This window comes from Bacteroides oleiciplenus YIT 12058, assembly GCF_000315485.1.
Lineage (GTDB): Bacteria > Bacteroidota > Bacteroidia > Bacteroidales > Bacteroidaceae > Bacteroides > Bacteroides oleiciplenus.
Genome location: NZ_JH992942.1, coordinates 221699 through 279369, shown reverse-complemented (window position 1 = coordinate 279369; position 57671 = coordinate 221699). Strand labels below are relative to the sequence as shown.

General features: G+C 41.9%; 41 protein-coding genes (2 of these 41 running past the window's edge). 5 read left to right on the top strand and 36 right to left on the bottom strand.

What is annotated here, in order from left to right:
* From HMPREF9447_RS14680 to HMPREF9447_RS27455, 9 genes are all read right to left on the bottom strand, one after another.
* A protein-coding gene (locus HMPREF9447_RS14680) for a peptidase domain-containing ABC transporter (RefSeq protein WP_085938333.1) crosses the window boundary here: on the bottom strand, positions 1-461 show its 5' end (the start). 1750 nt of this gene lie to the left of the window's left edge; only the first 461 of its 2211 coding nucleotides appear in the window; its start codon is at positions 459-461; its stop codon lies beyond the left edge, outside the window.
* Positions 458-2008: a vitamin K epoxide reductase family protein gene (locus tag HMPREF9447_RS14675; RefSeq protein ID WP_009130523.1), complete on the bottom strand. Its 1551-nt coding sequence runs from the start codon at positions 2006-2008 to the stop codon at positions 458-460. The genes HMPREF9447_RS14680 and HMPREF9447_RS14675 overlap by 4 nt, the downstream gene beginning before the upstream one ends.
* 29 nt (positions 2009-2037) lie before the next feature.
* The gene (locus HMPREF9447_RS14670; protein WP_044138207.1) at positions 2038-3144 is read right to left on the bottom strand and encodes a 6-bladed beta-propeller; all 1107 of its coding nucleotides are present in this window, start codon (positions 3142-3144) and stop codon (positions 2038-2040) included.
* 110 nt (positions 3145-3254) lie between these two features.
* On the bottom strand, positions 3255-3488 hold the full coding sequence (locus HMPREF9447_RS14665; protein WP_009130521.1) for a hypothetical protein: 234 nt from the start codon (positions 3486-3488) through the stop codon (positions 3255-3257).
* Between the two features lie 399 nt (positions 3489-3887).
* Positions 3888-4355 carry a hypothetical protein gene (locus HMPREF9447_RS14660; protein WP_009130520.1) on the bottom strand — a complete coding sequence of 156 codons (468 nt, stop codon included), beginning with the start codon at positions 4353-4355 and terminating at the stop codon, positions 3888-3890.
* Positions 4356-4533: 178 nt separating this feature from the next.
* Positions 4534-5640, bottom strand: a complete 1107-nt coding sequence (locus tag HMPREF9447_RS14655) for a 6-bladed beta-propeller (protein WP_009130519.1) — start codon at positions 5638-5640, stop codon at positions 4534-4536.
* Between the two features lie 96 nt (positions 5641-5736).
* Positions 5737-6861 (bottom strand): 6-bladed beta-propeller, encoded by a 1125-nt coding sequence (locus HMPREF9447_RS14650; RefSeq protein WP_009130518.1) that lies wholly within the window; start codon positions 6859-6861, stop codon positions 5737-5739.
* Positions 6862-6948: 87 nt separating this feature from the next.
* On the bottom strand, positions 6949-7170 hold the full coding sequence (locus HMPREF9447_RS14645; protein ID WP_009130517.1) for a hypothetical protein: 222 nt from the start codon (positions 7168-7170) through the stop codon (positions 6949-6951).
* Between the two features lie 279 nt (positions 7171-7449).
* The gene (locus HMPREF9447_RS27455) at positions 7450-8889 is read right to left on the bottom strand and encodes a tetratricopeptide repeat protein (protein WP_009130516.1); all 1440 of its coding nucleotides are present in this window, start codon (positions 8887-8889) and stop codon (positions 7450-7452) included.
* A gap of 287 nt (positions 8890-9176) precedes the next feature.
* Between HMPREF9447_RS27455 and HMPREF9447_RS14635 the strand changes: the two genes are divergently transcribed.
* Positions 9177-10496 carry an ATP-binding protein gene (locus tag HMPREF9447_RS14635; RefSeq protein ID WP_009130515.1) on the top strand — a complete coding sequence of 440 codons (1320 nt, stop codon included), beginning with the start codon at positions 9177-9179 and terminating at the stop codon, positions 10494-10496.
* Positions 10497-10971: 475 nt separating this feature from the next.
* On the opposite strand, the gene HMPREF9447_RS14630 is transcribed toward HMPREF9447_RS14635, so the two are convergent.
* The 16 genes from HMPREF9447_RS14630 to HMPREF9447_RS14555 all read right to left on the bottom strand — a co-directional run bounded on the left by HMPREF9447_RS14630 (position 10972) and on the right by HMPREF9447_RS14555 (position 34019).
* On the bottom strand, positions 10972-14178 hold the full coding sequence (locus HMPREF9447_RS14630; protein WP_009130513.1) for an efflux RND transporter permease subunit: 3207 nt from the start codon (positions 14176-14178) through the stop codon (positions 10972-10974).
* A 20-nt stretch (positions 14179-14198) separates the two neighbouring features.
* Positions 14199-15674 carry a TolC family protein gene (locus tag HMPREF9447_RS14625; RefSeq protein WP_009130512.1) on the bottom strand — a complete coding sequence of 492 codons (1476 nt, stop codon included), beginning with the start codon at positions 15672-15674 and terminating at the stop codon, positions 14199-14201.
* Positions 15675-15795: 121 nt separating this feature from the next.
* A complete protein-coding gene (locus tag HMPREF9447_RS14620; protein ID WP_009130511.1) occupies positions 15796-18861 on the bottom strand; it encodes an efflux RND transporter permease subunit in 3066 nt (1021 codons plus the stop codon).
* A gap of 89 nt (positions 18862-18950) precedes the next feature.
* A complete protein-coding gene (locus HMPREF9447_RS14615; protein WP_009130510.1) occupies positions 18951-20024 on the bottom strand; it encodes an efflux RND transporter periplasmic adaptor subunit in 1074 nt (357 codons plus the stop codon).
* Positions 20025-20200: 176 nt separating this feature from the next.
* Positions 20201-21421, bottom strand: a complete 1221-nt coding sequence (locus tag HMPREF9447_RS14610; protein ID WP_044138247.1) for a DUF4934 domain-containing protein — start codon at positions 21419-21421, stop codon at positions 20201-20203.
* Positions 21422-21555: 134 nt separating this feature from the next.
* Positions 21556-21933 (bottom strand): ribosomal maturation YjgA family protein, encoded by a 378-nt coding sequence (locus HMPREF9447_RS14605; protein ID WP_009130508.1) that lies wholly within the window; start codon positions 21931-21933, stop codon positions 21556-21558.
* A 46-nt stretch (positions 21934-21979) separates the two neighbouring features.
* A complete protein-coding gene (locus tag HMPREF9447_RS14600) occupies positions 21980-23092 on the bottom strand; it encodes a 6-bladed beta-propeller (RefSeq protein ID WP_009130507.1) in 1113 nt (370 codons plus the stop codon).
* A gap of 22 nt (positions 23093-23114) precedes the next feature.
* Positions 23115-24302, bottom strand: a complete 1188-nt coding sequence (locus HMPREF9447_RS14595) for a 6-bladed beta-propeller (RefSeq protein WP_044138205.1) — start codon at positions 24300-24302, stop codon at positions 23115-23117.
* Between the two features lie 156 nt (positions 24303-24458).
* Positions 24459-25682 (bottom strand): 6-bladed beta-propeller, encoded by a 1224-nt coding sequence (locus HMPREF9447_RS14590; RefSeq protein ID WP_009130505.1) that lies wholly within the window; start codon positions 25680-25682, stop codon positions 24459-24461.
* 137 nt (positions 25683-25819) lie between these two features.
* Entirely contained in the window at positions 25820-27922 is a 2103-nt protein-coding gene (locus HMPREF9447_RS14585) for a ComEC/Rec2 family competence protein (RefSeq protein WP_081589781.1), read from the bottom strand.
* 57 nt (positions 27923-27979) lie between these two features.
* Positions 27980-28630 (bottom strand): ribulose-phosphate 3-epimerase, encoded by a 651-nt coding sequence (gene rpe, locus HMPREF9447_RS14580; RefSeq protein WP_009130503.1) that lies wholly within the window; start codon positions 28628-28630, stop codon positions 27980-27982.
* A gap of 447 nt (positions 28631-29077) precedes the next feature.
* Positions 29078-29713: a DUF4840 domain-containing protein gene (locus tag HMPREF9447_RS14575; RefSeq protein WP_009130500.1), complete on the bottom strand. Its 636-nt coding sequence runs from the start codon at positions 29711-29713 to the stop codon at positions 29078-29080.
* Positions 29714-29851: 138 nt separating this feature from the next.
* Positions 29852-30445: an RNA polymerase sigma factor gene (locus HMPREF9447_RS14570; RefSeq protein WP_009130499.1), complete on the bottom strand. Its 594-nt coding sequence runs from the start codon at positions 30443-30445 to the stop codon at positions 29852-29854.
* Between the two features lie 153 nt (positions 30446-30598).
* On the bottom strand, positions 30599-31570 hold the full coding sequence (gene fmt, locus HMPREF9447_RS14565) for a methionyl-tRNA formyltransferase (protein ID WP_009130498.1): 972 nt from the start codon (positions 31568-31570) through the stop codon (positions 30599-30601).
* Between the two features lie 29 nt (positions 31571-31599).
* Positions 31600-33390 carry a chloride channel protein gene (locus HMPREF9447_RS14560; RefSeq protein ID WP_009130497.1) on the bottom strand — a complete coding sequence of 597 codons (1791 nt, stop codon included), beginning with the start codon at positions 33388-33390 and terminating at the stop codon, positions 31600-31602.
* 65 nt (positions 33391-33455) lie between these two features.
* Positions 33456-34019: an L-threonylcarbamoyladenylate synthase gene (locus HMPREF9447_RS14555; protein ID WP_044138246.1), complete on the bottom strand. Its 564-nt coding sequence runs from the start codon at positions 34017-34019 to the stop codon at positions 33456-33458.
* 80 nt (positions 34020-34099) lie between these two features.
* Here HMPREF9447_RS14555 and HMPREF9447_RS14550 point away from each other — a divergent pair, with 80 nt between their 5' ends.
* Both HMPREF9447_RS14550 and HMPREF9447_RS14545 read left to right on the top strand, forming a co-directional pair.
* Positions 34100-34534 (top strand): acyl-CoA thioesterase, encoded by a 435-nt coding sequence (locus tag HMPREF9447_RS14550; protein ID WP_009130495.1) that lies wholly within the window; start codon positions 34100-34102, stop codon positions 34532-34534.
* A 1055-nt stretch (positions 34535-35589) separates the two neighbouring features.
* A complete protein-coding gene (locus tag HMPREF9447_RS14545) occupies positions 35590-36768 on the top strand; it encodes an AraC family transcriptional regulator (protein WP_009130493.1) in 1179 nt (392 codons plus the stop codon).
* Between the two features lie 23 nt (positions 36769-36791).
* On the opposite strand, the gene HMPREF9447_RS14540 is transcribed toward HMPREF9447_RS14545, so the two are convergent.
* The 11 genes from HMPREF9447_RS14540 to HMPREF9447_RS14490 all read right to left on the bottom strand — a co-directional run bounded on the left by HMPREF9447_RS14540 (position 36792) and on the right by HMPREF9447_RS14490 (position 55675).
* Positions 36792-38237 carry a PA14 domain-containing protein gene (locus HMPREF9447_RS14540; RefSeq protein WP_009130492.1) on the bottom strand — a complete coding sequence of 482 codons (1446 nt, stop codon included), beginning with the start codon at positions 38235-38237 and terminating at the stop codon, positions 36792-36794.
* An 18-nt stretch (positions 38238-38255) separates the two neighbouring features.
* The gene (locus HMPREF9447_RS14535) at positions 38256-40577 is read right to left on the bottom strand and encodes a glycoside hydrolase family 20 protein (RefSeq protein ID WP_009130491.1); all 2322 of its coding nucleotides are present in this window, start codon (positions 40575-40577) and stop codon (positions 38256-38258) included.
* The gene (locus tag HMPREF9447_RS14530) at positions 40574-42025 is read right to left on the bottom strand and encodes a glycoside hydrolase family 125 protein (RefSeq protein ID WP_009130490.1); all 1452 of its coding nucleotides are present in this window, start codon (positions 42023-42025) and stop codon (positions 40574-40576) included. Before HMPREF9447_RS14530 ends, HMPREF9447_RS14535 begins: the two co-directional genes overlap by 4 nt.
* A gap of 16 nt (positions 42026-42041) precedes the next feature.
* The gene (locus HMPREF9447_RS14525) at positions 42042-43646 is read right to left on the bottom strand and encodes an MGH1-like glycoside hydrolase domain-containing protein (protein WP_009130489.1); all 1605 of its coding nucleotides are present in this window, start codon (positions 43644-43646) and stop codon (positions 42042-42044) included.
* Between the two features lie 18 nt (positions 43647-43664).
* Positions 43665-44807, bottom strand: a complete 1143-nt coding sequence (locus HMPREF9447_RS14520) for an alkaline phosphatase (RefSeq protein WP_009130488.1) — start codon at positions 44805-44807, stop codon at positions 43665-43667.
* A 46-nt stretch (positions 44808-44853) separates the two neighbouring features.
* Complete coding sequence (locus HMPREF9447_RS14515; protein ID WP_009130487.1) at positions 44854-45717, bottom strand: endonuclease/exonuclease/phosphatase family protein; 864 nt, start codon at positions 45715-45717, stop codon at positions 44854-44856.
* 19 nt (positions 45718-45736) lie between these two features.
* Complete coding sequence (locus HMPREF9447_RS14510; RefSeq protein WP_009130486.1) at positions 45737-48670, bottom strand: GH92 family glycosyl hydrolase; 2934 nt, start codon at positions 48668-48670, stop codon at positions 45737-45739.
* Positions 48671-48827: 157 nt separating this feature from the next.
* Positions 48828-50462 carry a RagB/SusD family nutrient uptake outer membrane protein gene (locus HMPREF9447_RS14505; protein WP_009130485.1) on the bottom strand — a complete coding sequence of 545 codons (1635 nt, stop codon included), beginning with the start codon at positions 50460-50462 and terminating at the stop codon, positions 48828-48830.
* Positions 50463-50477: 15 nt separating this feature from the next.
* Complete coding sequence (locus tag HMPREF9447_RS14500) at positions 50478-53621, bottom strand: SusC/RagA family TonB-linked outer membrane protein (RefSeq protein WP_009130484.1); 3144 nt, start codon at positions 53619-53621, stop codon at positions 50478-50480.
* Between the two features lie 125 nt (positions 53622-53746).
* Positions 53747-54577, bottom strand: coding sequence for an ROK family protein (locus HMPREF9447_RS14495; RefSeq protein WP_044138245.1), 831 nt, complete (start codon positions 54575-54577; stop codon positions 53747-53749).
* A 99-nt stretch (positions 54578-54676) separates the two neighbouring features.
* On the bottom strand, positions 54677-55675 hold the full coding sequence (locus tag HMPREF9447_RS14490) for a phosphatidylinositol-specific phospholipase C (RefSeq protein ID WP_009130482.1): 999 nt from the start codon (positions 55673-55675) through the stop codon (positions 54677-54679).
* Positions 55676-55998: 323 nt separating this feature from the next.
* Here HMPREF9447_RS14490 and HMPREF9447_RS14485 point away from each other — a divergent pair, with 323 nt between their 5' ends.
* Entirely contained in the window at positions 55999-56307 is a 309-nt protein-coding gene (locus tag HMPREF9447_RS14485; protein WP_009130481.1) for an ATP-dependent Clp protease adaptor ClpS, read from the top strand.
* A gap of 15 nt (positions 56308-56322) precedes the next feature.
* Positions 56323-57671, top strand: partial view of an AAA family ATPase gene (locus HMPREF9447_RS14480; RefSeq protein WP_009130480.1) — the 5' portion only. 880 nt of this gene lie beyond the right edge of the window; only the first 1349 of its 2229 coding nucleotides appear in the window; it begins with the start codon at positions 56323-56325; its stop codon lies off the right edge, out of view.

Genomic DNA, 57671 nt, shown 5'->3' with positions numbered 1-57671 from the left:
TCACGATGATAAAAATCAGGTCCGGGTTCTAAAATCAATGCAGTCCCGACATCTTCTCCTTCCGTCCTTGTCGACAGCCAGCATTTTTTGAATTCCAGTTCATTATAAGTCACCAATTGTTTTCCGGGATCTGCAATCCGGAACCAATATTCTCCCCGTTTCTTTTTGATACCATAACAAACTACAAAATGGTTCTGATTCCAATGCAGGATACAAGGCAAAGGTACATCAGTAATCAGCTGGTCAAATGAAACATGTACGCCCGCCGTACGAAAGCCAATAGCCTCTCCTGCATCACTGATACCCAAAAGCGATACTCCTTCGCGAGATATGAACGAACGCGCCCGCAATGTCTGCAATGAATAGCTCTTACCATAGTATTTAGCAATCATACGCAAACAAGTAGGACCACAATCCATCGCATCTGCCTGGTGATAGTATGGAAATGAATGTTTCATCAATTGATATTTAAATCCCCCAAATACCTCATATCTTCAATCTTATAATTATCCGGCAACTGGTAACCGTTTATTAAAATCGTAGGAGTTGCCGTTAACTTGTTTTTATATCGCCATTCATTATGATTACCCAATTCTTGAGAGACTTCCGCAGTTCTCAAATCATAACCGAACGTCGTGATATAGGCTTCGCCCAAATACTTCTTTCCTGCAAACCATTCATTATAAATCATTTCAGCCTTATCACGTTTTTCCTGCTGATAAACGGCAAGAAGAAACCGGGCACTGTTTTCAAGCTCTTTATTGAAAGATGAGAAAATATATTGCACACAAACTTTGTCCCCCATTTCTTTCAGCAATGTACCAATACGTTTATGCATCTGTGCACATGGATTACAATGCGGATTAGTCAGGATCGTAATACGCAACTTTGCTTGCGGACATCCCCAAAGGATTTGAGAAGTGACAGCACCAACCTCATAACGAGGCTGTTGTTCTAATTGAGAAAAAAAAACATTCTCTGATGCTTTCAGCTTATTCAATTCATACGTTACACTCTTTAATTGTTCCGAACGAAACCAACGTTCAGTCAGAAAGTGTAAAGCTAAAAAAGGGAGTAAATAAAGTATGGCTACAGACAGCACTTCCTGTATTTCAAAAGTCGGGCACTGCCATCCCACACAAGCATTGACAATAGCCGTCAACCAAAGCAGTAACAAAACAGACAAGCACAACGGACACCATTGTTTAGCCACCTTATGCTGATACCAAACGCTCCAAACCGTGTAAGGTAAAGACAATAAATTGACAAGAACCAAGTAGGGTCCCCATTGGGGATAAAATACTGTCATGATAAGACTTGATACAAAATAGCCAAGTCCTATTTCACTCCAACTAAACACTCCCCATAACTTAGCTGCTTCAGACTCCAGCACACTATTACAATCACCTTGTTTGAATAAAGAACAGATTTTATCAGTATACTCACTTTGTATTTTCCCCTGTTTCAACAATAATAAATAAGTCACCCCTACACCTGCCAGATTAATAAGTAACAATAAACTACCTACCACTGAAGAAAACAACTGATGTTGCAAACATCCCAATAACAATAAAACAGCTAAAATCATAATCATGCCTATTTTCTGAATCGAACTCAAAAGTTCCGCTTTCCAATGTTTCTTATATTCCGGTTCTACTGATGACTTTCCCGGTTCGGCAACAAGTGCAATACCCGACCATAATCTTTTAAATTCTTCTACAGGTACAGATATTTGTTTTCCCCGCCAGATATATTCCATCATCTGTCCGGATAAATGTCTCACGACTACAAAATCATTACCAACATGAGCCACGAACGGAAAAGTTAATTCCCCCAAGTCCTTATCTTCCACCTGCACTCCAGTATTCTCTACCTTATACACAGACAACATATCCGACAGACCATACAAGTTATAGCGATGCGGGTGCTCTGCAAAAAGTTTATCAGCAAAACTTCTTGTAAAGGGGATGTGTAATTCTCTTAGATAACTTGATAAAAGTGTTTTCATATATTCAGATATCAATTAACTTACTCGTTTTATTTCTTCAGCCGAATCCGTATCAATACATTATTGCCCTCTTCATCTATACTTTCAGCTTGCTTCCGTATTTTGGGATTATCAGAAGCTAACCAAGCATCTAACAGTTTATGAGGCTGAAAAACAGCCTCTAAATATTCTCGCCCATCTACTCTATAATAATAATAAGGGAATAACAGTGGAAGTCCCCATAAATCATCGACAATCCCTTCTGAATTGACTAGTTTCCCGGATGATTTATCATAGAAACAATAATTCCACTGAATATCTTTGAAGTCAAAAGGCCGCCATATACACAAGAAATAATGAACTGTTTCAACTACAGTATATATCACCATACATTGACTAAATTCATTATCTTCCATTTTGGCAGGAGTTAATCGTTTATTCCATTTTCCCCACATAGCAACGGGTTCCTCACCTTTCTCCGAAACCCGATATATAGTATCACTATATTGGTTCCAAACCAACATTGTATCGCCTAAACAACCTAAGTGCGTAGACGAAAAGCCATAATAATTACCTTGAGCAAAATGTAAGCTTTCGTCCCGCTTGGAAGACAGTAAATTTCCCACTGTATCTGTTATAGCATAAATATAAGGTTGTGACTCGCCAGCATATACCTTATAATAAAAGTAAAATCTACCCTTTAAATAATAAAATTTCCAAATATACTCCTCAGGAAGCTGTAAAGAATGCTCACTTAAAAAAGTTCCACCATAAGAATATGACAATAGTTTAGATGTATCGATACTGTAAACATAAACCACCTGATCAGTCTCATTTATAGCCATCTCATAAAACTTCCTGTATTCACCGGGCCCTTGTCCTATAGAGCCTATCCTATTCATAAAATGTCCTTCATTATCATATCTCAGCACTCCTTGTTCCGTCCCAGCCAAAAAAAAAGATGAAGCATGAACAACTCCAGCCCCCTTATAATCAATAGAATCAGGCTGAATAATTGTCATTTCATCGGCTATATCAGACATTTTCAGACTCTTACTAATGAAGTCATTGTAATCCCAAACCATAATCCCCCCATCAGATTGATTATGACAAGAATATAAAAAAAACAAAAGAGAAGTTATAACTATTTTTATCATACAGGATATATATAATGAAGCTGTGTCAAAAGTACTGCGCTATGTACGGGCCAATGGTTATTTGCCAGGAATGCACAAAGTAACTTTTGACACATCCTCAATTATTAAAATTAGTAGCAAACAATAGCAACTTCATCACTACTTACTTCTTGACTTATACGAATTCTGTCAACTGCTTCTTTAGCCCCTCTTGCACTTTTGGCACAAACAGAACCTGAAGTACTTCCTCCACCCATCCAAGAACTGGTACAAGTGTACAGTTGTTCACCTTCACCGCACATACTTGAAGGAGATGCCCCTCCACGTACCTGCTTCATTTCCGAGACATTCAAAATCTTTTTCATAAGCATTTAATTCTAAGTAAAACAATAAAGGAAACCTCCGCTTATCCATCACAACAGCCAGCTACTCCGTTACGATTAATACTATACGGTATCAGCGTCAAAGTTGGAATGCAGCCAACATCTCAACTTGGAATGTAACAAAGGTAGGCAGGATGCTACACTTAAACAAGAAAAGATACCGGACAAAAAGGAAATCAGACATAACACTGTAAATCAAAATATTACCTCCATAACAAAGATAAAAAGAAGAACCTCAACCGGACAAGTTCTTCACTTTACTCCCTACAACTTCAGAACAAAATAATATACAAGCTACTAAAAGGATAAAAAATAATCTCATATCTGTTAGTAAATTAAGAAATAACAAGCATTTTTTCATTAATGCATTTAGGGATATTTCTATTCATCTTTTAAACGTACTAATGCCAACACAGGATTACCTTCTAAATCATCCGCATCCAATTTCCAATGAAGAGCACTGGGAATATTCTCTACTTTATATGCTTTTGTCTGTGTCATAATATATTCACGTCCTTTTAGCTTGACATATGACATCCTCAGATAGCGCATAGATAAATCTCCGCGCTTATCATACACTATGTCATCCCTAAGTTTATACGTAATGTCCGCATTCTTATCATACAAATTGTAATATGCTCCCTTACTTCTATTTTCAGAACTCCAATCTAACAACAGAAAGTTTTTGGTATCAATTATTCTCAAGCATCGAATACGTTCTTCCGGAAGTGAAGAGAGATCATCTGTTTCCTGCAAGCGAAAATTCCCTTTATCAAATAAATAAGCAGCTCTTTCGCAAGAAGGGCTTACATAGAAAATAGTATCATTAAGATTATCCCAATAGATCATTGTACTATCATCTACAGAAGTATAATTATTAATCAGAACAACTCCCGGATAAAAAATAGAATAATAAGGAACTGCATTCTTATTCCACCATATTTTATAAAAGTTTTCATAAGCAATATACTGTTAGCTCATATACTTAGATTGCTCTAAACTTCAAAATAGAAACATTTCAAGACTATTATTTCTTCAATCGAATCCGTATCAATACATTATTGCCCTCTTCATCTATACTTTCAGCTTGCTTCCGTATTTTGGGGTCATCAGAAGCTAACCAGGCGTCCAGCAGTTTATAAGTTGGATAGCCACATTCCAAATATTCACGACCCTCCATTACATAATAGTTATCAGGAATAAAAGAAGGAAGACCCCATAAATCATCAACGAGTCCTTCCGAATTAAATAATTTCCCGGACGCTTTATCATAAAAACAATAATTCCATCGAATCTTCATTATATCAAAAGGACGCCATACACATAAATAATAATCAATAGTTTCAACTATAGTATATAGTATCATAATTTGATAGTATTCTTCCTTTTCCACCTTAGCAGGAGTCAATCGTTTACCCCATTTACCCCATACAGCAAAAGCTTTTTCACTTTTCTCTGAGACTCGATAGATGGTATCGCTATATTGATTCCAAACCAACATGGTATCACCAAAAACTCCCACATGAGCAGACGGGAAACTAGGATAATTACCCGAAGTAAAATGTAAACTCTCGTCTCGTTTGGAAGCTAACAAGTTCCCTATTGTATCCGTTATTGCATACATGTAGAATTGTGATTCATCATCAGCATCTACAGTATAATAAAAGTAGAATTTATCTTTCAAATAATAGAAACTCCACGCCCATTCTTTAGGAAGTTGAAGAGAATGTTTATTAAGGAAAGTCCCATCATAAGAAAAAGACCATAGTTCAGAAGTATTCATACGGTAAACATAAATAATCCGCTCAGTTTCATTAATAGCCATAGTATAAAATTTGCTATATTCACCCGGTCCTTGCCCTATAGCTCCTATCCTGCCTATAAAATGTCCCTGATTATCATACTTCAATATTCCCTGTTCCGTTCCAGCCAAGAAAAAAGATGAAGCATGTACAATTCTGGCTCCTTTATAGTCTATAGAATCGGGCTGAATGATTGTCATTTCATCGGCTATATCAGACATTTTCACATTCACACTAATGAAATCATTGTAATCCCAAACCATTAGGTCAGTATCTGGATGGTTGTGACATGAACACAAAAAGAGGCATAGAACACAAATTATCATCTTCATAAGCAAAAAACTATTACACCACTATGATTCAGAAAAACAAACCACATATCAACCTTCAAAAGAGTTTTTCAACCGGACAAAATTCAAAACAAAATATTACATAATATTTTTCAAAGGAACTATTACCAATACAAAATTTCCTTCTTTATCTATTTTGTCCCCTTCATCTCTGAGTTCTTCATTATCACTCCTATTCAAAAAACTGCTCAATGCAAAAGGTTCACAAACATAAATCAAGAAATGTCTGCCACTTCTTAAAGAACAAAAATTTGCATTCATCATTGGATAATTTTCTCTGAATGTACGATTTTCACTTTCTTTCTTATCACAAACCGTCAAGAAATGTTCCACTGGCTTATCATGATAGAAACTACACCAACGGACAAAAAGCTTATCTGTTGTTTCATCTATAGCTTGAAAAATCACCTTACCATAATGCCCAAATGTGACCTCTGCATCTTCACTGGTTAAACGAAAATCACCTTTAGCCCATATTGCAACCGGAATATTTTCAGTTTCATTTATAGAATAAATGGTGTCACAGTAATGATTGCCGTACACAATGCCCTTAGCAGAAACTGAGCAATAGTCTCCCTGAAACAGGCTGCCATGTTCAGGTAATCTCAGTTCTGATAACGACAATGTTTTTTGTTCCACAATTTGCCCTAATGTATCCACTTTCAACCACAGCATTTCATTCTCTCTCCCTTGTTCCGCCAATCCCACAGAATTCATTAGATAAAAGAAATTGTGATGATAAACACAAGTTCTAACAATTAATTCACCCGGTAAATCTAGTCTGATTCGACTTAAGCATTGTCCTCCTAATGAATAAGTTAACAGAATATCCGGTTTACTGAGAACATAAATTAAGTTACGCTCCGCATCCCATGCCATAGAATAGGAACTATTATATTCCTGTGGCCCATTTCCAATACCACCTATCTTCCGCAAGAACTTCCCTTCTATATCATAAAGCAAAATTCCATCTTTAAACGAATTAACCATTATCATGCTATCAAGTAAAATCGGCTCATTAAACAGCACTATTTGCTGATTATCCAATTGAACAATCTTCACATCGTCAAAATAGTCTTTTTCACCCTCTTGGCTATCAATCAAATGTTTCATTGGATGGATAACCGGATAAAAAGAATCTTTTTTTTCAGAGCAGGCCTCTAATAAAAAGAATATAATAAACACATAAAACAATAGTTTCATTATAGTGACTATTTATATAGAAACAGCTATTATTCCTACCTAAGTAAAATAAATAGCTATTTCCACTTTACATTTCTAATTAGAAAACTAATTACATACTACAGTCATGCTTCCAGCTGCTCCATGAGCACTCATTACAGCTGCACCAGCTGCATTACCACTCTTTGCACAGACCGCTCCTATACTTGTCTGTCCATTTCCATAGTCACTAGTACAAGTGTATAGTTGTTCACCTTCACCGCACATTTTTGAAGGAGCCGCCCCTCCACGTACCTGCTTCATTTCCGAGATATTCAAAATCTTTTTCATACATATAGATTTTAATAAAACAATAAGGAAACTTCCGTTTTATCCATCACAACAGACAGCTACTCCGTTACAATTAATGCTATACGGTATCAGCATCAAAGTTGGAATGCAGCTAACATCCAACTTGGAATGCAACAAAGGTAGGCAGGATGCAGCACTTTTACCAGAAAAGAAGCCGGACAAAAATCAAAACAGTTATAATATTATAAATCAAAATATTACCTTCGCATCAAAGACAAAAAGAAGAGCCTCAACCGGACAAGATCTTCTCTTTATTCTCTACAACTTCCGTATAAAATCATCAAAAGCATCACCGCCGGACAACAAAAATTTACTCTTCATACGTTGCTTCGACTTCGCAATAGCATCGGCAGTCACATTAGAAACAATGGCAATCATGCCATTCGTAAACCCGGCTCGGATAAGATAACATATCCTCCGTTCCTGCATACCCAGTTTATAATCGCCAAGTTTTTCCGACATATCACCATAAAGGGTATCGATTACTCCAAATATCTCCATCCATTCCTCGTCCGACTTTACCAATCCATATGCCGGCTGGCAACGCAACTGACACAATCGGCTTAGTGCAAGCGTACGCTCAACAGGCAATAATGAATGAATTTCCTGATATTCTTTCAGTTGCTTTGTATAAGATACATTCAGTTTCTGCAAACAAGAGTTCAGCTCATCCTTATCTTTCTGCCGGACGAACAACTTCTCTATCCGCCGAGACAACTCATGATTTTCTTGTAACAATTGCTGCCGTTTTTCTTCCGATTCCACTCTTCCTTCATCCAATTGTTTCTCATTCTCTTTCAGGCGAGTAAGCAAATGTTCAATCCTCTTCTGAACATTCCGTTTGTATAAATGAAAAGCCACAAAGCCGACTACAACTAAAAACATGGTTCCGAAACCGATAGAAAGTAACCATACCTTACGATTTAACAGCTCATTTCTTATCCGCTGATTCTCATTTTTCAAGATTTCACTATTGTACTTCTCCTTTATTTCACGGTCTAAAGCCAGTTGATCCTCATTCATCTTACACCAGCTTGCATAAAGTTCCTGATATTCGGAAGCAAACTGCCTGAAGTCTTTGATTTTAAACTCTTCGTCCTGCAACACGTTCAAGTTTCGATTTCTTCCTCTTACAAAATCCTCTTTCATCAGAAACATTCCATTGGAAACCCGCCGCATCGGAAGTTCGTCTGTTGCCGACATTCTCCGGTATTGAAGCATTTGTTGCTTTCCTTCTTTCCAGTCATCCACATTATGGCAGACAATGGATAATTCAGTAGAAATATCCATAAAAAGATTCGGGTCAAAGTCCGCCACTGCCTCCTGCGCTTGAAGGTAATAATACAAGGCGCTATCCGGACGGGAAGATAAAAGATGGGCCCGCCCCATATTTCGCAAAGCATTGGCATAAGAAGCGGTCAGCGATTTCTTTTCGAATATGTCGGCAGCTTGCGAAAAGCATTGCAGTGCGTCCTCATAATTATGCCCATTCAGGTATCGACGGCCATAGTAACAATAGATAGAAGCTTTCAGAGACGGACTTTGCACCGTGTCGGCAGCCCGTAAAGTGATGGTACTGCGAATGGGAACTTCCTCTATAGGATGCTGGCAAGATGACGCAAGTACAATCATCCCCCCAAAAAGCAATAAACAGAACAGCATTTCCCGTAGTAATAGCAGCCTCAGTATAATATGCATAGGTTATCGTTCATGTATAGTGCAACAAATATACTGATTTTTATAAACATCTTCGACTTTATGCACACATTTCTGCCTGTGTCTTTGAAAAGAAAGCCAATTCGTCCCTATCCTGAAGACCACCCCCCTTTCAAAAAATCAACTATTGAATAAACTCTTTTCAGTGTCTACTTTATTGAGCTGGTACACAGAGAGAGTGATTTATATAAGAAAAGTGTGTTTTTAAACGCGATATTTTATCGGAAAAGTGTATATTTACAACCTGATTAATTATAGAAAAGTGTGATATGTTATATCGTAAAATCGAAAGTTACATAGAAAATTACCTACAAGCAGACTCTAATAAAGTGTTGATTGTGGATGGAGCACGTCAGATAGGTAAATCTTTTATTATCCGTCATGCGGGACAAAAACTCTATAAAAATTATATAGAGATAAACATGGAAGAGGATAAGTTGGGGGATGGGATCTTCGCGGATGCCAAAACGGTGAATGATTTCTATCTGGCATTGAGCGTAGTAGCGGGTGACAGGATGAAAGGACGTACTGATACACTTGTCTTTATAGATGAGATACAAGCCTACGATCATTTGCTAACCATGTTGAAGTTTCTAAAAGAAGATAATCGGTTTACCTATATAGCGAGTGGTTCGCTATTGGGCGTAACATTGAAGAATACGTCTTCCATTCCTATGGGAAGTATTGAGATTAAGCACATGTACCCAATGGATTTTGAGGAGTTTATCATAGCTAATGGTGTCGGTGAATTTGCCATCTCAACTATGAGGACTCAGTTCTTGGAACATCAATCACTACCGGATTCATTACATGCTAAAATGCTTGATTTATTCAAGAAATATCTGATTGTAGGAGGATTACCTGATGCTGTGAGGACTTTTGTTGAAGAAAAGAATGTAATGGCTATCCGAAAAATACAGGAAGATATTCTTGCTCTTTACGGTGTAGACGCATCTAAATATGAAAGAGACCATGCCAAACTAAAGATACAACGTGTATATAGTTTGATACCATCCAACTTGGAAAACAAAAAAAAGCGCATGGTGGTGAAAGATATTGAAGGGAAAAAAGGTAAACGAATGGCGGACTATGAGGAAGAATTTGATTATCTTATCTCTGCCGGAGTCGTTTTAGAAGTGAAAGCCATCAGTGTACCCAGCTATCCGCTAGTGGAGAACTGTGGTAAAAACCTACTTAAACTCTATTTGAATGATGTGGGATTGCTTACGGGTTTGTTTTTCAAAAACAATATACAGGCCATTATGCAAGATGTGCAAAGTATTAATTTAGGTTCGATTTATGAAACGGTGGTGGCGCAAGAATTGTCTGCGCATGGATTTAATCTGTATTACTATGATAATAAAAACAATGGGGAAGTGGATTTTTTGATAGATGATGCAGATAACCTCAATATAATGCCCCTGGAAGTAAAATCAGGCAAAGATTATACCATTCATAGCGCACTCACTAAGTTCTTGAAAGTAGAAACATATAACATACACCAAGCTTTTGTCCTGTCCAATGAGCAAAAAGTTTATCAGAAGAACGGAGTCACCTATATCCCCATTTACTACATCATGTTTTTTTAACATAGTAATGCGGTAATTGGCGAGTTTTAATGCTTAGTTATTATTCAATATCTTCTAAACAAATACAGTTCTCACAAAGGGGAACGAGCGTTCCCATTAAAGGAAACGACAGTTTCCATTAGGAGAAACGCGAGTTTCCATTAGAGGGAACGACAGTTTCCATTAGCAGGAACGCTCGTTTCCTACCATATGGAACGACAGTTTCCAAGGCAAGAAACGGCAGTTCCCTACCCGTAAGAAACTTCAACACACTATATATCAACAACATATAAAAGGCATTATTACAATAAAAATAGAGTCTTGCCAGATAAGAGCAAGATCCCGAATCAGGATATTATGCGGTGTAGGCAACTGATTTGCCTGCACCTACCTACACCCTTACCTACACCTTCTGAAACGCCCATCAATAAAGCGTTTGAGGTACATTGGTGTAGGATGTAGGCAAAAAGCGTCAAAAAGTAAATTTGTAACAGACTTATTGCTGACTTCTTTTTGGGGCTTTAGCACCCCTTTTAGGGAATTTGCAAACCTCTTTCCTCTTCAGACAAAACACCGGAAGGAAGAAGAAAATGCCGATGATAGACATTATCAGTCCGCCTATAGTGCCCGATGCCAACGGGAACCAAAAGGCCTCTTTATCCGTTCCGACCATAAACGGGATAAAACCCAGAATAGTAGAAACTACCGTAAGGAAAATGGGCAATATCTTTGCATTCCATGCCTTTGTATAGGCACGAAGCATGGAAAGGCGGGGAAAGCGGCGGCGGATACTATTGTACTCATTCAGAATATAAATGCTGGCATTCACCGTGATACCGCACAAAAGCACGAACGAAGCAAAGCCGCCCTGGTCGAAATTCAGGCGGAACCAATAGAACGTGAGGAACACCCCGATATAGGATACCGGAATGACGAATATAATAGCCAATGGCTGTTTCAGTGAATTAAACAGGATACTCGTCGTAAAGAAAATGATGGCAATCACCACTAACAACAATAGATATTGCTTGTTATCCTTCTTTCCCCATGCCCACGACTGACTGTCCGACTCGGCTGTATAGCCCATCGGTAAAGTTTTATTAAATTCTTCCAGATCCCGCTTCTGTATCTTGTTGCCCTGCTCATACGAACCGATATATTCGTATTGCAGGCAAAGGCGGTATTGCTGGTTTTCTTTGGCTATCTGCTGTGGCATTTGTCCCTTTTCCACCGTGGCCAGTTCAGAAAGTTTATAGTGTTTCCCGTTGTCTACACCATAAGGAAAGAACTGCATCGCCCATACATCATACTCATGAGATTGGCGCGAAGAAAGCCGGATACTTTCCGAACCGCTTTCCGTCACTACCGAACCTACCTGCATATTCTTACCGAATATCGGCTGGATGGCTGCGAACAGGTGTTGGGCATCAATCCCTTCCTGTGCCATGCGCTCCTTGTTCAGATTGAAATAGAACTCCTGATAATCATCTTTCCACCAGGAGAATTCCGATTTGATGAATACTTCCTTGATGCGCCGGTGCGAAAGCAGCACTTCTTTCAGTTTCTCGGCCGATGCATAGAGTTCATCGTAGTTGTAGCCATACATTTTGATACGGTAGGAACCTGCATTTTCGCGGACATCATTACTGAAACCCTGGTCCTGCAATCCGTACACGTCCCAACTGCCGCCTCCCAATTCAGAAACTTTACCTATCAGGTTGGCTTTCAGCGTATACGGGAAGCCATTGTGCTGGTGTTCCTTCTTGAAATATATCTGAATATTACCCCTGCGTGCATTGTAGACGGAAGTATGGAACTGCTTGATTTCCTTGAAACTGCTGAGATAAGTCTCCACACGTTTCATCAGGGTATTCATCTGTTCCAGTGTGCTCCCATTCGGCAGGTTGGCATTAGCATAGAGCACCACTTCTTCATTACGACTGAAATAGCTACCCTCGTACACCTTCTGAACAAACAAGCGCAAACTGCCACCCAACGCTTTATCCACTATAGGTTTCACTTTCTCCTTATAGGTAGAAGAACCCAGTGTTTTGTTATACCGTTCCACCCACTTACCTTCTCCTTCCATCTTTTCAGGAAGAAGGAAGACAGGCAAACCGAAGCCCAGCACCAGCACAATGCACACCGCCACGCGCCAACGCAGCAGGAAACGAATGAGTAATTGATAAAAATGACTGAAATACACCGTTATCCTCCGAATACGTATATGGAGGTGCCGAAGGTTATTCCCGGACGATTTCTTCACCAACCCAATCTTATCAATCATTGCCGGAACAAAGAAGAGTGCTACAAAAAGGGATACAGCCAGATTGATAATCACCACAGCGGCAAAGTCCTGCAAGTTCAACCGGATTTTCTCGTCCAGAAAGAAGATGATGACCAACGCACCCATTGTTGTTAAAGTAGCTGCCAGCACGGACATAAATGCTTTCAGATTACGCCGGTGCAAGATATGGTCGGTCATCACAATGGTGCTGTCTATCACGAGATTCAAGGACACAGTTATCCCCGCCAATGAATACAATTGCATTTCCAGACCGAAGAGATAGTAGAAAATAACCGCTACGGCAATATTAATGGACAGACTGGTGACTATCAGGAGCAAGTATTTCAGATTCAGGGTAATAATCCAGACGAATACTAACAAGATAAGTACCGTCAGTCCCGTACGGAAGTAAATCTTATTCAGCTCTTCACGAATAAACTCCGTGGCATTGTAGCTGGTATGCACCTCATAACCGGGCGGCAATGTCAGGCGTATCACTTCCATTTCTTCCATCACTTCATTGCTCAGTTGCAACTGGTTAGCTGTTTCTACAGCCGTGACGGACATATAGATGGAGTTCAGGCCATTGATGCGGTAATAGCTCTGCGGTGCTTCTTCCACATGAACCACCGTCACCAACTCATTCAGACGGATAATTTTACCATCCGAAGCCGTCACCGTGATAACCGAAGGATCGAAGTCACCACTGACACCATCCGGCACCAGCACCAGACGTATCCACTGCTTACCGGCAGGTGTGTCCATGTTGTGCGTACCCAGAAACTCTTTATTATAATGCAGTTGAATGGCACGCCGGATATCTGAAATAGTGACACCTAAGGTACGTAGTTGTTCACTGTCATACTCCAACCGCCACTCCATCGGGGTGGCGCCACTTAAGTCTATCTTATAAATGCCTTGCAATTGTGCCAATCGCGGTTTGATATGTTCTTCCGCATATTGCTGTATCAATATAGGCGTGGAGGGGGCATTCAGCGTAAACGAAAGGAACGGACGTGAAGTATTTTCATCGGGAACCTTCATATCAATATACGGATAGCTTACCCCGGTAGGAAGTTGCGACCACGTCTGGCGAATGATAGTAGAAGCTTCAAAACGTACTGCATCCACATCCGCGTGCTTGTCCAAATCTACCGTAATAGAACCATAGCCATTGCCGGAAGTGGAATACATCGCTTTTACCCCTTTGATGCGAGCCAACATGGATTCCAATTTGCTCGTTGCCTCCATCTCCACCACCCGCGAAGAAGTGCCCGGCATGTTGAAACGCACCGTGAACCCCGGCAACGTACGCGACGGATTCAGCTTGACCGGTAGTAACGGTACCAAAGCCAAACCAACCAGTGCCAGACAGACAAAGGTGACGATGAGGGTGAAGGGGGAGAAGCGGTTCATAATTATTAATTATCAATTGATTATTGGGCATAGTCAAATTTGTCGGAAAGGGAGAAGCCGCTGGCAAAATCGTGTAACGTCAACTTACGGATTTTGTAGTAGTTCAGCCAGTAGTTCTTCAGGGCGGAGATATAGTTGCGCTGGGCTTCCTGTTGGCGATTCAAAGAGAGCGTGAGGCTGCTGATGTCCGCTTTGCCGATGATGAAGCGTTGGCGGGTTTCATTGTATGCCAGGATAGAAAGGTCGAGGGCTTCTTCGGCGCTCGTCACCAAGGCTTGCTGAACGTTAAAATCGCTCACGGTCATGATGACTTCCTCTTCAATGCTGATTTCATTCTGGCGGGAAGAGGTTTTCACTACATTCAGGTTGTTACGGGCCATGTTGTACTTGCCTTTGCGCACTCCCCAGTCCACCAACGGGATAGAAACGCTGACAGATACCATTTCCTGTTGCATAGGGCGATTGTAGGCTTCACCAAACTTCTCCGCCACCTGGTTGAAACCGATACTAGCATTGATGCTGGCATTGAAACGAGATTCTTTCTTGGTTTTATCTACATTCCGTTCGGCTTCCAGCACATCCTGACGCAATCCAAGGAAATTCGGATTATTGGAACGAGCAGCATCCAGAGCAGCATCCACCGGAATAACCAACTCACCCGGGCGGCTGGGGAGGGAAAGCCGTATCTCTGTATTCTTCTCAAAATTGAGGAAGGAAGCCAATGAGAACATGGCACGTTTCAATGAACTTTCGGCATTTTGCAAGGTGTTACGGGCATTCACTACATCCAGTTTCAGCGTCAAGAGGTCGGCACGACTGATGGAAGCTATCTTCAAACGTTGCATACCGATACGGTAAAGGGTGTCGGAGGAGGCGACATTCTCCTTTGCAAGGTCGTACTCCGCCTGTGCCATGGCAAGCTCAAAGAAGTAAGTTGTGGCTTGTTCGGATACTTGCTCAGCATTGTAGATATATTCTTTCTTTACTTTTTCATATTTCAACGGTTCTATTTTCCGCTCCCAACGGAAAGGATTGTAGCCCACCAAACTTTGTGAATACCCTACACGTATGGGAACGCTGGTATATTGGGTGTAAGAATTGGAACCGAAGCTACGCATATAGCCTAGCTCCGTATCCAGATAGAATGTACCACCTGTCAGGTCAAAATTTTGCTTGATAGCCAGATTACCATAGGCGTAGAAAGATTGCTGACTACGGTAAATATCCAAGTCCTGCTCAGAGTCGTAACGTTTGGTGATGTCGCGGTTGTATTGTGCGGGAGTCATGTTCAGCGTGAGGCTCGGCAAGCGGTTCGCTTTATAGGTGCGGTATTCCCAGTAGCCGGACAGATACATGTTTTTTGTACGGAATGCTTCCAGCGAACTATCGTTTGCTATGGCAATAGTCCGTTGCAAATCCAACGTTATCTGTTGTTGCGCGACAGAAGGAAGCGCCTGAGAAAGTCCCAAAAGAATTATTAAACCAAGTTTTTTCATTATTTCAAGCTTTTAATTAGTGATTAGTGATTATCGATTAATGATTAGTGAGCTGCGCAATATGTGCTTGCAGCGTACATGCCGCACGGAATACTTATCACTAATCACTAAAACCTAATCACTAACATTTCTTCTCTTTATAAATAAACCAATATATCAACGGTATGATGAACAGACTGACCAACGTACCGATGAACATCGCCCCAATCATGGCAATGGAAAGCGGTTTCTGCAACTCCGACCCCATATCAAAAGAGAACAACAACGGCACCATCGCAAAAATGGTAGTCAGCGAAGTCATGATAATGGGACGCAGCCTGCGCCGCCCCGCCTCATGAATAGCTTCCAGCAGTGGCATACCCGTCTTACGCAATTCATTAATTGCATCGAGCTTCAGGATGGAGTCATTGATAATGATACCACACGTCACTATCAGACCGATGGCAGACATCAGGTTCAACGTATGCCCGCATATCCACAACAACACCAAAGCAAAAGCCACGTCTATCGGTATCTCCAATAGTACAACAAGCGGTTGCACGAAACTCTCAAACTGTGCCGCCAGAATGAAGTACATCAACAAAATGGAAATGAAAAGAATGACCACCAGTTCATCCAGCATCTTCCGGTTAGAAAAGAAACTTCCGGAAAAAGAAGTATCCCAGTCTCCGGTAGCATCTGCAACTTCCTTTGCCTGCTGCATCAACCATTCCGCGTTCTGCACATCATAAAAACGGAATGGTATGTATTCGCCATTGCGCCCTGCCGTAATAGACTTCAAATCTTCTGCCGGAATCACTGAGACCAGTTCGCGCAAAGGCAGATATTCTATACCCTTATTGTCCGCCCGCGTCGGCACCAAGGTTTCCTGCAAAATACTATTCACCGTTTGCTCCTCTCCTACAATGCTGATAGGCAGATATTGCTGGTAAGAGTGGAGAGTGGCTACACTGTTTTCCTTGAAAGCGGTTTTCAATACACGATACAGCTCGTCGTACGAAACATTATAAAGCAAAAGTTTCTCCTTATTGATGCGGATATTCAACTGGTTTTCGAAGGCAATACCTGTAGGAGCATAGCCTGTACGGGCAATAAACCCATCTTCCAGACTACGCAATTCATCAGCCGTCGGCACCTTTTCGTTATTACGGGAATAGAGTTCGGCAACAATATCAGCTTCTCCGGTCACAAACAGTTTCTCGAACACCGTTTCGGGCGGTGAGAAAGACACAACAGCCAACGGATATTCTGCTTTGAGAGAGCGATAGACTTTTTCCTGCAAAGAAGCTATCTCAGAGGGGTTCTCTGTTTTAAAATAGAGTTCTGCTTCCGAAGAAGACAGAGCCTGTTCACGGTTCAGGAGGTAATCCTGTTGTCCCACGGCAGCAGTCTGTTCTATGGTTTCGCCTCTAAAGATTTCGAATAGAGCGTCCACCCTACGGCGATTCTCATCCACATGAATATTCTCATTCCATTCCACCCGAGCTATCAGTTCGTTCTGGTCTATTTCCGGCATACGCTCTTTACCTATGAAATAGAACATAAATACGCACAACGGCACGGAAACAATGCAGAACACCACACTTGCCGTTTTGTGAGCGAATATAAAATCAACTCCGGCATCATAGAAACGGTCGAGCGTATGGTCCTTTATAGGATTATTGATACGGATGCGCGAGAACCACGACTTGCGCAACCCCGTGCGGTAGACCAGCATATAGAGTACCGGCAGCAGCATGATGCCTGTGAAATAAGAAACAAGCAGTCCGACCGTTACAGAGAAAGCCTGGTCGTAGAAAATGGCACCGGCAATACCACTCATAAAAATCAACGGTACAAATACCGCTATCGTGGTCAGGGAGGAACTGAGCATCGGCGAAATCACCTCACTGGTACCCGCAATGCATGCACGCCTCAACGAATATCCCCGTTCCCGATATTGTGAGATATTCTCCGTCACGATGATGGAGCTGTCAATCATCATACCCAATGCCAAAATCAGTCCGGACAGCGATATGATGTTCAGAGACATCTTGAACAGATAGAAAAAGAGGAAACAGATAACAATGGAAACCACCATACTCAACCCAATGATAAAGGGGGATTTGACGTCTCCCAGGAAAAGCACAGCTACGATACAGATAAAGAGGAAACCCAACGAAAGGTTTTGCTGTAAATTAGAGATAGTATAGTCTAATAATTCTGTTTGATTACGGCTGACACTGAACTCAATGTCTGGATATACACTTTGGAAGTAACTCATGGTGCCGCCAATCGCCTGCTTCATATCATCCATGTTTTCATCCGCCTGTTTGATAATGGCCAGCGTCACCGCACGCTTACCATTGCTTACAGACACTCCTTTTTCCTTAACAGGAACAACGCCTATCCGACAAAATTCTTCCAGACGGATAATGCGTCCTTCCTTATTAATAAGGATATTCTTCACATCATCTTCTGTGCGCAGCAAGGTGGAGAACTTGATGTTGTATTCATAATAACCGTCGCGCACCGTCATGCTACCCGGCTCTACATTGTTCTGCGCAAGTGCAGTCTCCACATCCTGTATGGAAAGGCCCAGAACGGCAAGTTTATTTTCGTCAGGTACTATTTGCAACTGACGCTCCACCAATCCGGTGATGTCTACCATCGCCACTTCCGTCAACTGTTCAATACGCCGCTTGATGACGCTCTCGGCAAACTCACACAGATCGAGAAACGCACGTTCATCAGTCTGCCCGTAAGCACTGTCGTTCTTCAAGGTAAGGCTGAGATAAAACACCGGAATATCAGTAGCGCTTGCCTTTACTACCTTGGGGCGGTCCGTGTCCTTAGGCAGGTAATTCATGGCAGCGTCAATCTTCTCGTTGACCTCAATAAAAGCAAGGTCTGTATTGGTTCCGTAATCAAAGTTCAAGCGGATAAGTCCTGCCCCGTCCCGTGTTTCGCTATCCATATCTTTCAGGCGAGCCACCTGGATGAGTTGTTGCCGCAATGGTTTTACTACGGTATTTTCTAACTCACGCGCAGAAGTGTTCGGAGCTGAAACTTGTACCGTAATTTCCGGAATGGCAATATCCGGCAGCAAGGATACAGGTAACGTGAAATACGTCACCAGACCGACTATGAAACATGCGGTAAACGCCATCAGTACGGCAATGGGCCGCTGTACCAGAAACTTGACCATTGTTAAATTGAAAATTAAAAATTAAAAAATAAGAGTAGAAGGATTGAGAATAATTATTAGGATGCATGGCATTTTTTACTTCTCAATTCTCAATTTTTAATTATTACCGGGGCTTCATGGGCCAGGTTTACATTGCCCGTCACAATAATCACATCTCCTTCCTTCACACCATCATCTGCTACCGTATAGCTATCGGCATTTTCCAACCCAGTCTGTACATAATTCCATTTCGCCTTGCCTTTCTCTAAAGTGAAAACCACTTGTTTACCGGAACGCAACACCACGGAACTCTTCGGAATAACTAATTGCTCACCAAGAGAACGATGCACATTGACGCGGATATTCATTCCATTGAAAAGTTTGCCTTGCCCGTTTACAATGGCTTTCACCTTCACCATACCTTTATCATCTACCAGAGGATTAATTTCGGAAATGCGTCCTTCATACTTGGTGGAAGGAGCAGCATAAGGAGTAACCACGACTTTATCGCCACTCTTAATAAGAGGAAGTTCGCTCTCCAATACCGTGAAATCAGCTTCCATACCTTGCGTACCGATTATTGTGCAGAAAGCGTCGGAAGTGCTGGGTGCATTATAAGGTTTTGAGAACAGGTTGGCTACTACTCCATCAAAAGGAGCAATCAGCGTGGCATGTTCTTCTTCATATTTAGCCAGTTCATACTGGGAGAGACTCTGGTCATAACCGCTCTTCACACGTGCCAGTTGCATGATGTCGTCAGGAACTTTGGCGGTATCATCCGCTGCATAGCCCTGCCCAATCAATACGTCCTGTAGTTCCAGTTTTGATTTTTCCAAAGCATCCTTGGATTGTGCAGTCTTATTCTTTAAACGGAATTTATCCAACTCTGCCAATTTCTGTCCTTTGTGCACCCGGTCACCGTTCTTCACATAAATCTGTGCCACTATACCGGAACTTTCAAAGCGTAAATCTGCCATTCCTCCGGCTACCACTTTGCCATTGCTCACCAATTCATGGTTAAACATCTGCCGCTTCAAAGTCATCACGGTCACTTCATTCTTCTCGTCCGGCAATACGGTAGCTACTCCTTCATCAGCAGCTTCTTCTTTCTTTGTACCGGAACATGCTACCAGCACAGCCAATGCCAAACAGAACAAAAACCGGTAATTCTGTGTCTTTATCATTCTATATTAGTTTTTCCGTTTACACTTATGTATGCAAAATTAGCCGTTTTCTCATTACGAACCCTTATATGCATATGGACAAAACGAGACAGCCTTCAGACTGTTATTTTTCTAATTATCAAACAAGTATATTCTTGTCCGCCTCAAAACAGGTGGACAAGAATATATAGTATTCTTTATTTCGGTACTGTAATCACCACTACGGGATTGGAATCTTCCGTCAAATTCTTCAGTGCAGCCAGTTTACTGTTTTCGGTAACTTCGGGGTTTTCTTCCAACCAATCCATTGCATCTCCGGCTTCAACAATCATTCCATATTCTCCTTGCAGACTACAGGTCTTGGGGCGGAAAGGCATAAACCCGGTCAGGTCATCCGTGAAGCCTTCCTTTTCATCATTCATGCGGGTAGTCTTAGCTTTCCGATCATAAATTCCATTATGGGTTTTAGGATAACCCTGAAAGCATTGAAAGAATACATTGTCATCAGTCTCATAAATGCAACTTACCAGCAAACGGTTCTCGCTATCCACAAAGGTGCCACGTTCTCCATCGCCTAAGTGCCATTTACCGGTAGCAAATGCAATAGAAGGAACCAAACCATTCCGTTCTACCGTATAAATAGTATCATTAAAACTCTCTTTGAACCGCACTTTTCCACCACTCTTCCATAAAAAAGGAATGCCCATGACGTTTATGGAGCTTTCCCCATTCTTAAACCGGCTCAAAAGAAGACCGGCATTACCCTGTTTAAGAACCGAAATACTGGCAATATCTTCTACAGCCTTTTCTTGCATCGGCGGAAACAAACTGGGAATCGTATCTACCCGCTCACCGGCTTCGTTAAAGAACAGCAAGGAACTGGCACTATAACTCATAGCCAAACCATTGTAATGACCAATAATAAGCGAATCTGTAAAACAGAAATCAGACGGTACAGCAGGTTTGTTTGGTATAGCCAGTTTACCACGATAATTTCCCTGCACGTCATACTTTTGCAAAGTAGTCGGATGCCGCATGAAATAGAGCAGACCATCTACATCATTATAAGTAGGCGCCGGAGCCGAGTATGCCTCCGGGTCCTCTCCCACATGCCCAACCTTAGTCAGGAATTTACCCGTTTCTTTATCAAACAACAGACAATCTTTTCCCGACACCACTACAATCTGCTTATCCAGCAAAGTAATGTTCGGATTTCTTCCTATCAGGCACGAATCGGTAGTTTCCAATGCAACATAACGCACATCGGCACCCAATTCCGAAAGTTTCAACTCAGCAGGCTTCTCCATTGCCCCTGCCACATCAATAGAACATAATTCGTCAGCCGACGACTGCGGAGTACCGGTACAAGCAGCCATCAAACAAACCATCCCTGCGGCATATAACCATTCTTTTTTCATGATTTCTTGTGTGTTTTTAGGTTTAACATTCATAACGTTTCCGCAAATAAACTAATATTTTTAGTTTTTAAACTAAATCTTATCGTTAAAGAACTAAAAACCCTCATTTAAAAGTGTCGGCAAGGTGTATCCACTTACCGACGGATAAAGAAAAGTGGCAAACATCCGACAGCATAGCAGACAATATCCCACCACGAAAAAGATGTGCCCAGCACAACCCTTGCCAACGTACAATCTTGTAGCCCTACCAGAGTGACAAATTGCAAATACTGAAATGTCTCAATACAGCAGGCAAATAAGAATACCCACAGTGGCAACCACCGCAACGGACGGGTAATAAAGATGCGTACAAAGCAATATACTAATATCACCACTAACACATCTCCCATATACGGGCGTACAAATGCATCGTGCACAAAAAGTGCTATTAATGTTTCGATTATGAAAAGACCGGCAAAGCAGATGGCATAAAACCAACGGCTACCTACAAATTGATTGTTTCTATTATTCATTATTATTTGTCATATGAGGATTCAAATATAAGGAAAATACAGAGATTTAAAATTTCAATAACATCAGTACCGGATTATCATCCTCGGACAATTGGCTCAAAGCCTCCCTTTCTTCAGGAAGCATATCTGTGTCATGTTCCAAAATATATTCTATATTTTCCGATTCCGACGAAGTCAGAAAAAGCAAGCAATTATCTGTAACCCCATTCACTTGCTGATAAGAACGTATTTTTCCTGAGAAAAAATTAGGTTTTGTAAGCTCTCCGGTCTTTTTATTCTTCAATATGGCAACAGAAGGAAAGCTACTTAAGTCGATATAAAGATATTCGTCTGTCTCACAAAAAGCACTTATCCCACGTAACACGTCTTTGTCTTCTTTATATGCAGCCTGCATATTTTTCTGCCATTTCTTTATTATGTCTTTAGTAGCCCACCGGGTGGATGGAAATTCTAAATAGCCCTTGATGCCGTTCTCTGTAACCTCACACAGTTCCGATGAAAACAATTTATAATAATAAAGGGAACCATTTGAGCGGAAGAAAGATGATCCAAAACGCTGAATGCCATCATCAAAAATATCATCATAGGTTGACAACACTTTAAGTTCCTTAGAAATAGTAGAATATCTGGCCAAAGCAATGTCAATATCTCTCTCTCCGCCTTTCAATATGTTAGCCAAATAAAAGACGCTGTCATTCAATGCAGCAAAATCAAGCATCCGTTCTCCAATCATATACTCTTCAAACACTGTTCCCTTTGAGGAATATTTGATTACCTTGCCAACAGAAGTATCTGCCACATAAACGTCTCCTTGCAAGTTAACATCTACACCCCATGCCGAAGTGTATTCACCAGGGCCTTGTCCCACCTTATCAATACAGTAAGCAAACTTGCCCTGCTTATCGAAAACCAATATTTTTTGTGAAGATATAAAATAGAAATAGCCATTAACATAACGCACCGTAGAAACTCCTCCTATCAAAATTTCGTCATTAGTCTCTAGAGGAATGTAACGTATTTCCTTTATTTTCTGTTCCGGCAGATTAGTTAGCGAATCAATTGCCAGCGTATTAGCATCTACACTTTCCACTTTATTTTCCTGTTTGTGTTGGCAGGCAAACAAACACAGTAAACTTGCGACAACAAGTATCTTTTTCATAAACTATGATATTATATCTGTATTACAAATCTTCATTACCCTCTGCTTCATAAAACGCCTTCATATGAACCTTAAACAATACCGGATTAGAATCCTCATTTAAAGAAGCAATCAGATTATCCATTTTTTCCCTATACATATCCGAGCACTTTTCTCTTGCCCACTTCCAGTAAGAAATTAACCATTCTGCCTGTTGCAGGAAAACCAGGTCACCCGTAGTGGTGGTATAAAAATAATGGATATTCAGTCCACCCAATTGGGATAACTGGGCCATACTGCCTACTTTGTATTCGGAGGTTTGCTTATCATAAAGAAAATACTTAAACAAATTATAATCCACATAATATCCTAACATGAAACGCTCCGTAGTCTGTAAGTATTCAAATCCCTTCAGAAACTTATTACGACGAACATATCTGGAAAAATCCTCCCTATTCACATCTACATCTTCAGGAAGACTTCTTGAAGTAAAATGAAGAACATAAGAAGGATATACCGTATCCTTTTTTACCGTATAAATAGTATCATTAAACGGATAAATTAAAGTAGCTGCATCACCAAACCTGCTGGTATACCTGCCTAATCCATACCCCGATTTATTTTTATGTTTTTCTTCATAAGGAATATAAGATGCAATGACTTCGGAAGTTCTTAAATCGAACTTGAAAAGATTATAATTGCCATGCTTACTCTCCTCGTAATTCGATATCTGATAAATCGTATCATTTTCCAGTAACAATACTTCAAAATGCCAAACGTCATAAGGAACTTCCCTGTAGAAATCGCTATTCAAATCATAGATAATATATTTCTGTCCACCCATTTCCTTTACAAGAATAGAATCTCCTTTAAAAGTGAAATTCCATAATTTAGCATACTCACCGGGACCATTTCCTTGCTTTCCAATGCGCTTCTGATACTTCCCCCGGGAATCAAAAACCAATATTCCATTATTAGTTTCATCAAGCACGTATATCTTATCCTTATAAAATTCAACTCGTTTCACATCAGCAATGAGACATTCGTCATACGTTTCCAATGGGATTATCTCAATCGAGTCATCCAATACTTCGGACAAATCTAAGATAGAATCTACTTCTTCAGGGTTTATCACAATTTCTTTTATTCCCTCATACGACTGAAGAGAAGTGGAAGGACCACAGGACAAAAAAAGCGGTAGTAAAAAGAATAAGGTATAGTAGTGCTTCATGGTATTCAAATGATTAATTAAAAATATCGACTTTATTCTGTCGGTAAAAATATCACTTATTTCCATACATTTTAGATTTTATACCAAAAATGTAAGTCACATTTCGCATAAAACAAAAGGAATACCACAATCTTATAGTAGTTATTAACAAGCCTGTCATTTTTTAAACTCATAGTATATTATAATAGGATTAGAATCTTCTGTCAATGTCTTCAATTTATCAGCCCCCTCTATGCGGGAACTTATTCCACCTTTTTCTATATTCTTTAAAAGTATATCTTTTGTAAAACCATCATTCATCCCTATACAATATATCCGGTCCTTGTCGAACGTAGCAGTCTTAAAAACCAATTTGGTTTCCGCTTTATCTGTATAGAATAAATCGTCACTAAAACCAGTCATGACAGAAGTTACATTGGTCTTTTTGTTATAGAGAGCAGTATATCCATACATCTCGACTTGATAGTTCAAATGGACATATTTATCGGTTTCCCAATAGTCATATATACTATATATCTTCTTGGCTTTTGCCAATCCATCACATATTTTCGAAATGACTCTAGGGTTTGACATATCATACTGAGCCATTTGAGCTTCCATATCTTTCTTGGTCACCAAACTTTTACTTTGAAAAGCAATATACGGTTTTATTCCTTTAGGAGTTATTTCAAATATTGTATCCATGAAAATCTGCATAAATTTAGGATTTCCAGCAGGAACAGAGATAAATGTATGCTGATCAGTACTGAATAGTTCATTCCACCCTTTATTATATTGGGAAGCATCTAACTGAAAAGAAGTTCTTTTTCCATTGGCAATGTTCACTTTACTCAAAAGAAACCGGCTCCGGGATTTATCAAATGTATACAAATTCGTATACAGTGCATTTTCAGAATACTGTATGTAATTACTTCTCGTAGCATCATTTTCGAGTCTAAACGAGTTCTCATAAGCTCCAGTACTACTATATTTCAAAACCCTTTGATTTGAGTCCAGTATATATATTTTCTTATTTACCTTGTCGACTGTTATATCATCCGGCGATACGTATTCACCGGGACCATTTCCTTTATTTCCTATCTTCCTCACAAATTTACCTTGCTTGTCAAACAGAAAAAGTCCTCTCCTCTTTTCCAATACATACAAATAATTATCAAGGAATTCTATCTTATCGACTTTTCCCAACAATGATTCATCCGTATCTTCCAGAACGATGATTCCCGCTTTGCTGAATAAAGAAGAATAGGTCATCTTTTCTAATTTTTCGGCACTATCCAGATTCATTACATAGCAATTTTCCGTAACAGTATTGTTGTCCTCTTCATTGGAAGTAGTCAGCATACCTAACATTAATATCATTAACAGTGTTAACATTTTCATAGTATAATCTATTATTTCATTTAAGATAGTTATTGTCACAACAAAAGTAAGACATATAACAAGACAGAGAAAAAAAATGTGTTACATTTTCTTTTGATTACATTACCAATTTAGAAGAATTATCACTAAACGCAAGATTACAAACGAATGCAAAGCGCTCCTCTCTCTTTCAAAGAAATACAAGAGATAGCCAAACGGGAACAGTCATTTCGTAGAATATCACTGCGATAGTCCGAAAGGGAAGCATCCAGAATTACTGTTCGGATGCGAAACAAAGAAGTTAATTCCTCAATATGTCCGTTGTAACCTTTAGAAATGTATAAATAATCAATAATCAAAGGTTGTTTTGCAGTCTTATTCTTCCAACGGGAATCATGGAGCAAACAAATCCGCTTACCACCATAAGCAACAATATGGTTGCGGAAAGTAAAACCAGGAATAGAATAATCTGTAGTCAATGTTTTGGGAATTGAAAGGTGCTGGTGGTTCCAACTGGGAGCAAGCGTACGGTGCAAACGAGATATATCCGGTAAGCTATCAGCACACGCCAGCCAGGATTTCCCATCAGCAGCAAGGCAATGAACAGCAGGGCAGTTACGAACATTATAAAAAGCTAAGCTACGACAGGGAGAAGACAAGTTAACCGAAACAACATGATAAGTCGTCAGAAAAAGCAAACAACACAACATCCAATACACACTACGGACAGTGCAGATAACCAAACTCCGGTAGAGAAACATCAGAAAAAGATAAAACAACACAATTTCCCAACGGTCTATCCACAACCCATCTATAGAAGATGCAGGTAATTGCTCTATCCAGCGGAGAACACTATTCTGAGTGTTTAACAAAGTATTGACAACCGAAGCAAAACCATACTGCAAGAAAGGAAAAGGAGTAAGAATAAGCAGAAAGATAGCAGAGTACAAAATCAACGTCACCATAGGAATCACCCACAAATTTGTCAGCAGAAAATGAGTGGAAAAGCGGGAGAAATAGAGAATAACTAAAGGTGCCGTACCTATTTGTGCTGCAATAGAAACAGTTAATAATCCCCAGATATAGCGGAGAGCACGGCGTTTTACAGAAAATAAGCTATACAGTTTGGGTTGTATCAATAGGATAGAAGCCACCGCAGCAAAAGATAGTTGAAAACCTACATCAAACAACCAAAGCGGATTATAAAGCAACATCAGAAAGGCAGTAGCTGCCAATGTATTCAGAGTTAACGGTTTCTCCGGTTGCAGGCAAGAAACAGCCAACAGAGAGAACATGATGACAGAACGTACCACGGAAGAAGAGAATCCCGTAAGAAAGGCAAATGCCCATAAAAAAAGAATGATAAACAAAAGTCCACAAGGTTTGAAAAAAGCCCATCGCTTCCAGATAAAAGACATCAAGAAAAGTAACAAGGCATAGAGAAAGCCTATATGAAGTCCTGAAAGAGCCAAAACATGACTGGCTCCTGCAACAGAGTACGTTTCCTGAATATCCTCACTCAAATTTTCCTTATCTCCAACCGTGAGAGCTGAAAGCACCGCAAGATTATCTCTTTGAAAACCTAAATGACGATATAAATTCACCACTTTCTCGCGGTAATCAGAAGCTATCTGCCGGAAGGTACGGGAAACACCGTGTCCAACTACCTTCCAATGACCGGCAGGAACATAAGCTGTAGCACTACCGCCCTTACGGATAAGATAGCGCATATAATCAAATTCATCCGGGTTACCATTATTGGCAGGAGGAACAAGGCGGGTATGTACCCACAGTTTATCTCCCCTGCATAACACGGCAGAGACTGAGTCTTTTGGGAAATACAGTAAAACAGTATTGCCGTGTTCTTTTTTCTGCACAGTCTCACCATTCACCTTACCCTCCAATTGTACACGACACAGGATGCTCCGTTCTTTTATCTCCGGCTTTTCCCGGATGACTGCCTGATAGATTTCCGTTTTATCAGAAAAGGAAAAATCCGTGAGATGCAACCGTTCTTCTGCCATGCCGGCACCTAAACCAAAACAACAAAGAAATACAGAAACGCCGTATAACCAATTCAGGCGATAACTATTGGAAAAGACATAAGCAAGAAAAAGCAGAAAGAAACCTGCCGCACAAATCCAGACCGACAAATAATCAAAGGACAGACAAGACACTTCTGCCGGAAATTCCGGTGAAAACTCTGTCCGCTGGTGGAAGAAGTGCGCATCCCCACATATAATACCACCTGCAAACGGCATCAGAAGTCGCAAGAAAGGATGTCGTTGCAGGCTGTTGATTATCAACTGAATGAAGAGTTAGAGGTTCTTCAATGAATGTATCATTCCTTCAGGATCGGGAGCTGCAAAAACGGCACTTCCGGCAACCAATGCATCAGCACCGGCAGCTATCAAACGAGCGCCTGTTTCCAGATTGACACCTCCATCCACTTCAATCAACGCTTTTGAACCGGTACTATCTATCAAAGCACGCAACTCACGCACTTTCTCAACCGTATGCTCTATAAACTTCTGACCGCCAAAACCTGGATTTACACTCATTAGCAACACCATATATACATCCTGAATGATATCCTTCAACATCGCCACAGGTGTGGCCGGATTCAGTGTAACGGCGGGCTGCATACCCGCTTCGCGTATCTGCTGCACTACCCGGTGCAGGTGCGGACAAGCTTCGAAATGCACATTCATGGTGTGCGCACCCAATGCTTTCACTTCGTTAATAAATTTCTCGGGTTGCACAATCATCAGATGCACATCCAAAGGTTTCTTTGAAATCTTGGCCACATATTTCAATACAGGAAAACCGAAAGAAATATTAGGGACAAACACACCATCCATAATATCAATGTGGGCCCAGTCGGCTTCACTGCGATTCAACATTTCCAGGTCTTTTGCCAGATAAGCGAAATCTGCGGACAGGATTGAAGGAGCTATGATTGGTTTCATAATACACTACATTTTACAGGTCATATATAGTTATAACATACAAATGTAGACAAAAGATTTCATTCATCCTAATATAATTCCTTGTAAGCCCTGCGGAAGTTGAGGTTCCACCCGATAGTTGCGGGCAAAGCTACGGAGAAAAGCAAGGGTTTTCTCGGAAGGTTGCGGATGCCCCCCGGTTACAGACCTAACGGAGTTACGCGATTTTAGAGATGAAGAAGGTAAAGAAGGAGTAGTTTTTTTATTCATAGGCTTATTAAATTGAGTATTAAAAATTAAAGTTACAAGCTGTCTATTATGGGCAGAAGTTCCTTCATATGGTATGAACGGGAAAGAAAGAGAAATAGTATACAAGAAGTTATAAAAAAACATGAGATATGTAAACAGAGTAGCCCAGGATAATGCAAAAACACTACGCCTGGGCTGTCCTGTGTTAATTGAAATGATTTATTTCATTTTGGCTAAATTAAACGAGAAAGTAGTAGTAGGAAGTTCGAGAGGTTCACCATTCACTTTCACTCCACTCACCTGAAGTTTGAGAGCTAATTTGTCACCTGCATAGGCAAAAGTGCCCGCCTCTGGTGCTACAACTGTTACTTCCACTTTCAAATCCGGAGTTTCTTCTCCTTCTTCTCCCTCAGCAGTTTCTTCTGTTGGGAAGTTGATTTCAAGAACCAGAGGTTCGGGAGTGAATGTCAGGCTGATGGCTGTTTTTTCATCATTAAAAGCAGGTGTATACTTCATCTTATAACTGACATCGCCCACAGCTTCAATAATTCCCGGAGCAGCTTCTTCACCCACAATGGCGGTTATCAGATCCGCTACCGGAAATTTTTCAAAAACTACCTCATCTTGAGTTAATTTTACGGCTACGTCCGTTCCTTCCGGTGTTTCTTCACCTTCTGTTGCAGCCGGAGTTGAAAGTAAGATTTGCATTTTACCGGTATAGTCACCTACTACGTCAGTCAATGCGGGAGAGTTTGGTTTAGGTTCATCATCGTCATCACAAGAAACAAATGTGGTTACCAGGCCAAGGGCCATTACAAGAAACATGAAACGCTTTAGATAGTGTACTTTTTCCATGACATAAAAATTTTAGTCTAGTTTGATAAATAAATTAATAATTCACATAATTAAGGTTGTACGTACGTTAGGTTAAATGCAGTGTATTCCGTAAATACTGCATCACAAAAAGGAAAAAGCTTGTTAAAGGATGTATTTTTAGTCTACAGTCAGCGCTATTCCATGCTTCTCCGCCATCCGGCGCAAGTTCAATATAGCATAACGCATCCGCCCCAAAGAAGTATTGATGCTGACTCCCGTCATCTCTGCTATCTCCTTGAAACTGAGGTCCTGATAAAAGCGCATATGCACCACTTCACGTTGTTCGTCCGGCAGGTGTTTCATCAGGCGGCGCACATCTGCAAGAATCTGATGATTCACAATTTCAGATTCAACCGTTCCTTCGGAAAGATGAATATTATTCAGTAAATTCCGTTCTTCTTCATCACAAGATACCAGATTTTCCTGTTTTTCCTGACGGAAACAGTCAATAATGAGATTATGTGCAATACGCGTCAACCAGGCAGGGAATTTGCCGTTTTCATTGTAACGCCCCTGCTGAATGGTGACGATAGCCTTCGTGAAAGTTTCTTGGAAGATGTCTTCTGCCAGTTCTTCATTGCGTACAGTATAATAGATGTACGTATAAAGACGGTCTTTGTAACGGTTCAACAGGATATCGAATGCTTCGTTATTACCTTGTGCATAAAGGGCCACTAACATTTCGTCAGCAGCATTTGCTTGTACTTTCATTACGTGTGTTTTTTAGTTTTTCAGCGTAATGTATTCCGATAGGCATTCAATGTTTTAGGAGTTAATAATATGCAAAGAAAGGAAATTTTTTGGAAAGGAACAAGAAGATAAATGATAATTTAGCGGCTACGCCGCTAAATTAAGTGCCAAATCTCACTCCATCCGGAACTTTTCCGTCAGTCGGAAACCACGTAAAAGTTCATCTGTTTTCAGTCGCTTCTTACCCGGAAGTTGCAAAGCATGGACTCCGATAAATCCATCCGCCGCAGCTATCTGAATATAAGTCTTGCCATCCGTCAGCAAAGTGCCGGGAGCTAACTGGTGGGATTTGATAATCTTTTCCGTTTCAAAGATCTTCATGACTACCGCCTCACCGTCAGGCTGCACTAACTCCGACCAGGCAGCAGGATAAGGAGACAGCCCACGGATAAAGTCATAAATACGCTTCACCGGCTGGTTCCAGTCTATGCGGCAAGTATCTTTAAAAATCTTCGGTGCAGGACGTAACTCACCTACAACAGCCATTTCTTCCTGTGGAACAGGCTTCACAGCATCGTTCAAGATTGCATCAACAGTTTCAGTCACCAGCTTTCCACCGAGCATCATCAGTTTATCATGCACTATGCCCACATTATCCGTATCAGCAATGGGAACACGCACTTGCTGGATAACTTCACCCGTATCAATTTCATGACGTAGAAAAAAAGTCGTGATACCCGTTTCTGTATCTCCATTGATTACCGCCCAGTTGATGGGGGCAGCACCTCTGTATTGAGGCAAAAGGGAAGCATGAAGATTGAATGTCCCCAGACGTGGCATATTCCATACGACCTCAGGTAACATGCGGAAAGCAACCACAATCTGTAAATCAGCTTTCCATTCACCCAAGGCTTGGATGAAAGCCTCATCTTTCAGCTTTTCCGGCTGCAACAAGGGAAGATTATGTTCCAGCGCATATTGCTTTACAGGAGAGTATTGAAGTTTATGCCCTCTACCCGCCGGTTTATCGGGCATAGTGATAACACCTACCACATTATATCCACCCTCTACCAAACAACGCAGGGACTCCACTGCAAAGTCGGGAGTACCCATGTAAACTATTCGCAAATCTTCTTTCTTCATCATAACAAGTAATGTGCTAATATGTTAATATGCTAATCTTCAGAAAAATGTACCAATACCTGACGGTAGGAATTGAATATCTTTGATTTGGAAACAAATCCCAGATAATGCCCTTCTTCATCTACCACAGGAAGATTCCATGCCTGCGTATCATCAAATGTACGCATCACTTGTTCCATGCTATCCGTATCGTACAGACGTGCCGGAATAGCTATCATTAATTTACCCACAGTGAAACGATGATACAATTCTTGACGGAACATTATGTTCCGGATATCATCCAGAATCACAATACCAATCAATATTCCGGCTTTATCCGTCACAGGGAATATATTGCGGCGTGAAGCAGAAATAGCCTTTACCAATTCGCCCAAGTCCATTTCAGGATGAACGACAACAAAATCCTTCTCCACCACATTTTCCACTTTCATTAGCGTCAGCACAGCTTTGTCTTTATGATGTGTCAGTAACTCACCTTTCTTTGCCAAACGCATGGAATAAATACTATGAGGTTCGAAAACTATAATCGTCAGATAAGAACTGGCAGCCACAATCATCAGTGGTAGGAAGAGGTCATAGCCTCCTGTAAGCTCGGCTATCAGAAAGACTCCCGTCAACGGGGCATGCATGACACCACTCATCACACCCGCCATACCCATCAAAGCAAAATTCTTTTCCGGCAGATAATAAGAAAAATCAAACTTATTACTGAAAAAGGCAAAGACGAAACCGGCTATACAACCCAGATACAAAGAAGGTGCAAAGATACCACCGCAACCACCACCGCCATTCGTAGCACTGGATGCAAATACCTTAAACAGGATAATCAGCATCAGATAGAGCAATAGCAAGTTGCCATGTCCATAAAAGAATGAATTGTTCATCACCGTATCCCAATCAGCATTGGAAGTACCATTCAGCAACAGTTCAATAGTATCATAACCTTCACCATAAAGTGGCGGAAAGAGGAAAATTAATATACTCAGCATTATGCCACCCAAAGCCAATTTCTGATACGGGCCTTTCAGTTTGCCAAATACCCCTTCTACAGAATTCATAGCACGGGTAAAGTAGAGCGAAACCAATCCGCAAAAGATTCCCAGCATAATCACATAGGGGATGCGCTCCATCTCGAACGCCTGGTCGAGGTGAAACTTGAACATAGCTTCCGTACCTGTAGTGATATAGGAGACAGTGGCGGCAGTCACTGCAGAAATCAGCAACGGGAGTAAAGAAGTCATGGTCAGGTCTATCATCAGTACTTCCAGCGTAAATACCAATCCGGCAATAGGAGCCTTGAAGATACCGGCAATAGCACCGGCAGCGCCACAACCTACCAAAAGCATCAGCGTGCGGTGCTCCATTTTAAAGACACTTCCCAGATTGGAACCGATAGCCGAACCCGTCAGCACAATAGGTGCCTCCGCTCCTACCGAACCACCGAAACCGATGGTTATGGAACTGGCAATCACGGATGACCACGTGTTATGTCGCTTAATCCGCCCTTGTCTCCGGGAGATTGCATAGAGGATTTTGGTTACTCCATGACTAATGTCATCCTTCACCACATATCGCACAAACAATCCTGCCAGGAAAATACCTACCACGGGATAAACCAAATAGAGGTAGTTGGCTTCTGTTGTATTAAAATTATTCGTCAGGAAATTCTGTATCCAATGTATCAGCATCTTCAGTATCAGGGCAGTGATAGCCGTAAAAATACCTACCAGAAAGCTGAGTATCAGGATAAACTGCTTTTCCTTAATATTCTTCTCGCGCCATAAAAGGAAACGCTGAAACAAACTTCTCTTCTCTTTTTCCATTATACCTATTTATATACCTTCACCCTTGCAAAACGGATAAAGGTAGCTGACTAAAGCAGCATCATTTATTCGCGTATGATTTTAATAACGCCTCCTTTATCCAGTTTGAGAATGCTGGATGGTTTCGGATGTCCTATTTCATCCTGGCGATACCCCACCACATAGTCTACCAAAGACTTAAGTTCTTCTGTAATTTCACTGAAATTTGCTGGCGAAGGTTGTCCGCTGATATTGGCAGATGTAGAAACAATCGCCTTGCGGAATTGTTGGCAAAGACGTTTTGAGAATTCCTCATTCGTCACCCTGATACCCACGCTACCGTCTTCGGCAAGCAAGTTAGGAGCCAGATTGCGTGCACCGGAATAGATGATAGTCAGCGGTTTGTCGGCCACTTCAATCAAATCCCAAGCCACTTCCGGCACATCCTGCACATAGAAGTCCACCTTCACAGCAGAATCGACCAATACCAGCATCGCTTTACTGTCCGAGCGCTGCTTAATCTCATACACGCGCCGCACAGCTTCTTCGTTGGTGGCGTCACAACCAATGCCCCAAATGGTGTCGGTGGGGTACAAAATGACTCCGCCTTCATTCATCACCTGACAGGCTTTTTTAATATCTTCTATCATTTCTTGGTGTATAAATACAGTGATTAACACGCAAAAGTACTATTTTTGCACGGATTAATAGAAAAGTTTAAGAGAAAACAATGGAAGAAATTCAATTTAACCACACCCTGCCCATACAACTACGATTTAATGATGTCGACAAGTTCGGTCATGTGAACAATACGGTCTACTTCTCTTTCTATGATTTGGGAAAAACCGAGTACTTTGCTTCTGTGTGTCCGGACGTTGACTGGGAAAGAGACGGCATTGTCGTTGTGCACATCGAAGCTAACTTCCTTGCACAAATTTACGGTTCGGACCACATTGCCGTTCAGACTGCCGTTACGGAAATCGGAACAAAGAGTTTTCACCTCGCCCAGCGGGTGATTGATACGGAAACTCAGGAAATCAAGTGCGTTTGCACCTCTATCATGGTTGCTTTCAACCTTGAAAAGCATGAATCCAAACCACTGGAAGAGGAGTGGATTAATGCAATCTGTAAATATGAAGGAAGAGATTTGAGAAAGAAGAAATAAAAACAAATTTTCAGTACACAAGTTTTTTAACACATTCCCTCCTATTATTCTGAGTCTCTCCATTTCTCAGATTTACGAATAGGAGGGATATGTGCTTATCAAAATAAAGCGGACGATAAAACCGTCCATTCATCATATCACAATAACAGGTAAATAGCACATTTTAGTTGCAAAATATCGGTTTTTATCAGCTATCAGTAACCAAGGCTTCAAATAAAAAATTACTTTCGGAAGATTGAAACCTTTATTCTTCAGCATCCAACCATCTGTTTGCATGCAACAGATAGTCTATTCGATGCAATTACATGGTCTGTTTGACCAAAACAAACGGTCTCTTTTGACCAAACAAGCAATCTTCCATTTGCTAAGGCTACACCTTTTGCACCATAAAGCTACACCTTAGTAACAAAAGGGTGATACCATCACCTAAAAAGGGTGTAGCCCTTCCGAAAAGCAGGTACTATTTTTCTATTTCGAAGCAAACAAGCCGCATAGCTAAATAATCATTTTTAAAGAAATTCTTCTGATATATATTCAAATAAGAATTAAACAAAACAACTTTTTCTTCCTAAGTTTCCGTTTTGTCCCCATTCTGCATCAGATAGCATTTCTCAAACGGAGAATCCTTGCATTTTTCCGCACCATGTCCTCCCTCTACACGAAAGAAAGAAACGTGAGATGCCAGGATTAACATTTTGTCATTATGTCATTTACTTCACTTCTTTATATAACTCTATTTATTCCCTAACTATTTATTTAACTACGTACCTTCCAGACGAATCAAAAAAAAGACGTGCTGTTTCGTTATTATTATACTGTTTCCATTAGGGGAATAGAAATTAATAAATTATATTTGCCAGACAGAAATTTATTAATTAAAAGGAAACATGACTAAAAAACTTTATTTATGGAGCACAGTCCTATTAGTTGGATCCATCTGCATAAAAACGGATATTTCTTATACGAACAGTGAATTTACGTAGATACTGATTTATCCGCATTAAGCCACATGTTCTTGAATACAAAATAAATTACATTCAATTTTACTATTTTGCATGATTCGCCTGATATTACTGACAGATTTTACTGAATCCTTTGCATATAATTTGCTAAAAGGAGTTCTCGCCTACTCAAAGAGCCATGAGCCATGGGTTGTATGCCGGATGCCACCTTCCTACAAACATACCTATGGCATAGAGGGAGTATTGAAATGGGCAAAAGCCTGGCAAGCAGATGCAATTATCGGGCAATTCGACAATGAAGATAATGTAGAGCTTTTCCGCAAAAACGGAATTATTGCAGTGGCACAAGACTATAAATCGAGGTTTACCAACATTCCCAATATTACCGGTGATTATCATAAAACCGGCAGAATGGCAGCAGAGTTTTTTCTGAACAAAGGTTTCCAGAACTTTGCTTTCTACGGCTATCGTAATACCGTCTGGTCACAGGAACGCTGTGACGGCTTTTATGAGTGTATAGCTGCGCAAGGTTTCGGTAACAATTTTTCTTCTTATCAAGAGCAATCCCTTGATGATTTATGGTTTTATGAAGCTTCCCCTTTGCTCACCTGGCTAAAGTCGCTACCTCAGCCCACGGCACTCATGGCTTGTGATGACAATCAAGGGAATCGCATTACCGAAATCTGTAAAGTCAACAATATCAAAGTGCCTGATAAAATAGCCATATTGGGTGTTGATAATGATGAAATTATATGCAACCTTTCTGATCCTCCTCTATCCAGCATTAGTCACAACATCGTGAGAGGTGGTTTTGAAGCTGCTGAACTCATAGAACATTTACTGAACGACGAAGAGGCCAGTTACTACGACGTAGTCCTCCAACCCGTCAACATAGTAAACCGCCTTTCAACTGATTTCTACTCCACCGCCGACGCGTACATACATACCGCTCTGAAATACATCCATCAGAATCTGGCTTCAAACATCACTGTATCAGACATTGTTAAACAAGTCCCTTTGTCACGCCGTTTGCTGGAAATTCGTTTTAAGCAGGTCACCCAACAATCTATTCACAAATATATTTTCAACCTTAGGATGGAGCGCTTTGCCCAGTTACTATTGGCTAGCGACGCCCCCATCGTAGAAGTAGCGGAACAGGTTGGAATAAGCAATCTGAAAAACCTGTCCCGCCAATTCAAAGCATTAAAAAAAGTTTCTCCAAACGAATACAGAAAAGAGCATCACATGATGACTGACTGCAATTACCGATAACAAAATTATATATACAATACCTATTAATCAGGAATAAACAACATATCGTCAGGCAAGGTCGTTTCCAGAATATTCCGTCCGGAATATCCCACTTCTAATTCCTGACCCATATAATCTTCAAAATATAACAAATGTAGCTCATGGAAGCCTTTCTCAAGAGCTACTTTCCCTTCGGCACGGCGGCCACTGTGCCCGCCGTCATTATTAACCACCAATTTGCCGTCTATGTAAAGCACAGAACCATCATCAGAGAAGGTATAAAAGCGATAAACACCCTTCTCGGGAATATTTACCAATGTACGAAAATCATAAGCAAAGTGGTCTGTAACAGCAGCTTCTCCAATTGAAAAGTTCTTCATCACCCCTTCCTTCACCTTACCACAAGATGTGATATCAGCAACACGCTTACATTTCCCTTCATAATAGATATACGCCACACCATGCTTATCAGGAGACACATTCTTAGCCGGTTGATAAGCCATGGTCTGCTCCTCTTCCGAATTTAGTCCCGAAGGATAATAATAGACAGCTTCCCGTCCCGAAGAAGTAGATATCCATGTATCAAACTTATATTTACCTTCATATAGTTCAATAATACGAGCACCTCTGGTCAATACTCCATACGCATCTGTACCGGTCACTCGTCCATAGCCAAGAGCTATCCCTTTATCTATTCCAATAAAATCATTATCATGATCATGTCCTACAAATACTCCCATTACATCCTTCATATCAATAAATGAAGCAAACATGCCGGAATTGATATTCGATGAAGCAACTCCGCCCTCTTTGTCATTGCCAAAGGTTTTTCCATCGCCGGCAAGTTCGTTATATTCAATCAGCGGAATGTGGAAGAAAGCCAATGCAGGCACAGGATTGCCACCATTACCGGCTGCGAAAGATGCACTCTGCTTGCGATACCATTCAATCTGATTGAAGTGAATCCAATCATAAGCGCCATAAAGTTTATTCGGCTGATAATCATTAGAATCCATACAATAGAGTGATGCCGCTACTTTATCTTTCTCTTTTGAGGCGTAAACAGGAATGACACAATTGCCATATCCAACATCCTTCGGTCCTTTTGCTCCTACGTAATAGGGAGATTTTAAGAGGAAATCGTAAATATCACCTCGTGTCATGTACTCTGCATCGTGATTGCCCATAGTCACAACAAAAGGAGTTTTAGTTTCATTAAAGATGCCGACCACCGCTTTCCAGCCGTCAATAGCAGGGTCAGCAGTCACCACATCTCCGCTCAACACAGCGAGATCGGGACGTTCGGCTTTCAGGACGGCACGAATAGTAGCGGCTGTTTCAGCGCACTTCGGAGATTTGGGTGTCCAGTGCAAGTCCGTAAACTGGGCTATAACAAACTTTCCGTCTCTGAAAGCGAACCGGCTTTGAGCCGACAGCAAAGCAGGAAGTATACATACCCACAAAAATAAAAGAATAAGTTTCTTCTTCATAATACATATGTTTTAAGGTCAATAAAACTCTATTTCATCAATAGCCAGGCGGCTCTGTTGTCCTGCATGATAGTAACCTTCGGGACATAAGCCTCCGTTTAGTAACTCCAGGCAGATATACCTTGCAGTAACCTCCGGGAAGGAGTATGACACTGGGAAGCGAGTGGCTTCAGTGGGTGTAAAATCGTAAGAATACTCTTTGCTACCCACAGAAGTAAATGTTTTACTATCTGTAGAAACAGAGACTGATAGTTTGCTCGCAGGCCAGAGGGTGTCAAACGGCCGCCACAGAAAAGCAAAAGCCACCCTATTTACAGGGACCGCCTTCCCAAGATCAACCGTAATCCGCACCGTATCCCCACGGAAAATCACCCAACGGCGCAAATCACGGGTATAACCAGGGATACCATCCGTCAACCCAATGCCTTCATTCACTTTCTCCGCAACCGGAGGCGGTACACATTCATATGGATTTCCAGTAGCCTTGTTCATAGCAAACCCTTTATGCGTAATTCTGCCCAACGGTTTTCCATCCCTGTAAACAGCCGCATAAACAGTAGCATCTTCGGATAAACTCACAGGCGCTTTATATAAATTAGAAGAAGAAGACACCACAGAATCATTAATTGTATAATAAATCTCAGTATCAGGACAGAATGTTTTCAGGGTTACTTCATAAACATGACGAGAATCATTCCATGCCCCAGTCAGATTTACCTCATAGAAGTTACGGCAAGCGTTTACTCCACAATAGTCCAATCGCTTAAACTCTCCATCCAACCTCCGAACAAATGAGCTGAGGTTCTTATTCTCCGGCTGTGTCCATTGCACCTCGGACATTGCCAACAGGCGGGGAAAAGCCATATATTCAAAGTATTCAGGAGTCTGGATATATTCTCCCCAAACATTCGCTTGTGTTCCAATAATGTAAGCCTGTTCTTCAGGTGTCAGTTCAACAGGAAGCGGGTTGTAAGTATAAACACTGTCTAACGGAAGAAAACCACCGATAGCCAACGGAGCAAATTCCGGACTTTCCTGATAATGGTCAATGTAGCATTTGTCACCGGGTGTCATAATAACCTTATGCTTCTGGCGGGCAGCTTCGATACCCCCTTCTTCTCCACGCCATGACATCACCGTGGCATTGGGGGCAAGTCCTCCTTCCAATATCTCATCCCAGCCAATAATATCGCGTCCCTTACTGTTCACAAATTGCTCTATCCGATGTATGAACCAACTCTGCAACGATTCCTCATCCTTCAGGCCTTCCCGCTTCATCAAAGCCTGACAATGGTCGCATTTCTTCCACGCTTTCTTTGGACATTCATCTCCACCGATGTGGATATAATGACTGGGAAAAAGGTCAATAACTTCCGTCAATACACCTTCCAAAAAGTCGAACGTACCTTCTTTAGGACAATAGACTTCATCAAAGACATCAAAATAATCACGCACAACATAAGTCTTTCCCAATCCACAGGAAAGTTCCGGATAAGAAGCCAATGCAGCCGAAGCATGTCCCGGCATCTCAATTTCGGGGATTACGGTGATAAAACGGTCGGACGCATATTTCACAATCTCCCTGATTTCATCCTGCGTATAATATCCCTCCTTCTCTTTTCCATCGAAACGCCGCGGATAATAGTAGTCGCAATGTCCTACCTGGGTTTGTTTGCGATGAGAACCTATTTCAGTAAGTTTCGGATATTTTTTTATCTCTATTCTCCAGCCCTGGTCATCCGTCAGGTGGAAATGAAACTTATTCAGTTTATACATAGCCATCAGATCGAGGAACTTCAAGACTTCTTCTTTGGGAAGAAAGTTACGCCCCACATCCATCATGGCTCCACGATAGGGAAAACGAGGAGCATCCGTAATATTGACCGCAGGAATCTCTATGTTGCTTTCATACTTTTGCTGAGTATCATAGATTTCTGAGGGCATGAGCTGCAATAAAGACTGAACGCCATAGAACAGTCCGGCTGCACTTGCATTAGAACTGATTTTTATATTGTGAGAAGATACCTCCAACGTATAAGCCTCATCAGGTAAAGTATCGTTTATTAGGAAACTAATATCAGCCTGTTCAGTTAAAGAAACACGCTTTAGTGTAACCGAAGTATTCTTCAAGGCATTCTCAAAGTACTGAAAAACTTTCATAGAAAGTTCTTCTGAAGATACAGCCACAGTCTTTTCACCCTGTAAAATATACTTTCCCTGTTCCGGAACTATTCCGTTAGGCATAGGTATAATGCCGTAGTCTTTCATACCATCATTGTGCCCTTCTCCACAGGATAGAAGAGTAAACGATGCGGCAAGTATCCAATAAGCTATTTTCATAACGTTTGAGATAATAAGTTAGGGTATTCACGTATTGCTTTAAGGATAAGTTCGCCGAACAATGTATTTGCCCATGCAAACCAGGAACGAGTAAAGTCCGCTGCATTCTCCGAATTGAAGGACTCATGCATGAAGCCTGTTTCTCCGTCCGTATCACGCAATTGCTTCAGACAAGCACGTATTTCCCCGGGATTGTCTGTTGTAAAGGCTTTCATGATAATGCTCATCGGCCAAATATAATTCAACCCGACATGAGGGCCTCCCACCCCTTCCCCGGCTTTTCCTTTGAAGAAATAGGGATTGTTGTCACTCCATATCATTTTACGGGTATTCTGGTAAATGGCATCTTTAGAAGAACAATAACCCAGATAAGGAGCAGACAAGAGACTAGGTACATTGGCATCGTCCATACAAAGTGCATTGCCGAAGCCATCCACCTCAAAGGCATAAATCCGCCCGCAGGTAGGATGGTTGAATGTTCCGTATTTACGAATAGCAGCATCCACTTCGTCTGCCAATACCGTACATTCTCCGGCAAAGGCCTCATTCTTATACACTTTATGCTCTATCTCCGCCAACTGCCGCAATGACACAACTGCAAACATATTGGAAGGTATCAGGAAACCGTATTGAGTAGCATCGTCCGAAGGACGGAAAGACGAGACTATCAAACCGACAGGCTTGACCGGTGCTCCCCATCCATTATTAATCTGCGAGTCAGTCGGACGATCACAGTCACGCGTAAAACTATACGGACCCAGGTTCTCCTTACGCTGTTGCTCCCTAAAGGTGCGAACCACCAACGTCATAGCCTCGTGCCAGTCTGCACCGAACACTAAAGTATCGCCCGTCTGTTGCCAATAATGATAGGCCAAACGGATAGGATAACACAAAGAATCTACTTCCCACTTACGTTCATGCAGTTCCTTCACCATGTGCTGTGTGTGGTCAGTCTCCCAATAACTGCCCAATGGTCCGTCATTGAAAGCATTGGCATAAGGATCTATCAAGATACACTTTGCCTGTCTGTTGATAAGTCCTGCTACCAGAAGTTGCAGTTCATTATCTTCTTTCGTCAGCGGCAGATATGGCCATACCTGTGCAGAAGAGTCACGCAGCCACATTGCATCGATGTCACCCGTAATGACAAAAGTATCCGGACGCCCTTCCTTCATCTTATGCCGGATGGTGGTATCGAGTGTATTAGGAAAACAGTTCTCAAACATCCAACGGAGTTTCTCATCTTTTATCTTTTTCTTTCCCTCTGCAATGGCTGCCTCCACCGCCTTGGAAGTAAAGCACCTCTTATCCTCAGAAGGACGTAATGAAATATACTTCTGCTCCAACTCTCCGAATGAAGAGAACACAGAAGACGGCCGGATTGCCATCGCAGCTAAGGCAAGTCCTCCCGCCTTCAGGAATTGGCGTCGCGACATCTTGTTTTTCATGATGGACATTCTTTTATTAATAGGTATGTTTACCGGGTGTGACACTAATCTTCTTTTCTTTTTCACCATAGAGTACGAGCAGTTCAAAGCCTACATTAGTATCTACAGTGATACGGGGTTCATCACTTGCAGAACGGCGTGCTTCAGCTTTCAGACTGATTACTCCCTCCGGCCCGAAAGGATAACGCTCTATTCCGTTAACCTCTGTCAGATTCATATCCCAGACAATCTGCTGTTCAGTATAATCTCCTCGGATACCTATGATAAATTCTATCAGTTCGGCAATAGGCGGAAGGCCCGCCCAGCCCACAAACTCTTTTCTTGCCATAAAGCCGGGGTCCGCACTTTCGGGAGCATAATATTCCCAGAAGGTACCGGTTTTCTTATATACTTCCAGCACCTCGGCATAGTGGTTCAGAGAAATCTCCCGTGCCAGTTTGCGATAGCCCTTCTTTATAAGTCCCTGCATTACCATGTAGTTGGTTCCCGGCCATATTCCACCTTGCCAATAACGTCCGTTTTCCTTATACTTGGGATTATCGGCAGACAAGGAAGGCACCCGATATTTTCGTTTGAATGTCTCCGGATTATCCAGTTCCTTCACCAGACGATCAAGTTGTTTGGTATCCAGAACATCAGAATACAAAGCCCAGTAAGCACCTATTCCTTTCGTTGTGCAAAGTGTTCCATCAGCATACTGATCGTACAGGAAACCCGTTTTTTCATCCCAAAGATTGTCATGAATATACTTTCCCAACATTTTGGCTTCGTCTTCAAACTCTTCTATTTCCTGCCAACGTTCCAGATAGAATCCCATCTCAAGCAGCAGGTTGGCGGTAAACAGTTGTTGAAGATTGGTATCCAGCCAAATCATGTGTCCGTGACTGTAAATGGGATTGTAGCCTGACGGCACACGGGGCATGTTGTCCATGCCCGTTCCCCAGCCGCTCGACCAGTATGTGCCATTCCGCCACGTACGGTTCAGTTTCAGCCATTTGTAATAGCCGCAAAGCACCGGGAATATCTTATGCAAGCGTTCTGTATCTCCGAACTGGTGATAATACACCATTTCGCACCAGGGAATCAGGTTAGGTCCCGTACTGACGGGATCATAACGCTCAAAACAATCAGCCCCGTCAGCCTTTATTTCACGGCAAATGAAACCGTCGGGGTGCTGCTTGGCATAGAAATTATCCAATGTACGCTGAAAAGGGAAAAAACGTGTACCGTAGCGGGCAAACATAAGGATGAACGAAGAATCCCACATAAAGATATTACCGTTATAGGCTGTATCCAAATAGCTTGAAACAAAGCCGGAACCCGGTTGTGGTGCACGGATATTACCGATAGCTATTTCCCATGCCCTCCAATACATTTCAAGTTCCTTTTCATGCCCGCCCCAAATGGGATTGGGAAGAATCTGCCGGGCTTCTTCAAAGCTCTTCGGTTCAATCGTCTCGGGTTTAGCCACACGATACTCATTCTCGGTGACCAAGGGTTCTTTTACATACGTATTTTTATAGGGCAAATGATATTTCTCATCATTACCACAGCTCTGGGCTTTCAGCGAAGTAAGTGCCGGAAGAGCGAGCAAGCATACAAATAAAATGTGTTTCAGCATGGGAAATAGTTATTTAGTTTATAGACCGAGCAATTTCTTTATCTTATCGCAAACAGCAGTATTCTCATAAATACCGGTAAACTCTTCTGCCCCGGGGCCGAATGCATATACCGGTACCATCACCCCACTGTGTCCTCCCGTAGAGAATTTACATACGATTTTACCTTCCTGCAAGTCGCCATCCACCAGTGTAAGCCCCCCGGTTTCATGGTCGGCGGTAACCACTACCAATGTCTCCCCGTCCTCGGCAGCCCATTTATAAATAGCACCGATGGTACGGTCAAAGTCATGTGTTTCCTGCATCAGCAGATCAAGGTCGTTGAAGTGTCCGTAATCATCCAACTGTGAACCTTCAATCATCATAAAGAAGCCATTCTTGTTTTGGTTCAGCAACTCGATACCTTTCAATGAAGCGCGTGCAAGGAGATCACCGCGTTCGGCAGGAAGCGGGGTATCTTCCGGATAAGGCACTGCAAATACTTTACCACTCTTTATGGTTGCCAAGTCATCCCAGCTACGGGGAGTTTGGAAACCTTTATCACGTAATTCTTTAAATAGGTCACGTCCGTCTTCACGGTTTTCAAAAAGTTTAGCGCCACCACCGAATACATAGTCTGCATTGCAATTTACATAATCCGTTACAATCTCAGCCTCAGCATCCCGGTCACTATTGTGGCAGCAGAAATCAGCAGGAGTGGCATCCCAAAGGCGGCAGGTCACTGCTATTCCGGTCGATTTACCTTTGGCAGCAGCAAAATCGACCAACGACTTCAACGGACGGCCTTCCGTATCTACGCCTACGGCATGATAATTAGTCTTGTGTCCGGTAGCCAAAGCCGTGCCACCTGCACCGGAATCGGTAATCAGTTTATTGGCACAGTAAGTCTTAGATAAACCTACAGTTTGGCAATTATCCAGAAATAACTTACCACGGTTAGCCGTCCATGCCGAATATACATGCATAAGGCTCATGCCATCGCCAATCATCAGTATGACATTCTTTATCTTTTTCCCTTGAGGCGGGGTTATTTTTGTTACTGCATACGGATTCTCCAATACATACGTTTGTTCCTTGTCCCGGCGACTTTGCGCCAATACACTGACAGGTAATAATGCAATTGCCAAAACTACGAATACGCAGTTTCTCAAAATCTTCTTCATTGCTATTAATTTATTGTTATCAACTATTTCCATCTATAAAGACCTCTCATTCCACCGTCACAAGAACAGGTGCATGGTCTGACAGGAAAGCAGCATTTTCTGTTTCCGCCAGAACACCATATCTCAACACTTTGAGTCCATTGCGCACAAATACATAGTCAATCAACGGACGATGCTCATAGGGAATCTTTCCGAAATCATGGTAACTCCACGAAGGACCATAAACAATAGGAGATGCCGTACGCGCATCCGTCAGATGTTCCGGATCAGTAGGATCAGTTACGTGCTTGATTACATCCGATTCCGGTTCCGAGTTGAAATCTCCGGTAACAATCACCGGTAGCCCATCACTCAACTGATTCACTTTATTCAGCATAAGGCTTATCCCTTCGCGACGAGCCATAACGCCTACATGATCCAGATGGGTATTCAATGCAAAGACTTCTTTACCGGAAACCTTATCTTTCAGTTTTGCCCACGAAGCTATACGTTCACAAGCTCCGTCCCACCCTTTGGAGCCAGCCACCTCAGGTGTTTCACTCAGCCAGAAGTATCCGGAATCTATCAGCGTAAAACGATCTTTCTTATACCAGAGGGCACTGTATTCACCTTTCTCTTTTCCGTCTTCACGACCCACTCCAATCACATCATACTCCGGCAAACGCAATTTCAAGTCCTCCAACTGATTGTGCAACACCTCCTGTGTTCCCAATATATCTACATTATAAAAGCGAATAGCATTTGCAGCACGGTCTTTCCTGAATTTCCAGTTATCCAGACTATCTTCCGGATTATCATAACGGATATTGAAAGACATTACATTGATAGGTTCCGGAACGGAAACCTCTTGTTTCACTTGCCCGCATGATGCAGCAAGGAAGGGTAAAAACAACAAAAATATTCTTTTCATGATATTTATGTATTAATGATTATTTCACAAACAATACAGAAGCCGGTACAGGTGCCAACTCCTTTGCAGAAGGAAGTTTCCAGGCCCAACTCAGATGTTCACCTTCATAGTCCTCAAAATAATAAAGTATATAGGGATGAACTCCTTTCTTCAAGGCAATAAATCCCGTAGCAGGAATAGCAGCATGAGAGCCATCATTGTTCACTACCAATTCATGGTCGATATATAAAACACTACCATCGTCCGAGCGCGTCTGGAAGGTATAAACCCCATCTTCGGGAACGTTTATCAGACCTGAAAATATATAACCGAAATGGTCTTCTTGCCTGGCTCCTTTGATGGAGGGTTCCGGCATGATGCCCGATTCCACCAACGGAGTCTTTTCCATATCCGCCACTTTCTGGTAAGTGCCCTCAAAATATTTATAAGATGTACCATTCTGAACAGGATGCACCGGAAGCGATGCTTTCAGTTCTGCTTTAGTTGCCCAAATGGATAAGGTGCTACTCGGTCGGAAACCTCCTTTGAATCCTTTTGCCTTTATCTGCGTGGTCTTATCCAGTTCGAAGGTTTTTTCATAAAGCGGGGACAGTTCTGTAGGTTCACTTCCATCCAGCGTATATCTGATTTCTGCATCATGCGTCGCTGTAGCCAGAGCAATGGTTACCGTACCCATAAACAAGTTCAAATCTTTGTCAACGTAAGGAATGGAAACTACATTCTCCTTCGTATAAGAATAAGGAGAAGCTTCCTCTGAAATACCTCTTGTCTTGTCCGGTTTATCAGATAAAGTAAAGCGTAATTCACCGCCTCCCATTAACTGAGAGTAAGTGATGAAATTAGTATCTATCGGTTCTCCGTTCAGCTCAACTTTGCTTATATATACATTCTTCTTCGGATTGTTGGCAAGAATGGTCAGTGTCTTCCCATTGGCCAACTTCACGACTGCTTTCTCAAACAAAGGACTGGTCAATGCAAATTCATTGCTTCCGGGACATACAGAATAGATTCCCAGACTTGATAATATATACCATGCAGACATCTGCCCACAATCCTCGTTTCCAATAATACCCTCTGGAGTAGGGTGATACATTTCATGAAGCAAACGGCGCGTCATCTCCTGTGTTTTCCAGGGTTGTCCCACATAATCATACAGATAAGCGATGTGGTGGCTCGGTTCGTTACCATGTACATATTGCCCTATCAGGCCGGTAATATCAACGAGATCACCATCCACTTTCGATTCTACCGTAAAGATAGAGTCGAGCGCAACAGTAAATTCTTTCTTTCCACCAAACAGTTGCGCCATTCCGTTCACATCGTGAGGCACAAAGAAGCGGTACTGCCAGGCAGAGGCTTCCGTGTAGGCGCGTCCTACCTCAGAAGGATTGAAAGGAGTTTCCCAATTACCGTCCATACGTTTACCACGGAAGAACCTTGTGGAACCATCAAACACATTGATATAGTTCTGGGAGCGTTCGATGTATTTTTGATATACCTCTTCTTTTCCCATCGCCTGCGCCATACGTGCAATGCACCAATCATCGTAAGCAAACTCCAATAAGCAGGAGATAGATTCTTTTTTGATATTCGAAGGAATAAAGCCATACCGGATATAATAGTCTGCTCCTTTTTTATTCTTTTCAGATGAAACAACCATAGCTTCCAATGCTTTTTCCGCATCGAATCCCCTGATTCCTTTCAAATAGGCATCAGCTATGACAGAAACCGAATGATATCCAATCATAGTTCCTGTTTCTCCGGCGGAAAGCGGCCAGATAGGGAGTTCGCCTGAAGCATCATAAATATTCAGGTAGGAATTAACCATATTGTTTACCAATGTAGTGTCAATCAGCGTCATCAAGGGATTCCATGCACGGAAAGTATCCCAAAGGGAGAAGGTGGAATACTGCTTTTCACCCTTTGACAACTGACCTATCTGCATGTCGTGCCGACGATACTCGCCATTAACATCACTCACAATATTGGGTACAACCATAGAATGGTACATTGCCGTATAAAAGTCCGCCAAATCGTCAGCATTCCCCCCTTCAACTGTGATGACGGATAATTCCTGTTCCCAAGCAGCCCGGGCAGCAGCATGCACTGCATCAAAATTGAAGTCTTTCACTTCAGACTCCAGATTCATACGTGCATTTTCCTCACTTACCAGTGATAATCCCACTTTGGCTATAACAGGTTCCCCGTCACTACTATCGAAGGCAAGAATAGCCTGCAAGTCGGTGCCAAACAATCTTGTTCCGGCAGGCATTATCTTCTTATCCTTTACAAAATCTACAGACGTGAAAGGTTTAGAGAATTGGGCTACAAAATAGACATATTGATTGTCCGTCCATCCCCTGGTTCTTCGCATACCTGCAATTTCATTGGCAGACGTTTGTCCTATGGCAGCTTCGTAAATATATTCATTGTCAAGCAAGTGAGCCAAATCTATGATGACAGACGCCTCTTTGCCGGAAGGATATGTATAGCGATGCATACCGACATGTGTGGTTGCAGTCAGTTCTGCTTTTATACCTTCTTCTTTCAAAACCACAGAATAATATCCCGCCGATGCCTTTTCCTCTTTATGAGAGAAAGCAGCAGGCTGGTAGATACACTCCTCCGCAGCCAGATCTGCCTTTTGAGTTGTGGGGCGGAACAAAATATCCCCCAAATCAATACATCCGGTTCCACTCAGATGCGTATGTGAAAAGCCATTCAGGGTTGTATCGTCATAGTGATACCCTGAACAAGCATCCCAATTCCCGGAACGGGTATCAGGACTCAGTTGCACAGCACCGAAAGGAACTGTTGCTCCCGGATAGGTGTGGCCATGAAAGCCGGTACCAATAAAGGGATTTACATAGTCAACGGGGGATTGCTCACCGGAACTACAAGACCAGCAAACAAGGCATGCAATAACTGCATATGTCAAATTTCTTAATTTCATCGGGCTATATTAAAAATATGATTCCGTTAATAATCTTTGCTCCGGAAAGCAAGAAGAAGAAAATTCTGCAAGGATCGATACGGGAAAATACCAACCCTTGCAGATCAGACCAATGGCAATGAGGTCTATTCTATAAATTTATTCTTCAGAATGAAGATTAATTATAGCCAGCATTTTGCTTCAACTTACCATTCGATTTGGTAATCTGTTCCGATGGATAAGGGAATACCAGCATATGATCCGCATACGTACCCTTTTTCAAATAATCAGCATAAGGTTCAATCGTAAATTCCGATTCCGGATTAGAGCGATCGGTATACTTACGAATGCGTGGATGTGCATTCAGTTCCTGAGCAGCCAGATTTTTAATCTCAGCATTTGAGGAACGATGCCAACGCTTCAAGTCAAACAAGTGATCGGTATATTCAAAAGCCAACTCGCAACGACGTTCGTGATACAAATCCGCCATAGTAACCGTACCGGTTAATTCTTCCAGATTAGAGCGTTTGCGAATACGGTTCAAATCTTCTTTTGCTTTGTCAGCCTGATTGGTCATCAGATAGGCTTCAGCACGGAATAGCAGCATTTCTGCAAAACGAATCAACGGGAAGTTCACACGACCTGTCGGCCAGTTGCCGTTTGTATTTACATATCCCTGAGTGTCAGCATCCTTATGTTTGAACGGATCCATATACTTGTTAATTTGGAAACCTACATCCAAATTCGTATCAGAATAGAACTTACGTTTTTCGCCAAAGAACTGGAATTCCTGATTGTATTCCAGAATAGAGCGTACCAGGCGGTCATTACCTGCACCGTCTTTTCTCATTTCTTCATAAATATCATAAGATGGCTTTATTTGTCCCCAGCCATTATACACACCCCAGCCTTTATCTTCCAAGATAACACCGATAAACTCGACACCACCACCTGTAGAACCACCATTACCGGGAATAGACCAGATATATTCTTTATTCCAGAAATCCTTAAAATCAGAAGAGAATACTTCGTCAAAAGTAGGAGCCAGCTCACGTCCATAATCACTTTCCAAGGAATTGACCATAGAAATCACATTGTTCCATTGCGTTTCATCCCACATAGCCCAGTAAGCATATACTTTAGCTTTATAAGCCACGGCAGCCGCTTTGTGCGGACGTCCTTTGTCTTCATCCGTATATTCTTCAAACTTAGGCAAATATGAGATGGCTTTATCCATATCTTCTATAATATACTTATAGTTATCTATTACAGATGCCTGCTGCGGAGGAATAGAGTTATCATAATCACCTTCAAAATCTTCATAGCGCACAAAAGGAACTCCCAGGTCTTTTGTACCATAGCGATAGGCAATCCAGAAATGAGCCATACCACGCATAAAGTAGGCTTCACCCAAGCTCCGGTGTTCTACCACAGTAAGTGTAGTCACTTTCTCTTTGGCAAGCAACTGCTTGATAATCCAATTGGAGCGAGCCATATTTTGGTAAAACAAATCGTATCCTCCGAGTATAGGGCTTTCATCGCCGTTATAATTCAAAGTAGCCAAGCTATTGAAACCGCGTGTTTTTGCCCATACAATATCACAAGCAGCACCTTGTTCCCAGAATAACTCACGACCAAAACCTTTTTCCTGATGAATGGGCGCATAAAGTCCGTCAATAGCATCAATCGCCTGTCCATCATTCACAAAATAAGTTGTAGTGGTAGGCTTGCCTTCAGGCTGCACATCTAAAAAATCTCCGCAAGAGCAGAAGACCAATGCTGATAAAGCTAATATTGGTATATATTTTTTCATAATCCTCAATTATTATTAATAAGTTAATTTCACACCAAAAGAGAATACTCTGGACACAGGATACTTCAGTGCATCCCATCCACCACACTCAGGGTCCATACCTGAATAATTAGTAATCGTAAAGAGATTTTCACCGCTGAAGTAAACAGACATACGGCTACTGCGTTCACTTAAATGAGACCACTTTTGAAGTACGTCTGTCAAATCATAAGAGATTGTCAAATTCTTGAGGCGCAAATATGAAGCATCTTCCAGATACCAATCGGAAGCGGTTGTGAAGTTAGAATTCGGATCATTAGCGGAGAGTCTGGGGATGTTCGAAGAGGTATTGGTAGGACTCCATGCATTCAAAATTTCTTTTGAACGGTTGAAGTTACCATCTGCATCACTTAAAAGCATATTTTTACCTGCATAGAACACCTGAGCACTTCCTACTCCCTGGAACATAGCACTAACAGATAACTTCTTATAGGTAGCACCCAGTGTGAAAGCATATGTCGTCTTTGGTGTAGAATTACCGCAATACTGACGGTCCTTATCGTCAATCTTACCATCATTGTTGTAGTCAATAAACTTCAAGTCACCGGCAACAGCATTCGGCTGAATACGTTTTCCATCTTTCACATATGCAGCAGCTTCCTCATCACTTTGGAAAATACCGTCTGTCCTAATCAAATAGTAAGACCCTAACGGTTTACCTTCAGCAGTCTGGCGAGTATAAGGAATATTACGGAATTTAGAATCACTGTCAGTCCATACACCAGGGCTACCGTCAGCATTCTTCACACCTATGTCAGAAACCCAGTTTTTCAAATAGGAGAAGTTACCGGATATGAAATAAGAGAAATTCTTATTGATATGATCGTTCCAACTGGCTGTCATCTCAAAACCACGGTTACGCACTTCACCTTGGTTAATCAGCATCGGATCCAATCCGATAGAACTCGGCCAGTCCATGGTCTGCTTCTGAATCAAGTTAAAGGTACGCTTGTCGAAGTAGTCGAATGACAGAGACAAACGGTTCTTGAACATTTCAACATCCAAACCTAAGTCATACTGCTCAGAAGTTTCCCATGTCAGGTCTTTGTTCATTGCAGTAGAATTATATACGAAATTGTTCCAAGTCGTATTATTAACCACACCATATTGAGCTTGTTCCTGCCAGTATGATGTTCCCAGCAAAAGTGATTTGTAGTTATAGCTGATAGAACCGAGATTACCTACACGCCCCCAGGAAGCACGCAACTTCAACAAACTTAGCAGATTGCTCTTCTTAAAGAATTTTTCGTTAGAAATCTTCCATGCCACAGTAGCTGCCGGGAAATCTCCAAAATTATTATCCTTCGGCAAGCGTCCGGCATAATCACGACGCCAGGATGCCGTCACAAAATAGCGGTCATCGTAAGAATAGGCAAGACGAGCCACCAATGAAACATTAGCATCAGGACCTGTCATATAATCGGTGGCCGAAGTAGAGCCCGCATAAGCCAAATACTGTAAGTACGGGGTTTCATCTGCAAAATTCTTGCCGTTTACTTCCAAACCGCGTACATTGTAATGATCGGCTGTAGTAGAAAACAAGGCACCGACTGTATGCTTCCCAAAACTATTATCATAAGTCAAAGTATTCTCTGTTTTCCAGGCATCAGAACGATAATTAGTCACATCCAGACTATTTGAGTTATTAGGCTTACCCGGTTCATCCTGAATGGGACGGAAGTTCTTATAATTGTTACTCTTCAGATTGTACGTAAAGCGACTGGTAAATTTCAGACCGGGCACTACATTGGCTATTTGCAGACTGGTAGTGCTCCATACATCACTGGTTCTGTTGAAACGGTTTTCCGCCTCCAGCAAACGTACCGGGTTAACGGCATCACCATGAGCACCGGCAAAGTTACTTCCATACTTCGCTATGTAAGCCGGATCTTCGGTAGTAGTACCTCCCCATGTGCCATCCAGCGGATTATAGACTGTGGCACTGGCAGGCATATAGATGGCCGAAAGAACAGGACCTGTATAAGCATCATTCGTGTCCTTTGAGCGACTTTCCGTATTTTTCCATACAAAATCTTCGCTAATGCTCACCCATTTGTTCAATTCGAACTTGCCATTGTAACGGATGGAGTAATTCTTATTATAAGTATTAATCAATACTCCCTCATCGTTATCATAAGAGAAAGACAAACGGCTGGAATAATTGTCGGTACCTACATTCAACGCAATGTTGTGACGCTGATAGAAAGCTGTACGGAAAATCTCGTCCATCCAGTTGGTACGAGTAGTAGCAATCCACGGATTCTTTTCTACATTCCAACCATCAGGAAGGGATATACCGGCATTAGCATAAGAGATTTTACGCATTTCCAGTTCTCCTTCCGCATTCAGCGGTTCCGGTAAATTTGTTGCCTGACGAATGCCATAAGTACCTTCATAGCTAAGTGTAGGCGCACCTGCTTTAGCCTTCTTGGTAGTAACCAAAATAACACCACCTGCACCCGACTGTGCACCATAAATTGCAGCCGAAGCAGCATCTTTCAGGACTACAATAGATTCGATGTCACTCATGGATGCAATGGGAGCACCCGGAACACCATCCACTACCCAAAGTACATTATCACCATTCTGCGAACCTTGTCCGCGAATCACAATAGAGGGAGTGGAAGTAGGGTCACCGCCGTCGGCCTGCACTGTGACACCAGCCAACTGACCTTGCAACATACTTTCTGTAGAGCTGACCGGACGAGCTGTCAGTTCATCCGTGTTACTCAGCACACCTACAGCAGCCGACAAGTCTTGCTTGCGGGCATTTGCACCATATCCCAGTACCACCACCTCCTCCAAAAGTTCCGTATCTTCTTTTAGAATAACCATCATAGGTTTTCCCGTAACCGGAATTTCCTGAGTGGTATAGCCAATGAAACTGATAACCAATATATCCCCTTTAGTCCCCGACAACGAGAATTCACCATTAGGATTCGTTATAACTCCCGTAGAAGTTCCTTTTATCAAAACATTGGCACCAATCACAGGCTCACCCGTTTGGTCTTTCACTGTTCCCGTCACCGAAATCTGTTGTGCGTAAGCACCCACCGACAAGAACAGACCTAACAATAGGGTTAGAATCGTTCGATAGATTCTAAGATTTACTTGTTCCATGCATTAAGAAATTAAAGTTAATAATATAGATAATTTTACGTCTGCCTCAAAGGTTGAAAGGCAGAATTACAGCTGTATCATATTTTACAATCAAACCTTTTTTTACTAAAATCAAGTATCCGGTTTTACTCCTCAAGCAAGGCTGAGGCCCCCAGCAAGCTAGCATCTTTCAGATGTGATGCTATCACCTTTACTTTCTTTGATATAACATCATAAGGAAATTCATGCATCGTATTCTTCATGGATTCTTCGAAGAATGGAAAAGCCGACACAATGCCTCCTCCCAGAATAATAGTCTGAGGAGCATATGTAAAAAGAATTACTTTCATAAGGTTACCTAAATGAATGCCAAATTCTTCCCAGATATCCAGTGCTGCCAGTTCTCCCGACTTCGCCTTTCCGGCTATTGCCGCACCGGTAGTATGATGTTGTTCTTTGAAGAAAAAACTGCTACAATAGTGTTCAAAGTCAGAATCCAGATAAGGCAATGAACCTATTTCACCAGCTCCCATATACTCGCCACTATACAAACGATGATTGACAATGATACCCGCGCCTATCCCCGTTCCAATGGTCACCCCCACCATATTAGCATAAGGTTGTCCTGCACCGAACAGCTTTTCACCAAGCGTAAAACAATTGGAATCATTATTAATGGCAACCGGTACTTTAAACTTATCTTCCAGAATCTTCTTCAGGTATATTTCTTTCCAGGAAGATATGTTAGCCACATTATAGACTATGCCTTTTTCCGGGTCAACAATCGAAGGAACGCCTATGCCGATGCCTTCTATCCGCTCGTTCATCATACCCTCGATAAGTTGAGAAAGTTGTCCAAGTACTGTAGAGGAATCCGCTTGTGCAAGGCAGGACACTGATGTCTTATGCAGGCATTTGCCGTCTTCTATTTGCGCTATCCGGATGTTAGTTCCCCCGAGATCAATTGCTAGGTTCATCGTATATAGTTTTAAGGTTTTAATATCTGCAAATGTACGGAGCTCGATTTCTTTTCTTATCCTCAAATGCGCATTTAAGTCTTCATTTTGCGTAAACATTCAGTCATTACTGATATTACTACTTATCAAATATTCCACTAAACGTTTTCCTCCTTGTTTATTTACAAAATCAATGAAGACAATACCACAATTCCGTTTGTTTGCTTTCTTCAAATAGTTTGCCACAGGTGCATTGACTTTATTGGCAAAGACAATAGGCGTTCCCAAAGGCAACCCGGTAGCACTTACGAAAGTGATCCCCCATCGGCGTGAAGCAACAGGTTCAGAGGACACCCTGTCGAAATTGCGAATACATACCTCTATTTTCTTCCTGGCCTCCTTATCCGATTCATATTGATATTCATCTTCGAGCAGAACATAGCCCTCCTTCCCGTCTTTGTTACGAAGAGTAAGCTGGCAAGTGGCATTATCTTTCCAATCGATACAAGCAGCTCCCGGATAATTATTCATTGCATGATCCCTATGCAAAAAAAGAATCTTTCCGCGGCACTCTTTCAATGTCAATTCCGGACGGAAGTCTGCAATGAAGTAGCTCTGATGGGCAGAAGCGCTTAAAGAAGCTGATAATAAAGAAGCATAATCCTTTAATTCCCCTCCCTCCTTTTTCAATGAAACAATCAAGGTTTCGGAAGGATGTGCCTGCAAAAAGCTTATGAAAGCGGGTAATACGTTATCCTCCCAATATATATCCTGGAAAGCATGACTATGAAATATCCCTAATTTATTATTTTTCTTCTCCAGGCGGATATCAAAAGCGCGAATGCCTTGCCGCAACTGAGCGGGAATGTCCATTGCCTGTGTTTTCAGCATGCGTCCACCCTTGGTGGTGCCACTGTCGTGCGTGCCGGGAATGGATATTTTGCACATTGGAAGTGTATCCGAAAGAGATTTCATCCATTCCTCTTTTCCTGTACCATTACTGTTCTGTATGCCTGCATTAACACTTTGCAAGTCACCGTTCCCGGCACAAGCCAGAGAATTAGATATTGATATAATCCAAGCCAACACATAAAACATTCGCAAGCACTTTCGTTCCATAGTATATTATTCTAAAGTTTTGATAAGCGCAAAAGTAAAGGGCTGGCTTTCTTTTTCTGTCCTCAATTGCGTATTTAGTTCTTCATTTTGCGTAAATATGCAACAACTATCTACCTCTTTACATATTTGCTATTTACTTTAAGCAAATTCGGTTCTTTCCCATAAAATATACCATCTAACCGAATTTATACCGAATTAGAACCGAATCTATACCGAGTTTGCATCAAACGAGTACTGAACCTATAGTGATTTTACCGGCTATATACATTTGAAGAACTTATGCAGGACAAATATGCCTCTTTTTTTATACTTTTGTCCCCATCATGGAACAGCAACAATCATCTTTCAAAGAAAAAGAACGCACAGACCTGCGCGAACCGCGGCGTTTCAAAGTGATAATCTATAACGATGACTTCACCACAATGGAGTTCGTCGTAAAGATACTTACTACCGTATTCTATAAATCAACGGCAGAAGCAGAAGCGCTAATGATGCAGGTACACAAAAGCCAATCGGCAGTGGTAGGCATCTATACATACGACATTGCACAATCGAAAGTACAGAAAGCCACCCGCATGGCACGTAGCGAAGGTTTTCCGCTCCGGCTCACCGTTGCACCGGAGGAAGAATAAAAACAGAAAAAAGATATGGACATACAAAATACAAAATATGTAAGCAGTGCATTTTCCTCTGCACAAAAAAAAGCGCTATCCTACCGGCACGAGTTCATCATGCCCGAACATTTATTGAACGCATTTCTGGAGCAACCGCCTTTTTTTAATGCCCTGCAAGAATTCTTCTGTGACGTTGAGGAACTTTCTCTCTCGTTAGAGAATTATTTCACTGAAGAGTTAGAGAGCATCCCCGAAGGTGTGGAGTATGAATTGGAAGTTTCAGCGCAACTGAATGAACTCATACAACACGCCTATCTGATGATAAACTATTCGAGTGCTGAGGAACTGAATGTCCCGCATTTGGTGCAAGGAATGCTTCAATTGAAGGAATCCTGGGCAGCACATTTCTTGAAAGAAACCATCGGAGAAGACTTACCGGAATTTCTCAGCTCACTCATTTCGCAATATGAAGAAGCAGAAGAAATGGTCTATGAGCAAACTGCCGGACAAGAAAAGAGCGAACCCTGGCGAAATTACGTGACTTGCCTGAACGACTGCCTGCAAACTCACAATCCACTCATCGGACGAGAAGCCGAACTGGAACGCACCATTCAGGTACTCTGCCGCAAAGAGAAGAATAATCCATTGCATGTAGGTGAGCCGGGTGTCGGCAAAACTGCCCTCGCCTACGGGCTGGCAGCACGCATCGAGGCAGGCAATGTTCCCGAACGCCTATCGGGTTGCCGCATCTACGAGCTGGACTTAGGAACCCTGCTGGCAGGTACGCAATACCGGGGCGACTTTGAGAAACGGCTGAAAACCATTATGGAAGGTATACGGGGTGAAGGCCATGCCATCATCTACATAGACGAAATACACAATCTGATAGGTGCCGGACGCACAGGAGACGGTTCTATGGATGCTTCCAACATGCTGAAACCTTATCTTGAAGGAGGAGAGATTCGCTTCATCGGATCCACAACCTACGAAGAGTACAATCGCTACTTCGCTCGTAGCAAAGGACTGGTACGCCGCTTCCAACAAATAGACATTCTTGAACCGAGCATCGAAGAAACCATCCATATCGTGGAAGGGCTGAAAGAAAAGTACGAAACATTTCACGGAGTGACTTACCAGCCCGACGTCATCCCTTATGCAGTCAGAGCAAGCGCCCGCTACATCAACGACCGCTTCCTACCCGACAAAGCCATCGATCTGGTGGATGAAGCGGGAGCCTATCGTGAAATACATCCTACTTCTTCCGAAGAGCAGGTAGTAGATAAAACTCTGATTACCGATGTGCTCGCCCGCGTCTGCAAAGTAGATGCACTTGCCATGAAAGAAGAAGACACCGCTTCGCTGGAAACACTGTATGCACGTAT

Coding starts and splice junctions, on each gene's coding strand:
- HMPREF9447_RS14550 (WP_009130495.1), top strand. CDS start 34,100: ATGGAAGAAATTCAATTTAACCACACCCTGCCCATACAACTACGATTT.
- HMPREF9447_RS14670 (WP_044138207.1), bottom strand. CDS start 3,144: ATGATAAAAATAGTTATAACTTCTCTTTTGTTTTTTTTATATTCTTGT.
- HMPREF9447_RS14545 (WP_009130493.1), top strand. CDS start 35,590: ATGATTCGCCTGATATTACTGACAGATTTTACTGAATCCTTTGCATAT.
- HMPREF9447_RS14675 (WP_009130523.1), bottom strand. CDS start 2,008: ATGAAAACACTTTTATCAAGTTATCTAAGAGAATTACACATCCCCTTT.
- HMPREF9447_RS14615 (WP_009130510.1), bottom strand. CDS start 20,024: ATGATAAAGACACAGAATTACCGGTTTTTGTTCTGTTTGGCATTGGCT.
- HMPREF9447_RS14555 (WP_044138246.1), bottom strand. CDS start 34,019: ATGATAGAAGATATTAAAAAAGCCTGTCAGGTGATGAATGAAGGCGGA.
- HMPREF9447_RS14485 (WP_009130481.1), top strand. CDS start 55,999: ATGGAACAGCAACAATCATCTTTCAAAGAAAAAGAACGCACAGACCTG.
- HMPREF9447_RS14645 (WP_009130517.1), bottom strand. CDS start 7,170: ATGAAAAAGATTTTGAATATCTCGGAAATGAAGCAGGTACGTGGAGGG.
- HMPREF9447_RS14515 (WP_009130487.1), bottom strand. CDS start 45,717: ATGAAAAGAATATTTTTGTTGTTTTTACCCTTCCTTGCTGCATCATGC.
- HMPREF9447_RS14595 (WP_044138205.1), bottom strand. CDS start 24,302: ATGAAGCACTACTATACCTTATTCTTTTTACTACCGCTTTTTTTGTCC.
- HMPREF9447_RS14535 (WP_009130491.1), bottom strand. CDS start 40,577: ATGAAAATAGCTTATTGGATACTTGCCGCATCGTTTACTCTTCTATCC.
- HMPREF9447_RS14495 (WP_044138245.1), bottom strand. CDS start 54,577: ATGAACCTAGCAATTGATCTCGGGGGAACTAACATCCGGATAGCGCAA.
- HMPREF9447_RS14490 (WP_009130482.1), bottom strand. CDS start 55,675: ATGGAACGAAAGTGCTTGCGAATGTTTTATGTGTTGGCTTGGATTATA.
- HMPREF9447_RS14500 (WP_009130484.1), bottom strand. CDS start 53,621: ATGGAACAAGTAAATCTTAGAATCTATCGAACGATTCTAACCCTATTG.
- HMPREF9447_RS14560 (WP_009130497.1), bottom strand. CDS start 33,390: ATGGAAAAAGAGAAGAGAAGTTTGTTTCAGCGTTTCCTTTTATGGCGC.
- HMPREF9447_RS14620 (WP_009130511.1), bottom strand. CDS start 18,861: ATGGTCAAGTTTCTGGTACAGCGGCCCATTGCCGTACTGATGGCGTTT.
- HMPREF9447_RS14590 (WP_009130505.1), bottom strand. CDS start 25,682: ATGAAAATGTTAACACTGTTAATGATATTAATGTTAGGTATGCTGACT.
- HMPREF9447_RS14570 (WP_009130499.1), bottom strand. CDS start 30,445: ATGAAAGTACAAGCAAATGCTGCTGACGAAATGTTAGTGGCCCTTTAT.
- HMPREF9447_RS14525 (WP_009130489.1), bottom strand. CDS start 43,646: ATGCTGAAACACATTTTATTTGTATGCTTGCTCGCTCTTCCGGCACTT.
- HMPREF9447_RS14505 (WP_009130485.1), bottom strand. CDS start 50,462: ATGAAAAAATATATACCAATATTAGCTTTATCAGCATTGGTCTTCTGC.
- HMPREF9447_RS14540 (WP_009130492.1), bottom strand. CDS start 38,237: ATGAAGAAGAAACTTATTCTTTTATTTTTGTGGGTATGTATACTTCCT.
- HMPREF9447_RS14530 (WP_009130490.1), bottom strand. CDS start 42,025: ATGAAAAACAAGATGTCGCGACGCCAATTCCTGAAGGCGGGAGGACTT.
- HMPREF9447_RS14520 (WP_009130488.1), bottom strand. CDS start 44,807: ATGAAGAAGATTTTGAGAAACTGCGTATTCGTAGTTTTGGCAATTGCA.
- HMPREF9447_RS27455 (WP_009130516.1), bottom strand. CDS start 8,889: ATGCATATTATACTGAGGCTGCTATTACTACGGGAAATGCTGTTCTGT.
- HMPREF9447_RS14655 (WP_009130519.1), bottom strand. CDS start 5,640: ATGAAGATGATAATTTGTGTTCTATGCCTCTTTTTGTGTTCATGTCAC.
- fmt (WP_009130498.1), bottom strand. CDS start 31,570: ATGATGAAGAAAGAAGATTTGCGAATAGTTTACATGGGTACTCCCGAC.
- HMPREF9447_RS14610 (WP_044138247.1), bottom strand. CDS start 21,421: ATGAAAAAAGAATGGTTATATGCCGCAGGGATGGTTTGTTTGATGGCT.
- HMPREF9447_RS14650 (WP_009130518.1), bottom strand. CDS start 6,861: ATGAAACTATTGTTTTATGTGTTTATTATATTCTTTTTATTAGAGGCC.
- HMPREF9447_RS14510 (WP_009130486.1), bottom strand. CDS start 48,670: ATGAAATTAAGAAATTTGACATATGCAGTTATTGCATGCCTTGTTTGC.
- HMPREF9447_RS14600 (WP_009130507.1), bottom strand. CDS start 23,092: ATGAAAAAGATACTTGTTGTCGCAAGTTTACTGTGTTTGTTTGCCTGC.
- HMPREF9447_RS14605 (WP_009130508.1), bottom strand. CDS start 21,933: ATGAATAATAGAAACAATCAATTTGTAGGTAGCCGTTGGTTTTATGCC.
- HMPREF9447_RS14625 (WP_009130512.1), bottom strand. CDS start 15,674: ATGAAAAAACTTGGTTTAATAATTCTTTTGGGACTTTCTCAGGCGCTT.
- HMPREF9447_RS14665 (WP_009130521.1), bottom strand. CDS start 3,488: ATGAAAAAGATTTTGAATGTCTCGGAAATGAAGCAGGTACGTGGAGGG.
- HMPREF9447_RS14575 (WP_009130500.1), bottom strand. CDS start 29,713: ATGGAAAAAGTACACTATCTAAAGCGTTTCATGTTTCTTGTAATGGCC.
- HMPREF9447_RS14635 (WP_009130515.1), top strand. CDS start 9,177: ATGTTATATCGTAAAATCGAAAGTTACATAGAAAATTACCTACAAGCA.
- HMPREF9447_RS14630 (WP_009130513.1), bottom strand. CDS start 14,178: ATGAACCGCTTCTCCCCCTTCACCCTCATCGTCACCTTTGTCTGTCTG.
- HMPREF9447_RS14585 (WP_081589781.1), bottom strand. CDS start 27,922: ATGCCGTTTGCAGGTGGTATTATATGTGGGGATGCGCACTTCTTCCAC.
- HMPREF9447_RS14660 (WP_009130520.1), bottom strand. CDS start 4,355: ATGATCTATTGGGATAATCTTAATGATACTATTTTCTATGTAAGCCCT.
- rpe (WP_009130503.1), bottom strand. CDS start 28,630: ATGAAACCAATCATAGCTCCTTCAATCCTGTCCGCAGATTTCGCTTAT.